This window comes from Burkholderia anthina (assembly GCF_902498995.1).
In the GTDB taxonomy this organism is placed as follows: domain Bacteria; phylum Pseudomonadota; class Gammaproteobacteria; order Burkholderiales; family Burkholderiaceae; genus Burkholderia; species Burkholderia anthina.
This window is the reverse complement of record NZ_CABVLY010000024.1, coordinates 1-57,093: the sequence shown is the minus strand read 5'-3', so window position 1 is coordinate 57,093 and position 57,093 is coordinate 1. Positions and strand designations below refer to the sequence as shown.

The following is a 57,093-nucleotide window of genomic DNA, read 5'->3' as shown; positions in this document are numbered from 1 at the left end:
ATACCGCGACGAAACACGCGTCGTCGACGCCGGCCGCCGGCGCCAGACATCCCGGCGATGACGACGACAAGTCCGCCGACGATGCGGGCACCGCCAGCAATGGCGATGCCGCCGCGCTCGCCGCGGCCGCCGCCGCCGTGCAGGCGCAGCTGCAAGCACGCGCGAACGACGGAACGCCGGCCAGTGCCGATGCAGCGACGGCCGCGGCGGCATCCGCCCAGCCGGATGCCGCGGGGCACGCAAGCCAGGATGCGGCGGCCGTGCCGGCATCGGGCCGCGACGCGCTCCAGGCTGCGCTGGCGAAGCTGACCGGCGGCGCGGGCGCGATCGGGGCGAGCACGGCATCGGCGACGTCCGGATCGGCCGCCGCCGCGCCGCTCGCGTCGAAAGCGTCGGCGTTCGACCGCACGCTTGCCGACGCAAAAGGCGCGCTCGCCGCGCAGCAGACACCCACGCAGGCCAACGCGCAGGCGCTGCAGGCCGCCGCGAGCGCCGAGCCGGCTGCGCATGCGCTCGCGCAGACCGGCGACACTGCGAGCCCGAGCGCCGACGCGATGGCCGCGGCCGCCGCAACGGCTGCCGCCGCGGCGCAGTCCGGCGTGCCGGCATCGCCGGCCGCCGGCGCGATCGCCGCGGCCAACCCGCACGTGCTGTCGCCACAGGTCGGCACCGCCGACTGGACCGACGCGTTGAGCCAGAAGGTCGTGTTCCTGTCGAACGCACACCAGCAGAGCGCCGAGCTGACGCTGAACCCGCCGGACCTCGGCCCGCTGCAGGTCGTGCTGCGCGTCGCCGACAATCACGCGCACGCGCTGTTCGTGTCGCAGCATGCACAGGTGCGCGATGCGGTGGAAGCCGCGCTGCCGAAGCTGCGCGAAGCGATGGAAGCGGGCGGGCTCGGCCTCGGCAGCGCGAGCGTCAGCGACGGCGGTTTCGCATCGCAACAGCAGAACGCGCAACAGAGCTTCTCCGGCGGCCAGTCGCCGCAGCGCGCACGCGCCGGATCGTCAGGCGTCGATGCACCGGTCGACGCCGTGCAATCCGCAGCGGCCACCGCGACCGTGAGCCGCGTGGGCCTCGTCGATACGTTTGCCTGAACATCGCGCGCCGCGTGCCGGTGCGTGCCGCTCAGCGGCCGTGCACCGCCGCGGCCGCCTCGCCGCGCGGCATGCCGCCCTTGCGCGCCGCGACGATGAAGTCCGCCGCGCGCTCGCCGATCATCACCGACGGCGCATTCGTGTTCCCGCCGATCAGCGTCGGCATCACCGACGCATCCACCACGCGCAACCCGTCGACGCCGCGCACGCGCAATTGGGGATCCACCACCGCCCGCGCGTCCGAGCCCATCCGGCAGGTGCCGACCGGGTGATAGATCGTGTCGGCATGCGCGACGATCGTCGCACGCAGCTCGGCTTCGCTCTGGTCCGCCCGCGTGTACAGCTCGCGCCCGCCCTGCGACGCGAGCGGCGCCTGCGACAGGATCCGGCGCATCGCCTGCGCGCCACGCACGAGCAGGTCCAGATCGCGTGAATCGCTGAAAAAGCGCGGATCGATCAACGGCGCATCGCGCGCATCGCCGCTCGCGAGCGCGACCGTGCCGCGGCTGTACGGACGCAGCGCGCACACGTGCAGCGAATAGCCGAAACCCCAGTGCATCTTGCGGTTGTGATCGTCGACCAGCGCCGTGCAGAAATGCAGCTGCAGGTCCGGACGATCGATCGACGGATCGCTCTTGATGAAGCCGCCCGCTTCCGCGACGTTGCTCGTCATCATCCCCGAGCGGCTCGAGAAGTAGCGCGCGAGCGCCGGCGTCATCTTCGCGATCCCGCGCAGGCAGATGCCGACGAGCTGCGACGAATTCACGCGCGTGTTGATGATGAAGTCGATATGGTCGATCAGGTTCGCGCCGACATCCGGCGCATCCTGCACCACCGCGATCCCGTGCCGGCGCAGTTGCTCGGCCGGACCGATCCCCGAGCACATCAGCAGTTGCGGCGAATTGAACGCGCCGGCCGACAGGATCACCTCCGCGCGTGCGCCGAGCGTCTCGACGCTGCCGTTGCGCGACACCACGACGCCCACCGCGCGCTTGCCGTCGAAGCCCACGCGCAGCACCGTCGCATCGGTGATCACGTTCAGGTTCGGCCGGTTGCGGCCGTAGATGTACGCCCGCGCGACGCTGCAGCGCGAACCGTCGCGATGCGTGACCTGATAGAAGCCGACGCCTTCCTGCGTCGCGCCGTTGAAGTCGTTGTTCAGCGGATAGCCGGCCGCGTGCGCGGCCTGGATGAATCGTTCGGAGAACGGATTACGAAAGCGCAGATCGGAGACGGTCAACGGGCCGTCCGCGCCGTGCCACGCATCGGCGCCGCGCTGGTTGCCTTCCGCGCGGCGGAAATACGGCAACACGTCCTGCCAGCCCCAGCCCGTCGCGCCGAGTTGCGCCCACTCGTCGTAGTCGCCCGGGTGACCGCGCGTGTAGATCATCGCGTTGATCGCGCTCGAGCCGCCCATCCCGCGCCCGCGCGGCTGGTAGCCGCGCCGGCCGCCAAGCCCCGGCTGCGGCACCGTCTCGTAGCCGTAGTTCGTGCCGAGCTTGAACGGCACGAGCGCCGCGATACCCACCGGCATGTTCACGAGCAGGTTGCGCTCCGTATGCGAGCCCGCCTCGATCAGCGCGATCGTCGCGTCGGGGCATGCATCGGCGAGACGGCTGGCGAGGCTCGACCCGCCCGACCCTCCGCCAACGATGATGTAGTCGTATTGCATGTCATGTCTCCTTCGCGTCATGAACGGCACCCGGCGCGGCCCGGCTACGCTTGTAATGTTCGGGCATTGTAGGAATGGCCGTCGCGCGCGCGGCACGCGGATTCAAGAGCGATTCCTCTAAACGCCTGCGTGAACTAAATTTAAGATGTATCGATTCATTCGACGCGATGCACCGGCCGCGAGAAGCCGCGCCGTTGCGAAACTGGGGAGACGACGATGCAGCGCCAGGTTCTGCAGGCCGTGTGCCGACCGGGTCGTCCGGACGCACTGCGCGCGGCCCGCATTTCATTTCAAACGGCGGGCCATGCGGTGACGTCCGGCAACGCGCGCGCAGCCGATCGAAATCGAACGGCGCGCGGCGCCGCCAACCGTTTGGACGGCTTGTCGCACGCGCGGCACGACGTACCGGATTCCGCATGGCCGCGCGCAGCGCGCCGCCCCGCTCCGGTGCATCGGCACGCACGCGCAGCACGACATCGCATGCACGCCGGGCAGCGCATCGCGTCCCGCGCGCGTGCCGTGCAACCCCGTTTTCGGATGTGGACACCGTCGCGCGGATGCGACGCATGCCGCACGCAGCAACCGGTTTCAGACCGCGTATCGCATCCGGCCCCGCGCCGCGCGACGCGCGCCACCCCGATCCGCCCCGCCACGCTCGACGAGCGGGCACGTGCGGCCTGACCGCTGGCCGACGCGCCACGCCCCACTGGAGGAGACGACATGAAAAACGACCTGCCCGAACTGGCCCCGCAAGCGCTACCGTCGCTCGATGCGCTGACGTCGCTGCTGCGCGATCAGCGCGCGGCCTATCTGCGCGCGCCGTACCCGGAATGGGACACCCGCGCGCAGCATCTGCGCGCGCTGCGCACGATGCTGATCGATCACGCGGATGCGCTCGCCGACGCGATCAGCGCCGACTTCGGTCATCGCGCGAAGCAGGAAGTGCTGCTGTCGGAAATCTGGATGGCGAAGGAAGAGATCGACGACGCGCTCAAGCACGGCAAGCGCTGGATGAAGCCGATCCGCAAGCCGATGAACAAGTGGCTGCGTCCGGCGCGCGCGAAGGTGCTGCCGCAGCCGCTCGGCGTGGTCGGCATCGTCGTGCCGTGGAACTACCCGGTGCTGCTGGCAGCGGGCCCGCTGATCTGCGCGCTGGCCGCCGGCAACCGCGCCATCGTCAAGATGTCCGAACTGACGCCGCGCACGTCCGCGCTGTTCGAGCAATTGATCGCGAAGACCTTCTCGCGCGATCACGTCGCGGTCGTGAACGGCGATGCCGAGCTCGGCGCCGCGTTCAGCGCGCTGCCGTTCGATCACCTGCTGTTCACCGGCTCGACGCACGTCGGCCGTCACGTGATGCGTGCCGCGGCCGACAACCTGACGCCCGTCACGCTCGAACTCGGCGGCAAGTCGCCGGCCATCGTCGGCCCGAACGCGCGCTTCGACGCGGCCGTCGACGCGATCATCGGCGGCAAGACGCTGAACGCGGGCCAGACCTGCATCGCGCCCGACTACGTGCTGCTGCCGCGCGGGATGGAAGCCGCGTTCATCGAGCGCGCGCGGGCGCGCTTCGCGAAGCTGTATCCGGACCTGTCGGCCAACGGCGATTACACGACGATCGTGTCGCCGCGCCACTACGCGCGGCTGCAGCAACTCGCGACCGACGCGCAGGCGGCCGGCGCGCAACTGCATCCGCTGACCGATGCGCCGTCCGATCCCGCGTCGCGCCGCTTCGTGCCGTGTGCGGTCACGCACGTGCCGGCCGCATCGCAGTTGATGCAGGAAGAAATCTTCGGGCCGCTGTTGCCGCTCGTGCCGTACGAGCGCCTCGACGAGGCGATCGCCTACGTGAATGCGCGCCCGCGGCCGCTCGCGCTGTATCTGTTCGACGAAGACCGCGGCACGATCGACCGCGTGATGCGCGAAACGATCTCGGGCGGCGTGACGGTCAATGAAACGCTGATGCACATCGCGTGCGGCAGCCTGCCGTTCGGCGGCGTCGGCGCAAGCGGAATGGGGGCGTATCACGGCTACGACGGCTTCGTGACGTTCTCGAAGATGAAGCCGGTGCTCACGCAGCCGCGCGTGAACATGCGCGGGCTGATCGCGCCGCCTTACGGCAAGCGCTTCGCCGCGGTGATCAAGATGATGCTGAAGTTCTAGGTGGCGCGGGCCGCGCGTCACGCGCGGCGATCCACCTGAAAATGCCGCGCGGCGACGCTGCCGCGCGCGCCGTCACACGGGCCAGAGCGGCCCTTCCTGCATCGCGCCGATCTGCTCGCGCAGTTCGAGGACGCGCGCTTCCCAGTAGCGATGCGTGTTGAACCACGGGAATGCGGCCGGAAAGGCCGGATCGTCCCAGCGGCGCGCAAGCCACGCCGCGTAGTGAATCAGTCGCAGCGTGCGCAATGCCTCGACCAGATGCAGTTCGCGCGGCTCGAATTCGCAGAAATCCTCGTACCCGGCGAGCAGGTCGGCGAGCGCACGCGATGCGCCTTCGCGATCGCCCGGCAGCAGCAGCCACAGATCCTGGACGGCAGGCGCCATCCGGCTGTCGTCGAAGTCGACGAAATGCGGGCCCGCGTCGGTCCACAGCACGTTGCTCGGATGGCAATCGCCGTGCGTGCGCAGCAGGCGGATTTCGCCCGCGCGCTCGAACGCCGCCTCGACGCCTTCCAGCGCGAGCGTGACGGCCGTTTCGTACGCGGGCCGTACGTCGTCCGGAATGAAATCGTGCGCGAGCAGGTAGTCGCGCGGCTCGTAGCCGAACGTGCGGATGTCGAGCACGGGGCGCGCGACATACGGCTGCGTCGCGCCGACCGCATGGATGCGGCCGATGAAGCGGCCGAGCCATTCGAGCGTATCGCTGCGGTCGAGATCGGGCGCCCGCCCGCCGCGCCGCTCGAAGATCGAGAAGCGGAAGCCGTCGAACGCGTGCAGCGTGCGGCCGTCGAACGTGCGCGCCTGCACGGCCGGAATCTCGCGCGCGGCGAGCTCGGCGACGAACGCGTGCTCTTCCAGGATCGCTTCGTCCGACCAGCGCCCGGGCCGGTAGAACTTCGCGACGACCGGCGGGCCGTCTTCGATGCCCACCTGGTAGACGCGGTTTTCGTAGCTGTTGAGGGCGAGCAGGCGCCCGTCGGTACGCAGCCCGGCCGGCATCAACACGCTGTCGAGCGCATCGAGCACGCACTCGGGCGTGAGGCCGGCGAACGGCGGGCCGGCGGGAGCGGCGGGGGTGGAAGTGACGTCTTTCATGCCCCGCATTGTGCCGTCAGCCGCGCCGAAAGACGAGCTTCCGGTGCGGCATGCACGCTCAGTGGATCGCGGCGCCGGCCGGCAGCACGGATTCGCCGGTGTCGATCAGGTCCTCGAGAAAGAACGGCTCGGTGTTGAGTTCTTTCGACTCGCCCGGCACGCCCGCGTACCAGGTCACCATGGCCATGTCGCCCAGAACGCGCTGAACGATGCCGCGCGCGCCCTTCGGCACCGCGATATGGGTAGTACAGACAATCGACCCGACATGCATGATGGTTCCCCACTCTTGAAACTTGAAACCCGACCCGCTGGCGAGCCGGCAAATGCACGATCCGCGCCGCCCTCGCCGGGGTGTTGCGCGTATCCCATTGTTCACGGTTTATCGAAGCGCGAAAAGAAGAAGAAGCGGGTGAAGTGCCGCGAATTCGTCGAATGTCTCCAATCAACCACTGCATCGCGCGTGCGCTTGCACGGGCGGATACCCCCATCATACCCTGTCGAATGTGACTGTCTGCCGAATCGGGCCGGCCGCCGCGCGGCGCGCACGCGAATTGCGCAACGGGCGTATCGTCTGCCCTTTGCCCGGCCGTCAGGAGATTTCGCGTGACCGCATCCAACGGAACCACGCCCGCGGCCTCGCGCCGCGACGCATCCCCGCCCTATCTCGAACGTGGTTCGCGCAACTATTGGCGCGCGAGCATCGCGCTGCTGTTCGCCGGCTACGCGACCTTCTCGCTGCTCTACTACGTACAGCCGCTGCTGCCGGAATTCTCGAACGCGTTCGGCGTGAGTCCCGCGCAAAGCAGTCTCGCGCTGTCGTTCGCGACGGGCGCGCTCGCCGTGGCCGTGTTCGTCGCGGGCTTCGTGTCCGAAGGGCTGAGCCGCCACCGGCTGATGACCGCATCGCTGATGCTGTCGTCGCTCCTCACGCTCGTCGCCGCGTTCGCGCCGCACTGGCACCAGATGCTGGTGCTGCGCGCGCTCACCGGGCTCGCGCTCGGCGGCGTGCCCGCCGTCGGCATGGCATATCTCGCCGAGGAAGTGCACCCCGACGGGCTCGGGCTCGCCATGGGACTCTACGTCGGCGGCAACGCGATCGGCGGGATGGCCGGGCGCGTGATCGCGGGCGTGCTCGCCGACCTGTTCACGTGGCGCATCGCGATCGGTGCGATCGGCGTGCTCGGCCTCGCCGCGACGCTCGCATTTCGCGCGTTGCTGCCGCCATCGCGCCATTTCACGCCGCGTCGCGGGCTCGGCTTCGCGCAGCATCGCGCGGCGCTCGCCCGACATCTCGCCGGCCGCCGCGAATTGCCCGTGCTGTTTGCAACGGCCTTCATCCTGATGGGCGGCTTCGTCACGCTGTACAACTACGTCGGCTATCGGCTCCTCGCGCCGCCGTATTCGATGAATCAGGCAACGATCGGCGCGATCTTCATCGTCTATCTGGTCGGCGTCGTCGCCTCGCCGTGGTCGGGGCGGATGGCCGATTCGATCGGCCGCGGCCGCGTGCTGATCGCGAGCGTCGTCATCATGCTGGCCGGCGTCGCGCTGACGCTGCTGCAGCCCGTCGCCGCGATCGCGTTCGGCATCGCGTGCGTGACGTTCGGCTTCTTCGCCGGGCATTCGACCGCGAGCGGCTGGGTCGGACGCCTCGCGACGCAAGGCAAGGGGCAGGCCGCCGCGCTGTATCTGCTGTCCTACTATCTCGGTTCGAGCATCGTCGGCTCGCTCGGCGGACGCTTCTGGAGCGCGTACGGCTGGCCCGGCGTCGCGGCGCTCGTCGCCATGCTGCTCATGGCCGGGCTGGCGGCCGCCGCGTGGCTGCGCTCGCGCGAACGCAGCGGCGCGGCGTGACGCCGTTCGTGCACGCGCGCCGGCGCATCGCCGGCAGTTGCGCCGGATGGCTACCTTGCGTTACCTTTGAAGCTCATTCGCGTTCAAGCGCATTTCGACACACGATGCATCCGCTCACGTCCGCTCTCGCAAAATCCCGGCCGCAGTTCGATACGCGGCCGCAGGCGTGCGCGCATCCGTCGGTCCTTCCCCCTCCTGTCGCACCGCCGCTCGTCAGCGCCGCGCCGCCCCCGCCGGCGGCACGCGCCGGCTGACCCGCCGGCTTTCGTTCTCCGTTTTCCATTCGCCCGTTTGCGGCCGTTCGTGCGCGTTGACGCACGGTGCGTTGCTGCGCGCGCGACATGGAACGTCTCGATCCGTTCGACAGGTGGATTCACATGGTTTCGTTCAAACGCGCGCTCGCCGCGCATGGCGCGACGTCGCTCTTCGTGCTGCTGTGGAGCAGCGGCGCGATCTTCGCCGAACTCGGGCTGCGTCACGCATCCGCATTCGTCTTTCTCACCGCACGCTTCGCGCTCGCGTCGCTCGTGCTGCTCGCGCTGGCCGGCATGCGCGGACGCTGGCTGCCGCCGCGCGGCGAGCGGCGCATGGCCGCGCTGACCGGCTTGCTGATGATGGGCGGCTATTCGATCTTCTACTTGCTCGCGCTCGAGCGCGGAATCGCGCCGGGCGTGCTCGCGACGATCCTCGGCGTGCAGCCGATCCTCACGCTCGCGATCGTCGAGCGGCGCTGGCAGCCGATGCGCGTCGCGGGGCTCGGGCTCTCGCTGGCGGGCCTCGCGCTCGTCGTGTGCCGCGGCGTGGGCGTCGGCGGCGCCGGGCTGCCGATCGCGGGTGTCGCCTGCGCGCTCGCCGCACTCGTCGCGCTGACCGTCGGCTCGCTGCTGCAAAAGCGCGTGCGCGCGGCACCCGCCGACGTGCTGCCGCTGCAGAACGCAATCGGCCTCGCGCTATGCGTGGCGATCCTGCCGTTCCGGCCGATCTCGCTCGATGCGAGCTGGGCGTTCGTCGTGCCGCTACTCTGGCTCGGCATCGTGATCTCGGTAATCGCGCAGTTGCTGTTCTACCGGTTGATGCAGCGCGGCGATCTCGTCAACGTGACGAGCCTGTTCTATCTCGTGCCCATCGTCACCACGCTGATGGACGCGGTCTGGCTCGGCAACCGGCCTGAACCGCTCGCGCTCGCCGGCATGGGCGCGATCGTCGCAGGGCTCGCGCTCGTGTTCCGCACGCCGGCCGTTCGCACACAACCCGATCGCGCGTAAGCGTGCACGCGCCGCCGCGCCCGCGGGTGCGGCGGCGCGCGTCGAAGATGCACGACATTCGCGCGCGAAATGAAATGAACGTGAAAGACATGCGCAAGGCATTCGTCCGATTCGCGGGAAATATGCGAAATCCCCGGGGTTTTCCGCTGACTTTTAACGGTCTGGATAGCGAAAAAAGGCGCCGGGTTGCCTATACTCGAATTGCCCGCCTTGCTCGCAATCGAGGCGGCTCGACACTAGAAATACCCGGCAGGGAGCTGGAAGCGGCGCCAGCGCGCCGACTCCGACCGACGCCCCACCGGGGTGGGGCCGAAGTAAGCGCTGAAGCGCCAGCTCCGGCCGACACTGGAGACACGCATGACGACCTATTTCACGATCGGCGACTTCATCCTGTTGATTCCGATGGCGCTGGCCGGCGCGCTGTTCCTCGGCGCGGTGCCCTGCGCAACCGAATTCCGCCACAACCTGCTGCGCGTGCTGGGCGTCATTCTCGGCGTCGGCGTCGCGGTGTTGCTCGTCGAAGGCCTGCCTGCGCTGATCTAGCAGCGCATCTCGGCGTGCAGGTCACGTCGCTGCACCGCAGCGACGTGATGGGGTGCATGCATGCGCGGCGATACGGCACGCGATGGTTCGCATCCCGTATCGACTGCATCGATCACCGGTCAGATCGCCTGATCGGTGGACGGCTTTTCCCACAGATTGATGCCACCTTCGGTCGCGTAGCGATCGATTTCCGCGAGTTCGTCGGCCGTGAACGCGAGGTTCTTCAGCGCGCCGACGTTTTCACGCACCTGCTCCGCCCGGCTCGCGCCGATCAGCGCGGACGTGACGCGACCATTGCGCAGCACCCATGCGAGCGCCATCTGCGCGAGACTCTGCCCGCGCCGCTCCGCGATGCCGTTGAGCTTGCGCACATGCTCGAGGTTGTCCGCGCTCAGGTGATCCTGCTTCAGCGAGCCGCCGCCCGGCTTGTTCACGCGTGCGTCGGCCGGCACGCCGTTCAGGTATTTCGACGTGAGCAGCCCCTGCGCGAGCGGCGTGAACGCGATGCTGCCCGTGCCGACGCCGTCGAGCGTATCGAGCAGATCCTCTTCGATCCAGCGGTTCAGCATGTTGTACGACGGCTGGTGAATCAGCAGCGGCACCTTGTACTGCGCGAGCAGCGCGGCCATCTCGCGCGTCTTCGCGGCCGAATACGACGAGATGCCGATGTACAGCGCCTTGCCCTGCTGCACGGCCGATGCGAGCGCGCCGGCCGTTTCCTCGAGCGGCGTGTGCGCGTCGAAGCGATGCGAATAGAAGATGTCGACGTAGTCGAGGCCCATGCGCTGCAGGCTCTGGTCGAGGCTCGCGAGCACGTACTTGCGCGACCCGCCGCCGCTGCCGTACGGGCCCGGCCACATGTCCCAGCCGGCCTTCGTCGAGATCAGCAGCTCGTCGCGGTACGGCCGGAAATCCTCCTTCAGCAGCCGGCCGAAGTTGGTTTCGGCGCTGCCGTACGGCGGCCCGTAGTTGTTCGCGAGATCGAAGTGGTTGATGCCGAGGTCGAATGCGGTGCGCAGGATGTCGCGCTGCGTCGCGATCGGCGTCGCGTCGCCGAAGTTGTGCCACAGGCCGAGCGACAGGGCGGGCAGTTTGAGCCCGGACTTGCCGCAGGTGCGGTACTGCATGTCGGCATAACGCTCGGAAGCTGCTTCGTAGGCCATGAGTCTGTTCCGTCAGGACATCGGGGGAAGGGACGCGCGCCGCACGCGAACATCGCGCGCCGGCGGCGAGGAAAACGTACGACGACTATGGTAGCGAACGCGGCGCGAGCGCGCACGGCGATGGACGCGGCCGCGCTCGTCGCCTACACTGCGGCGTCTCGAATCACCGTTACAGCGAGGTTGGTATGTCCCGGGTCATCTCGGTTGCGCTGCTCGTCGGCGGCGTCCTGCTGCTGTATTTCGGCGGCCAGTCGTTTCATTCGATCAACGACAACGTGTCGCGCTTCTTCACCGGCTCGCCCGCCACGAAGACGATCCTGCTGATCGTCGGCGGCGCCGTCGCCATGCTGATCGGCCTGATCGGCCTCGCGATGCCGGCCAGCAAGCGCTGAGCGCAGCGGTCTGCGTCACGCAACGGCCCGCGTCACGCGATCGGGCCGCGCACAATGCAACGGGCGGCCTGGGCCGCCCGTTTCTTCATCCGCCGAGCCGCCGCGGCGCCCCGTCGGGCGACCACGCCGGCCGAAACCGCTGCTAGAACTGCACTTCCGGCTTCGCCGCCGAACGCGTGCCCGGCAGCGGCCGGTTGCTCACGCCGTGATACGTGTACACCAGCGAGAACTTCACCTGGTCCGAACGGTTCTGCCCTGCCGAATGCAGCGTGTTGCAGTGGAAGAATACGACGTCGCCCGTCTGGAGCGGCGGGCAGGTTGCCGCGTCGATCATCTTCCGGTTTTCCGGCAGGTCGCCGCGGAAGAACTTCGCATTGTCGAACGCTTCCGGCCCGAATTCGGCCGTGTGCGAGCCCGGCACCAGCCACAGCGCGCCGTTTTCGTTCGTTTCCGGCCCGAGTGCGAGCCACACCGACACCATGTCCGCGCGTTCGAACGACCAGTAACGGAAATCGCGATGCCAGCCGGTGAGGCTGCCGTATGCCGGATGCTTCGTCATCATGCAGTTGTGATGCGCGCACGACAGAACCGGCTGCTCGCCGAAGTACTCGCGCATCCACGCGCCGATTTCGGGCGCGATCGCGCGCTCGGCGAACGCCGGATCGCGCGCGTACGCGTCGAGCAGCCGCCGCACCGTATGCCCGCCCGGCGCATGCTTCGACTCGGGCGCGCCCGGATAGCGCAGGTCCGCCTCGAATTCGATCGGCTCCGCCGCTTCCTGCAACTGGCGTTCCGCGACGCGCTTGAGCGCCGCGCACTGCGCTTCCCCGACGAGGCCGCGCGCAACGACGAAGCCGCGTTCGCGCAATTCCGCGACTTGCGCGCGGATCGATTCCGACTGCAATGGTGACGACATGGGATGCCAGACGTTTATTGTGTGAATGTGACGATTGTAAATCGGCGCCGGATGCCTCGAACAGCACCATTGTCGTGCGCAGGGGCATGCCAATCGGCGATTTGATCTGACTCAAGGGAACTGTGCGGCGCGACGCGAGCCTCAGCGACAGGCGGTATGCGGCACGCGCTTGCGGCACGAGGGTTTATGGCGACTTTTGCCGGTCATGAAACCCCTGTAGCCTGTCGCGGCCTGTCAATTCTGGCGGGCGCGGCGCGCAACGACTTTCGGTAAGATGCGTTGCGCCATCCGAGGCCGTTCATACCAGTGCGCTCTCAAGGGCGCCATCCATACAAGCGAAGCATCGTTCACATGCCATTCCGTCTGACTTCCCGTCTCAGCCGCGCTGCGAAGCGCGTCGTGCCATCCGCTCCCGCCCGTTCGCTGCGCCACCACGGCGCACGCACGCAGGCGCTCGCCGAGCGCACGCACGCGCATAGCCGGCTTGACGGTATCCGCGCGTGGTTCCACGCGTTTTTCTCGATGGTGAGCACGCAGGCGTTCGCCCGCCGTGCCGGCCTGCGCTCGCTGCTGCAGAAGCCGTCGTCGCTGCGCGCGCTCGCGCTGCGTCGCACGCTCGGCCCGCAGCGCCGCGTCAACCGCCCGCGCCGCCTTGCGGCGAGCACCGGGTGGTTCGGGTTCGGCGCACGCTGAAGCCGTGCCGCGGGCAATGCCCGCGACGATCGCCGCGTTGCGGCGCTCGACACGCATAAAAAAACCCCGGCATGCCGGGGTTTTTTTGTTTCGTGCGAACGACGCTTACGCGACGCGTGCCGTCGGCTCCACGCCGGCCGCTTCGGCCAGTGCGAGTGCCTTGTCGGTGGCTTCCCACGAGAATTCCGGCTCTTCGCGGCCGAAGTGGCCGTAAGCTGCCGTCTTCTCGTAGATCGGGCGCAGCAGGTCGAGCATCTTGATGATGCCCTTCGGACGCAGGTCGAAGTGCTCGCGCACGAGCTTCGTGATCACGGCATCCGACACGCGGCCCGTGCCGAACGTGTTGACCATCACCGAGGTCGGCTCGGCGACGCCGATCGCGTACGACACCTGGATCAGCGCGCGCGACGCGAGGCCGGCAGCGACGATGTTCTTCGCGACGTAGCGGCCTGCATACGCTGCCGAACGGTCGACCTTCGACGGATCCTTGCCCGAGAACGCGCCGCCGCCGTGCGGTGCGGCACCGCCGTAGGTATCGACGATGATCTTGCGGCCGGTCAGGCCGCAGTCGCCCTGCGGGCCGCCGATCACGAACCGGCCGGTCGGGTTCACGAGGAATTTGATGTCGCCCTTGATCAGGTCGGCCGGCAGCGTCGGCTTGATGATTTCCTCGATCACGGCTTCGCGCAGCGCCGGCAGCTCGATGTCCGGTGCGTGCTGCGTGGACAGCACGACGGTGTCGATCGCATCCGGGCGGCCGTCGACGTAGCGGACCGTCACCTGCGACTTCGCGTCCGGACGCAGCCATTGCAGGCGGCCGTCGCGGCGCAGGCTGGCCTGGCGCTCGACAAGGCGGTGCGACAGGTAGATCGGCAGCGGCATCAGTTCCGGCGTTTCGTCGCATGCGTAACCGAACATCAGGCCCTGGTCGCCAGCGCCTTGATCGAGGTTGTCGTCATGCGCGCGGTCGACGCCTTGCGCGATGTCCGGCGACTGCTTGTCGTACGCGACGAGCACGGCGCAACCCTTGTAGTCGATGCCGTAGTCGGTGTTGTCGTAGCCGATGCGCTTGATGGTGTCGCGCGCGATCTGGATGTAATCGATGTTCGCCGTCGTGGTGATTTCACCGGCCAGCACGACGAGACCCGTGTTGCACAGCGTTTCCGCCGCAACGCGGGAATATTTGTCTTGCTCGAGGATGGCGTCGAGAATCGCGTCCGAGATTTGGTCCGCGACCTTGTCCGGATGGCCTTCGGAGACGGATTCGGACGTGAAGAGATAATCGTTTGCCACTTTTTCAGGCTCCTGTGTGGATACGGTTGGTTTCACGTAGCCAGCTTCGTTGGGCCTGAAGCGGCGACGCTTTAGCGGATTACCAGGACCGGGCAGCGCGCTTCGCGCCAGCCGGCTTCGCCCCGCAAGTTGTCAGTTAACTCGGCGAAGCCCGTATTATAGCGGCTTTCGTGAATTGTCACAGAGCGCCACCCGTGCCGCATCGTCCGCTGTTCTACCCCCCTGTTCGCAACGTGCCGGCCAGCCGGCCCCACGGAGGTTCCGCATGCTAGGCCGCCTCGGCACGCACCTCGCCATCGGCTTGCTGAAGCTGCTCGCCCTGCTGCCCTACGGCTTGACCGCACGGTTCGGCGACGGCCTCGGCTGGCTGCTGTACCAGATTCCCAGCCGGCGAAAGCGCATCGTACATATCAATCTGAAACTCTGCTTCCCCGACTGGAGCGACGAACGGCGCGAGGAAGTGGCGGGCCTGCACTTCCGTCACGCGATCCGCAGCTACGTCGAGCGCAGCGTCCAGTGGTTCGGCTCCGAGCGCAAGCTCGCGAAACTGATCCAGGTCGACAGCGCGGTCGACCTCACCGATCCCGATCTGCCCCCGACGCTGTTCCTCGGCCTGCATTTCGTCGGCATCGAAGCCGGCTCGATCTGGCTGAACCGGTCGCTGCACCGCCGTTGCGGGTCGCTGTACCAGCCGTTCTCGAACGCGATACTCGAGGAAGAGGCGAAAAAGGCACGCGGGCGCTTCGACGCCGAGATGGTCGGCCGCGCGGACAGCGCGCGCGTCGTGCTGCGCTGGCTGCGCGACCGCAAGCCGGTGATGCTCGGCGCGGACATGGATTACGGGCTGCGCAATTCGACGTTCGTCCCCTTCTTCGGCGTGCCCGCCTGCACGCTGACGGCCGTCGGCCGGCTCGCGAAGACGGGCCGCGCGCAGGTCGTGCCGTTCATCGGCGAGGTGCTGCCGAACTACAAGGGCTACCGGCTGAAGGTATTCAAGCCGTGGGATCACTACCCGACCGGCGACGACGATCTCGACGCGCGGCGGATGAACGCATTCCTCGAGGAACAGATTCCGCTGATGCCCGAGCAGTATTACTGGGTTCACAAGCGCTTCAAGACCCGGCCGCCCGGCGAGCCGAGCCTCTATTGAGTCAGTCGGGGCTGCGGGCGCGCCGTCAAACGCGCGCCTGCGCCCTCGTCACCTTCGGCACGCCTTTCGCGCGCGCCTGCCACAGATCGTAGGCCGACTGCTGCGCGAGCCACAGATCCGCCCGGCCGCCGTTTTCCTCGCCCAGCCACGCCTCGAGACGCAGCGCCATTTCGGGCGAGATGCCGGCATGGCCGTGCAGGATGCGCGACAGCGCCGCCCGCGTGACGCCGAGCTGCGCGGCGGCTTCGGTAACGGTCAGGCGGAGCGCCGGCAAAATGTCGTCACGCAGCGTTTCGCCCGGATGGGGCGGATTGAAGATGCGAGTCATGGCGTTGAATGACCTCAGTGATAGTCTTGATAGTTGACCAGGACGACATCGGGGCCCTCGACCCTGAACGTCAGGCGCCAGTTGACGCTCACGCTCACCGAGTAGTAACCCTCCAGCCCGCCGGCGAGGCGGTGAAGGTGCCAGCCCGGAACGTTCATGTCGAGCGGCTGACTCGCCATGTCGAGACGGGCAAGCTGGCGCCGCAACCTCGGGGCATGATCCGGCCGGATGCCCGCCTCGCTCCCGTTCGTGAAAAACGCCTGCAGCCCCTTGTGCTGCCATGACTTGATCATGGGCCCCCCATACTCTCGGCGATATCGATGGCATGGCCCGCATGGCGTATAGCCAGACTATACGAATCGCCCGATTGAGTTGTCAATTTGACCGGTACGAAAACACGCACGCGGTTCGTCCCGTGCGCGGGCAAAGAGCCCGGGCGCGTGCCGCCGGATTCGCTCGCCCTGGCAACGCCCGCCACACCGCACCACCTCAATCTGCCCACTCGCCGCCCGTGCAACCAGTCGGCCGATCGGCCGACATCTTCCGGCTCCGCCGCCCGAACGACACCCGCCGCCCGCCCGCGCAGGACGCCCCTGTCCGCTGCATGTATCATTTGCGGTTGAGATCAGCACGACGAACGAGGCCGCCCGGGATGGCGGCACATCGTCTTCGTCGCGCCGACCGCCTTGTTCGCCATGGAACCCCGGACCCTGTGAAACTCTCGTTCACCAAGATGCACGGCGCGGGCAACGACTTCGTCGTGCTCGACGGCTATTCGCGCGCGTTGCCGCCGCTCACCGAAGCGCAAGTGCGCGCGCTCGCCAGCCGGCACTTCGGCATCGGCGCCGACCAGTTGCTGCTCGTCGAAAAACCGACCATCGACGGCGTGGACTTCAAGTACCGGATCTTCAATTGCGACGGCGGCGAGGTCGAACACTGCGGCAACGGCGCGCGCTGCTTCGTGAAGTTCGTCAGCGACCGCGGCCTGACCGACAAGCGCACCGTGCGCGTGCAGGTAATGAAGGGCCTGATCACACTGACGATGCAGGACAACGGCGAAGTCGTCGTCGACATGGGCGCGCCCGTGTTCGCGCCGGCGCAGGTGCCGTTCGACGCGTCGGGGCTCGACGGCCGCACGGAAGGCCGCGACACGCTGTGGCCGCTCGACGTCGGCGGCCACACGCGCTGGATCTCGACGGTGACGATGGGCAACCCGCACGCGGTGCAGGTCGTCGACGATGCCGAAGCGTATCCGGTGCGCGAAGAAGGCCCGCTGATCGAGCGCCATGCACGCTTTCCGGCGCGCGTGAACGCCGGCTTCATGCAGATCGTGTCGCGCAACGAGGTGAAACTGCGCGTATACGAACGCGGCGCGGGCGAAACGCTCGCGTGCGGCACCGGCGCGTGCGCGGCGGTGGCGGCCGGCATCCGGCGCGGCCTGCTCGATTCGCCGGTGACCGTGCACACGCACGGCGGCACGCTGACGATCGGCTGGGACGGCGCGCGCGACGAAGCCGCCGCGCTGACGATGGCCGGGCCCGCCACGACCGTGTTCGAAGGCGAGATCGACCTGAACGTCTGACCCTTCAACGTCCTGACTCCTGATAACTGAACGCTCCCGTCACATGAACGATCGCGAAGTCGCCGACTACCTGCTCGCCAATCCCGAATTCTTCGCGCAACACGCGGAACTGCTCGCGACGATCCGTCTTGCGAACCCGCACGGCAAGGCCGCGATCTCGCTGCAGGAGCGGCAGATGGAAATGCTGCGCGACAAGAACAAGCACCTCGAGCGCCGGCTCGCGGAGCTGGTGCGCTACGGGCACGAGAACGACAGCCTGTCCGCGAAGTTCAGCCGCTGGACCGCCCGCGTGATCGCCGAGCGCGACCCGTACGCGCTGCCGCGCACGATCGCCGACGGCATTTCCGACGTGTTCGACGTGCCGCAAACGGCGCTGCGCGTATGGGACGTCGCCGACACTTACGCGCAGGCCGATTTCGCGCGCCAGGTCGGCGAGGAAGTGCGTCTGTTCACGAATGGCCTGTCGACGCCGTACTGCGGCGCGAACACCGGCTTCGAAGCGGCCCAGTGGCTCGCGCCCGCGGTGGTGCCGGCCGCGAACGCGGCGGAAGGCGGCGAAGCCGCGCCGGCCGGCGACGGCGCGGCCACGTCGGTCGCGCTGCTCGCGCTGCGCGCGCCGCTCGCCGGCGCAGACGCGCCCGCCTTCGGCCTGCTCGTGCTCGGCTCGCCCGATCCGCGCCGCTTCCACGACGGGATGGCCACCGATTTCCTCGCGCAGATCGCGACGCTCGCGAGCGCCGCGCTCACGCGCCTGCTGCCGCACTGACGCCGCACCCGCGATGACCGACGATCCGATCGCCGCCTACCTGTCGAACCTGAAGCACGTCAGGCAGCTGTCGGAACATACGCTGCGCGCGTATACGCACGAACTCGACGAACTGAAGAAGCTCGCGTCCGGCCGTCCGCTCGAAGCGCTGACGGCCACCGACATGCGCGGCGCGGTCGCCCGCGCCCACGCGGGCGGCCTGTCCGCGCGATCGATCTCGCATCGGCTGTCCGCGTGGCGCGCGTTCTACCGCTGGCTCGCGCAGCGCATCGAGATGCCGGCGAACCCGGTCGCCGCGGTGCGTGCGCCGAAGCGCCCGAAAACCTTGCCGAAGGCGCTGTCGGTCGACGACGCATCGGCGCTGATGGACGCGCCGCTCGCCAACACCACCGAAGGCATCCGCGATCACGCGATCCTCGAACTGTTCTATTCGTCCGGGCTGCGCCTCGCCGAACTCGTCGGACTCGACGTGATGTACACGCAGGCCGACGGCTACCGGTCGATCGGCTGGCTCGATCTCGCCGAAGCCGAAGTCACCGTGCGCGGCAAGGGCAACAAGGAACGCAAGGTGCCGGTCGGCCGCAAGGCGATCGACGCGCTGAACGCGTGGCTCGCGGTGCGCGGCGAATTCGTGAAGCACGACCCGCATCCGCTGTTCGTGTCCGTGCGCGGCAACCGGATGGCGCCGGGCGTCGTGCGCGAGCGCGTGAAGCGCGCGGCGCTCGCCGCGGGCATTCCCGCCAACGTCCACCCGCACGTGCTGCGCCACTCGTTCGCGACGCACGTGCTGCAATCGAGCGGCGACCTGCGCGCGGTGCAGGAACTGCTGGGCCATGCGAGCGTCGCCGCGACGCAGGTCTATACGTCGCTCGACTTCCAGCATCTCGCGAAGATTTACGACAGCGCGCATCCGCGCGCGAAGAAGCGCGACTGACGCGTCCCGTCTTACCCGCCGCGCACGGCGACCGGCACCGGCCGGCTTCGCCCGCGGCCCATTTCGATCCGATCATGCAAACCGTCACACTCAAACCGTCCAAGGAAAAATCGCTGCTGCGCCGGCATCCGTGGATCTACGCCAATGCGATCGATCGCGTCGACGGCAAGCCCGCGCCCGGCGCGACCGTGATCGTGCGCGCGCACGACGGCCGCTTCCTCGCGCGCGGCGCGTACAGCCCGCAGTCGCAGATCCGCGTGCGCGTATGGAGCTTCGACGAGAACGAACCGATCGACCACGCGTTCTTCAAGCGCCGCGTGCAGCGTGCGGTCGCGCACCGCACGACGATGGTGTCGGGCACGGGCGCCGTGCGGCTCGTGTTCGGCGAGGCCGACGGGCTGCCGGGGCTGATCGTCGACTACTACATTGCGGACACGGCCGAACCGGGCGCCGCGCCGCGCGGCCAGCTCGTGTGCCAGTTCATGGCCGCCGGCGTGGAAGCATGGAAGGACGCGATCGTCGCGGCACTGAGCAGCGCGACCGGCTGTCCGAACGTGTACGAACGCTCGGACGTATCGATCCGCGACAAGGAAGGGCTCGAACAGACGACCGGCGTGCTCGCCGGCGACGCGCCGCCCGCGACGCTAATCTCGAACGAAAACGGGGTGCGGTATCACGTCGACGTGCCCAACGGCCACAAGACGGGCTTCTACGTCGACCAGCGCGACAACCGCGCGCTCGTCGCGCAGTACGCGGCCGGCCGCGACGTGCTGAACTGCTTCTGCTACACGGGCGGCTTCTCGCTCGCCGCGCTCAAGGGCGGCGCGACGCGCGTCGTGTCGATCGACTCGTCGGGCGACGCGCTCGCGCTCGCGCAGCAGAACGTCGTGGCGAACGGCTTCGACGCCGAACGCGCGACCTGGCTCGACGCCGATGCGTTCAAGACGCTGCGCCGCCTCGTCGACGAAGGCGAGCGTTTCGACCTGATCGTGCTCGATCCGCCGAAGTTCGCGCCGACCCGCGACAGCGTCGACCGCGCGGCGCGCGCCTACAAGGACATCAACCTGAGCGGCTTCAAGCTGCTGCGTCCGGGCGGCCTGCTGTTCACGTATTCGTGCTCGGGCGCGATCGACATGGATCTGTTCCAGAAGATCGTCGCGGGCGCGGCCGCCGACGCGAAGGTCGATGCGCGCATCCTGAAGCGGCTCGGCGCGGGCGTCGATCACCCGTTGCTCGCCGCGTTCCCGGAAGGCGAATATCTGAAGGGCCTGCTGTTGCAAATCGTCTGATCGCCCCGATCTACGCGCACACCCGCGTCCGCCGGCCGTTCCCGCTGGCGGACGCGCTTGCCCCTGTCGTCCGGACGACGGGCACGGGCTTGACAGGTATGTTTCAATGGATGGTTGTGCGCCCCGGCTCGCGAGTCGACGGCGCGACGCACACATCCTGGTTTTGACCCCGATTCACGAACCACAGGCGACCGACATGGCCACTCCCGTCACCATCCTCACCGGCTTCCTCGGCAGCGGCAAGACGACGCTGCTCAAGCGCATCCTGAACGAACAGCACGGCATGAAGATCGCCGTGATCGAGAACGAGTTCGGCGAAGAGAACATCGACAACGAGATCCTCGTGCAGGACTCGAACGAGCAGATCATCCAGATGAGCAACGGCTGCATCTGCTGCACGATCCGCGGCGACCTCGCCCGCGCGCTCGGCGATCTGGCCGCGAAGAAGCGCGAAGGCAAGCTCGATTTCGACCGCATCGTGATCGAAACGACCGGCCTCGCGAACCCGGGCCCCGTCGCGCAGACCTTCTTCATCGACAGCGAGATCGCCGACGACTTCCTGCTCGACGCCGTCATCACGCTGGTCGACGCGAAGCACGCGAACGCGCAGCTCGACGAACACGAAGTGGTGCAGCGCCAGGTCGGCTTCGCCGATCGCCTGTTCATCACGAAGTCGGACCTCGTCGACGACCAGGCCGTCGCGGCGCTCAAGCACCGTCTGATGCACATGAACCCGAAGGCGACGATCAAGGTCGTGAATTTCGGCGAAGCGGACATCAAGGAAATCTTCGACCTGCGCGGCTTCAACCTGAACGCGAAGCTCGAGATCGACCCGGACTTCCTCGCCGAGGACGATCACGCGCACCATCACCACGATCACGACCATGATCACGCGCATTGCGACCACGATCACGGTCAATGCGCGCACGATCACGACCACGGTCACCACCATCATCACGCGCACCACGACGACAAGATCAAATCGTTCGTGTACCGCAACGACCGCCCGTTCGACCCGAACAAGCTGGAAGACTTCCTCGGCGGCATCCTGCAGATCTACGGGGAACGGATGTTGCGCTACAAGGGCGTGCTGTACATGAAGGGCGTCGATCGCAAGGTCGTGTTCCAGGGCGTGCACCAGATGATGGGCAGCGATCTCGCCGCCAAGTGGCTGCCGGTCGAGAAGAAGACCAACAAGATGGTGTTCATCGGCGTCGACCTGCCGCAGGACCTGATCACCGACGGCCTCGACGCCTGCCTCGCCTGAGCACTCGGGCAAGTCCCGCGAGCCGCCCGCGCGGCCGCCTCGGCGAGCCGCCGGGGCCGTCGCGCGGCGCCTTTTCCGGGAAGGGTTTCGCCGTCATCGCTTTTTCGCGATTTGCGCGTTATATTTTCTAGATATTGGCGCAGCCGACGGGGATCGACCCGATACGGCGCCCGCTTGCGATTCAGTTACAATACGTGCCCGCTGGAGTACGGCAATAACAGGCCCGGTTCTTGCAGAACCTTTACCCGGGCATCGCAACCGCGCCGGATCGCCCATCCATCACCGGCCGCGGCCGAAGCGATCTGCCGCGCAGCACACCGGTTCGCCGCGCGCAAATCCGCGCCAGGCCTATCCTGGTATTTGAGAACCGGTTTTCCAGAGGCTTTCGGCCCCGCGGCGGCAAATCGCAAATGATTGCAAGCGCAGTTGCGGGTAATCCCAAAGTGCAGGCACTATCTCCGGATTTGCCGCACATTGAAGAAGCAAGCAGATGACGAAGAAACTCTTGACCGAAGCCGAAATCCTGAAGATGAGCGACAAGGATTACATGAATGAGGATCAGCTCGCCTTCTTCAAAAATCGGCTCGAACAGTTGCAGGCGGACATCCTCAAGAATGCAGGCCAGACGACCGAGAACCTGCGCGAGACGGTGATCGTGCCCGATCCTGCCGATCGCGCGACGATCGAGGAAGAGCACGCGCTCGAGCTGCGTACGCGCGATCGCGAACGCAAACTCCTCAAGAAGGTTCAGCAATCGCTCGCCCGCATCGATTCCGGCGACTACGGCTGGTGCGAGGAAACCGGCGAACCGATCGGCATTCCGCGACTGATCGCGCGTCCGACGGCTACGCTGTCGCTCGAAGCGCAAGAGCGCCGCGAGCTGCGCCAGAAGCTGTTCGGCGACTGATCGAGCGGCGCTCCGCTCAAACACGCTGCTTCCCGAAAGCGCGCGGCCTGCCGCGCGCTTTTTGTTTTTCCGGCGCCGATCCCGGTGCCCGGCCGCCGGCGACGACGCGCGCCGGCCGATTTGCATCCTCCTCTTGATATCCCGGCGCCCGCCCTAAAATGAAACGGACGCGCGCCGGGCCGCTTCCCGGCGCACTGCGATTCATGCGGCGGCGCCTCGCGCCGCCCGACTCTTCCCCGTTTTTCTCAAGGAACGCAGATGGAGCAATTTCACGGCACGACCATCGTTTCGGTCCGGCGCGGCGACAAGGTCGCGCTCGGCGGCGACGGCCAGGTAACCCTCGGCAACATCGTCATGAAGGGTGGCGCGCGGAAAGTGCGGCGGATCTACAACAACCAGGTACTGGTCGGATTCGCGGGCGGCACCGCCGATGCGTTCTCGCTGCTCGATCGCTTCGAGGCGAAGCTCGAGAAGCACCAGGGCAACCTGACCCGCGCGGCCGTCGAGCTCGCGAAGGACTGGCGTACCGACCGGATGCTGCGCCGCCTCGAGGCGATGCTGATCACGGCCGATGCCACCACCACGCTGGTGATCACCGGCAACGGCGACGTGCTCGATCCGGAAGGCGGCATCTGCGCGATCGGTTCGGGCGGCGCCTATGCGCAGGCCGCGGCCCGCGCGCTCGCGGAGAACACCGAGCTGTCGCCGCGCGAGATCGTCGAAAAGTCGCTCGAGATCGCCGGCGACATGTGCATCTACACGAACCACAACCGCATCATCGAAACGATCGAGTAAGGACCGCACCATGAGCACCATGACCCCTGCCGAGATCGTCTCGGAACTCGACAAGCACATCATCGGCCAGGCCAAGGCGAAGAAGGCCGTCGCGGTCGCGCTGCGCAACCGCTGGCGCCGCCAGCAGGTCGCCGACCCGCTGCGCCAGGAAATCACGCCGAAGAACATCCTGATGATCGGGCCGACGGGTGTCGGCAAGACCGAAATCGCGCGCCGCCTCGCGAAGCTCGCCGATGCGCCGTTCATCAAGATCGAAGCGACCAAGTTCACCGAAGTCGGCTACGTCGGCCGCGACGTCGACAGCATCGTGCGCGACCTGATCGAGATCTCGGTCAAGCAGACGCGCGAATCCGAGATGCGCAAGGTGCGCAGCAAGGCGACCGACCAGGCGGAAGACCGCATCCTCGACATCCTGCTGCCGCAGCCGCGCGCGGTGGGCTTCGGCGGCAACGCCGATCACGCGAACGACGACAACAACGCGACGCGCCAGACCTTCCGCAAGCGCCTGCGCGAAGGCCAGCTCGACGACAAGGAAGTCGAACTCGACCTCGAGCAGCCGTCGGCCGGCATGGACATCATGGCGCCGCCCGGGATGGAAGAGATGACCGAGCAGATCCGCTCGATGTTCTCAAACCTCGGCAGCGGCAAGAAGCAGCGCCGTAAGGTGAAGATCAAGGAAGCGCTGAAGCTGCTGACCGACGAGGAAGCGGCGAAGATGCTCAACGACGAGGAAGTGAAGACGAAGGCCGTGCAGAACGTCGAGCAGAACGGCATCGTGTTCCTCGACGAGATCGACAAGATCACGTCGCGCAACAACGAAGGCAGCGGCGGCGAAGTGTCGCGCCAGGGCGTGCAGCGCGATCTGCTGCCGCTCGTCGAAGGCACGACGGTCAACACGAAGTACGGGATGGTGAAAACCGATCACATCCTGTTCATCGCGAGCGGCGCGTTCCACCTCGCGAAGCCGAGCGACCTGATTCCGGAACTGCAGGGGCGCTTCCCGATCCGCGTCGAGCTCGACTCGCTGTCGGTGAACGACTTCGAGGCGATTCTCGTCGCGACCGATGCGAGCCTGGTCAAGCAGTATCAGGCGCTGCTCGCGACCGAAGACGTGCAGCTCGAGTTCGCCGCCGACGGCATCCGCCGCCTGGCCGAGATCGCGTACGCGGTCAACGAGAAGACCGAGAACATCGGTGCGCGCCGGCTGTACACGGTGATCGAGAAACTGCTCGAAGAAGTGTCGTTCTCGGCCGGCAACCACGCCGGCGAGCGCGTGACGATCGACGCGAAGTATGTCGACCAGGCGCTCGGCCAGGTGTCGCAGGACGAAGACCTGTCGCGCTACGTGCTGTAACGCGCGCGGCGTCGAATGCGAAACGGGCGGCCCCTTCGGGGGGGCGCCCGTTTTTTCATGGCTGCGCGATGCCGCTCGGCCGTCTTCAATACCCGGCGCCGATCGCGCGCCTGCTGAAACGCGCGATCGTCGCGCGCGTGTCTCCGGCCCCAGGCCCGCGCGAATAACGCGCCCGGCTTACTGCCGGACCGGCTTCTTCGCGAGCTTGCGCTGCAGCGTGCGGCGGTGCATGTTCAGCGCGCGCGCGGTTGCCGAGATGTTGTTGTTGTTCTCCGCCAGCACGCGCTGGATGTGCTCCCATTCGAGCCGGTCGACCGACAGCACGACCGGGTTCTCGAGCGCCTCGTCGGCCTGCACTTCGCTCGCGTTGGTCTGCAGCGCGGCCAGGATCGACTCGATGTTCGCCGGCTTCGCGAGATAGTTGTCGGCGCCTTCCTTCACGGCCTGCACGGCGGTCGCGATGCTCGCGTAGCCCGTCAGCACGAGAATCCGCGCGTCGGGCTGCAGGTCGCACAGCGGCGCGATCAGGCTCAGGCCCGAATCCTCGCCGAGATGCAGATCGACGGTGATGAACTGGAACTTGCCGCCGGCAGCGAGCCGCAGCGCCGCCTCCTTGTCGTGCGCCTGCTGGACCGCGTAGCCGCGGCGCTCGAGGCCGCGCGCGAGCGTACCCGCGAACACCTCGTTGTCGTCGATCACCAGGAAATTGTTCTCGCTCATGTGGTTTCTCCGTCTACGTGTTGGTTGAGGCGGCCGGCGCCGCGATGTGCGTCACCGGCAGGCGCAGCACCGCGCGCGTGCCGCGGCCGGGGGTGCCGGCCGGACGGCTGTCCGGCGTGGCAGCCGTGCGCTCGGCCGCGCGCTGGCCCGATGCAGCAGCATGGCCATTCGCCGCGCTGCCGGCGCGCACGGCGGCGCTTGCCCCGCGCGGCGCGACATCGGACAGCTCGATCTCGCCGCCCAGGCGCACGGCCGCGCTGAATGCCAGGTACAGGCCGACCCCGTGCCCGCCCTGCGTGCTGTCCACCGGCATCGCGCCGAGCGATTCGCGCAGCGCGGCCGGAATGCCGGGCCCGTCGTCGCATACTTCGAATTCGATCTGTTCGGCCGACCGGTCGTTGTACGAGAGCCGCGCGGCCAGCGTCACGCGGTGCGGGCTGGCCCGCGCGGCGTTGTCGAGCAGGATCGTGAGGATCTGGCCGGCCGCGACCGTGTCGTCGAGCGCGACGCCCGACGGGCGTGCGCCGAGCAGTTCGAACTGCACGTGCGGATGCCGCAGGCGCCAGTGCTCGACGAACGTGTCGAGCCAGTCGCCCACCGGCTGGCGGCTCGCGGGTGCGCTCGCACGGCTGCGCAGGCGCGCAAGCGCCGACGTGCAAAGCGTCATCTGCTCTTCGAGCACCTTCAGGTCGGCCTCATAGCGCGCGAGCCCCGGATCGGCACGCGCCGCGTCGCGCAATTCCTCGGCGAGCATCGCGATCGTCGACAGCGGCGTGCCCATCTCGTGCGCGACGGTGGCGGCCTGCACGCCGAGCGCAACCGCCCGCTCGTCGCGCAGCAGATGCGCCTGCGCTTCGCCGAGCGCCGCATCGCGCTGGCGCAGCGCGTTCGACATGCGCGCGACGAACCAGGCAGTCAACCCGACGCTGACCATGAAATTCACCCACATCCCGGTGCGGTAGTAGTCGAACAGGTTCGCCGGGTTATCCATGTTGAGCGGCACCGAATCGAAGCCGAGCGCCGCATAGCACGCGACGGCGAACGCCGCGAGCCAGATCATCAGGTGCCACGGCAGCACGGCCGCCGCGATCGCCAGCGACGGCAGGTACAGCGACACGAAAGGATTGGTCGTGCCGCCCGACAGGAACAGCAGCGCCGACAGCGCACCGAGGTCGACCCACAGCTGGCCGAGCAGCTCGAAATTGGTCTCGGGCCGCGCGCGCAGCACCCGCACCCAGGTCAGCGCGTTGAAAACGATTTCGAGCACGATGACCATCAGCATCGCCGGCAACGGCAGATGCACGCCGAAATAGGTCTGCACGACGCCGATCGTCGCGAGCTGGCCGATGATCGCAAGGTTGCGCAGCCAGAACAGGTGGCTGAGGTTGACGCGCCCGGTGGTGGTGATTCGTTGCATCCGGCCAGTTTACCCGTTTAGCGCCCGACGCCTCTAGCGGGGCCGGATCGAAGACGTTGGATGCACGGGCCGCGATGCATCGCCGCCTCGCGCCGCGGCACGGGGATCCGTCCGCCCACGGTCAGCCGGGCGCGCCGGCCATGCGCTGCGCGATCTCGTCGGCGAGGCATTCCGGGCATCGGCAGCGCGCGCCGGCCGCGGGCGGCGCATCGCCGGGCGGCACCGGCATCGACGCGCACCAGCAGTCGAACGGCTGCGTGCGGGCACCGCAGTCGAAGCCGCGCCCACAGTGCGGGCAGCGCGCGCGGTGCGGGGCCGAACGAGCGGCGGCGGCGGAATCGGTCATGGCGCAATCGCGGAAGCGGGCATGCAATCGCCCTACGCGACAAGCATAGCGCGGCGCGCGGATTTTGCACGTCGGCCATCCGGCCGATGCTGCCCGCCATCGCACCGGAACGCGCGCTGCGCGCACCCGCCCGCACTGCGACCCGGATCGGCGCCGCACGGCCCGGCGCCATAGCCGGCGGGCCGCCGCGCGCAGCGCCCGCCCTGTGCCACCCACCTTCCAGCCAGCCCAAAAACCCGATGCTGCGCTGCGCCACTCCTGTACAATTCGCCCTGTTTCAACCGTTCCCAGCCAGAGCCGCCGCCATGTCCGAGCCCATCGACCTCTCGCAGATCGCCCCCACGCTGAAAGCAGAAATCCTCGCCGAAGCGCTGCCGTACATCCGCCGCTACCACGGCAAGACCGTGGTGATCAAATACGGCGGCAACGCGATGACGGAAGAACGGCTCAAGCAGGGCTTCGCGCGCGACGTGATCCTGCTGAAACTGGTCGGCATCAATCCTGTGATCGTCCACGGCGGCGGTCCGCAGATCGACCATGCCCTGAAGAAGATCGGCAAGGCCGGCACCTTCATCCAGGGCATGCGCGTGACCGACGAAGAGACGATGGAAGTCGTCGAGTGGGTGCTGGGCGGCGAAGTGCAGCAGGACATCGTGATGCTGATCAACCACTTCGGCGGCCATGCGGTGGGCCTGACCGGCAAGGATGGCGGCCTGATCCACGCACGCAAGCTGCTGATGCCGGATCGCGACAACCCGGGCCAGTACATCGATATCGGCCAGGTCGGCGAAGTCGAGGCGATCAACCCGGCGGTCGTGAAGGCGCTGCAGGACGACGCGTTCATCCCGGTGATCTCGCCGATCGGCTTCGGCGAGGACGGCCTCTCGTACAACATCAACGCGGACCTCGTCGCCGGCAAGCTCGCAACCGTGCTGAACGCCGAGAAGCTGCTGATGATGACCAACATCCCCGGCGTGATGGACAAGGACGGCAACCTGCTGACCGATCTGTCCGCGCGCGAGATCGATGCGCTGTTCGAGGACGGCACGATCTCGGGCGGCATGCTGCCGAAGATTTCGTCGGCGCTCGACGCCGCGAAGAGCGGCGTCAAGTCGGTGCACATCGTCGACGGCCGGATCGAGCACTCGGTGCTGCTGGAAATCCTGACCGAGCAGCCGTTCGGCACGATGATCCGCTCGCATTGAGCGCGCGCCGGCCGCCCTCCGGCCCCGACCTGCCGGCGTCGCTGCGACGCCGGCGCATCTCCCGCAGTCGGCCGCGCGCCGGCGCACCCGTCTGGCTGTTCGATCTCGACAACACGCTGCACCACGCATCGCACGCGATCTTTCCGGAGATCAACCGCGCGATGACGCAGTACATCATCGACGCGCTCCACGTCGAGCGTGCCGAAGCCGACCGGCTGCGCACCGGCTACACGCAGCGCTACGGCGCGGCGCTCCTCGGCCTCACGCGCCACCATCCGATCGATCCGCACGATTTCCTGCGGGTCGTCCACACGTTTCCCGACCTGCCCGCGATGCTGCGCGCCGAGCGCGGCCTGGCACGCGTCGTTGCGTCGCTGCCCGGCCGCAAGTTCGTACTGACCAACGCGCCCGAGAACTATGCGCGCGCGGTGCTGCGCGAGCTGCGCATCGAGCGGCTGTTCGAGCGCGTGATCGCGATCGAACACATGCGCGACCGCCACGCGTGGCGTGCGAAGCCCGACCACACGATGCTGCGCCGGACGCTGCGCGCCGCGCATGCGCGGCTCGCCGACGCGATCCTCGTGGAAGATACGCGCGGCCACCTGAAGCGCTACAAGCGCCTCGGCATCGGCACCGTGTGGATCACCGGCCATCTGCCGGGCCATTTGCCCAACGTCGGCCGTCCGCATTATGTCGACCAGCGCATTCGTTCGTTAAAATCGCTGCGACTGGGCACACGATCGGGGCGACAGAAATGCAGCCGACTTACCCGCAGGACCAAGCCGTAACGGAAAACCAGGCCACACCGTCCCGCCCGCGCCCGAAGCCGGGCGAGCGGCGCGTGATGATCCTGCAGACGCTCGCCGCGATGCTCGAGGCGCCCAAGCCCGAGAAAATCACGACCGCCGCGCTCGCGGCCCGGCTCGACGTGTCGGAAGCCGCGTTGTACCGGCATTTCGCCAGCAAGGCGAAGATGTACGAAGGGCTGATCGAATTCATCGAGCAGGCGCTGTTCGGCCTCGTCAACCAGATCGTCGCGAAGGAGCCGAACGGCGTGCTTCAGGCGCGTACGATCGCGCTGACGATGCTCAATTTCGCCGCGAAAAATCCGGGCATGACGCGCGTGCTGACCGGCGAGGCGCTGGTCGGCGAGGACGAACGGCTCACCGAGCGCGTGAATCAGCTGCTCGACCGGATCGAAGCGACCGTCAAGCAATGCCTGCGGGTCGCGCGCACGGAAGCGGATGCACCCGACGGCGCGGCGCCGTTCGAACTGCCGGCCGACTACGATCCCGCCGCGCGCGCGAGCCTGCTCGTCAGCTACGTGATCGGCCGGTGGCACCGCTTCGCGAAGGGCGGATTCCAGAAACCGCCCGCCGAGCAGGCCGATGCGCATTTGCGGTTGATTTTGCAGTAACGCGTGAGACGGCGGAGGGCCCGCCGTCGAGCATCGCACTCGCGTGACGGCCTCGTCGATGCGCAGGCACCGATTCCGCGCCCGCCACGACAACACGGCATGGCCTCGTCCGTCCCGCTCCCATGCCCACGCCCACGCCCACGGTCGTGACGGCCTGATTCGATCCGGGGTTCGAGTTTCTCGCACGCCCTCATTAATTCGCAATCCTAATTAGCCACCCGCCGGAATGAACGGGGCATCGACGCGCGCTCATCCGTCAAATGGCCTCTCAATCCTCGCGGAACGCCCGCACGTCGCCGTCCCGGCACGGGTATGCGGCGTACGAGTGACGGGCCTCTGACGATTCTTAAAAGATATTTAGTACTCGACCTACGGGAAATCCAAACAACTTGGACATCGTCCCATTCTTTCGAATCACTTACTTCGGAACAATATCACCTGTTTCCCGCAGCTGCTGCCGCCCCGTAGCAGCGACGCGCGACAGCGCAATGGAAACGTCCGTGCGTCGTCTTTCGACGCGAGGCTCTTACTAACAGGTACGTAAATGTCCAAAAAAGCACTTTCCATTCTGATGGCGACAGCAGGTCTCCTCGCCGCTGCCTCGTCGGCTCAGGCAGCTGACGGCACGATCACGATCACCGGCGAAATCACCGCCCAAACCTGCAACATCTCGGGCGACGGCGGCGGCAAGGATTTCACCGTCACGCTGCCCACCGTGTCGACGTCGGCGCTCTCCGTGCCGGGTTCGACGGCCGGCCGCAAGCCGTTCCGCATCAACCTGTCGAACTGCTCGCCGAATTCGGGCAACGCATCGGTGTACTTCGAGCCGGGCACGACGGTCAACTCGCAAACGGGCCAGTTGTTCAACGCGACGGGTGACGCGAAGAACGTCGAGGTCGGCCTGCTGAACAAGGACGGCTCGAACATCAAGCTCGGCGCGGCGCAAGCGCAGCAGAACTCGCAAACCGTGCCGATCGCGGGCGGCGCGGCAGAGCTCAACTATTTCGCGCAATACGTCGCGACCGGCGGCGCCGCGACGGCCGGCAAGGTCGGCACGTCGGTCATGTACTCGGTCTCGTACCAGTAATCCGGCTTCGCGACCGGCGGCCCGCGCCCGCGATTCAGCGGCGGCGCGCGGGTCGCCCTCCCAATCACCAGCGAGTCTGTTTATCTACAAGGAGAAATCGGCGATGAGAATGCCAACGAACTTGAGTCTGAGCGTGGGCACCGCGGCGCTGGCCGTGTCGCTGTTCGGCGCGGCAACGGCAGACGCCAGCGTCGTGATCGGTGGAACGCGCGTGGTGTATCCGGAAAAGGAGCGTGAGGTCACGGTCAAGCTGACCAACGAAGGCGATCGCCCGTCGCTCGTGCAAGCCTGGATCGACGACGGCAACGCGAACGCGCTGCCCGACGAATCCAAAGTGCCGTTCATGCTGACACCGCCGTTGTTCCGTCTGGATCCGAAGAAAGGCCAGAGCCTGCGGCTGATCTACACGCAGGAACCGCTCGCACAGGACAAGGAAACGCTGTACTGGCTCAACGTGCTCGACGTCCCGCCGCAGGCCGCGGACGACGCCAATACGCCGAACCTGCTGCAACTCGCGTTCCGCTCGCGCATCAAGCTGTTCTTCCGCCCAGCCGCGCTGCAAGGCGTCGCCGACGAATCCGCGGAAAAGGTGACCTGGAATTTCGCACCGAAAGCCGGTGGCGGCTATGCGCTGCAGGCGAAGAACCCCACGCCTTACCACGTGACGTTCACCAAGCTCACCGTCAAGTCCGGCGGCACGACCTGGACTGACGACAAGGGCGGCATGGTCAAGCCTGGCGCGACCGAGCAGTTCGACGTCGGCAACGTGCAATCGATGCCGGGCGCACCGATCGAGGTCGATTACACGTTCCTCAACGACTACGGCGCGGGCATCGAAGGCAGCTACGCGCCGAAGAAAGCGCACTGACGCCACCCAGGCATTCCTGACTCAATCCGTCGCTGATCGACGGCGCGTAATCGCGCCGGCGCCGGCAGACCGTCGCTCGCAATATGACGATGCGGCATCAATTTATCGAATTCATGCGAGCGAATCATCAAATTCAACCGTTGGAAGCTACCGCACGCTTTGCGCTGAAGCCGAGCTATCTGCTCGTCATGGCGACGCTCGGCGGCTGGACGGCCGGTGCGCAGGCTGCCGACACGACGGCCGCCCCGGCGGAGCGCTTCGACGTCGCGCAGGTTCAGTTCAACGACACGTTGATGATGAAACCGCGCGGCCAGCGGCTCGACCTCGATCGCTTCGCCAAAGGCAATCCGGTGCCTGCCGGCGACTACCTGGTCGACCTTTACGTCAACGAAACGTGGACCGGCCGCTCGACGGTGCGCTTCGATGCAGCGGCAGGCGCGACCGACGCGACGCCGTGCTTCGATCGCACGCTCGTGAGCCGCCTCAACCTCGACGATCAGGCGCTGACCGACGCCGCGCGTGCCGAGCTGGTGCGCGTGCAGGCCGGCGAATGCACGAGCGTCGACAAACTGGTGGCCGGCGCGACGACCGAATTCGACATGTCGGAGCTGCGGCTGAACGTGAGCATTCCGCAGGCCGCGCTGCTGCGCAATCCGCGCGGCTACGTGAGTCCGGAACTGTGGGACAGCGGCGTGACGAGCGCGACGCTCAAGTACAACGCCAACGTGTTCCGCAATACGTCGTCGGGATACGAAAGCACGCAGGGATACGTCGGATTGAATGCCGGCGTCAACGTCGCGAACTGGCATTTCCGGCACAACGGCACCTACACCGCGCAAACGCGGGGCGACAGCCGCTACCAAAGCCTCAACACCTACGTTCAACGCGACCTGCCGGCTTGGCGCAGCCAGTTGAAGATCGGCGAGACCTACACCGACGGCACGCTGTTCGACAGCGTGGGCATGCGCGGCGTCACGCTCGAGACCGACGACCGGATGCTGCCCGATTCGATGCGCGGCTACGCACCCGTGGTCCGCGGCGTCGCGACGAGCAACGCGCACGTCTCGGTTTCGCAGAACGGCGCGGTGCTGTACGAAACCAACGTCGCGCCGGGGCCGTTCGAGATCAACGACCTGTACGCAACCGGCTACGGCGGCAACCTGCTCGTCACGGTGACCGAAGCCGACGGCAAGACGCACAGCTTCACGGTGCCGTATGCGGCCGTCGTGCAATCACTGCGTCCGGGCATCTCGCGGTTCGGCGTCGCGCTCGGGCAGTTGCGCGAGCCGCAGCTCGAACGCCATCCGAATTTCGCGCAAGCCACTTATCAGCGCGGCATCAGCAACCTGATAACGGGCTACGTCGGCGCGATCGTCGCGGAGAACTACCTGGCCGGGCTGGTCGGTGCGGCACTCAATACGTCGCTCGGCGCGTTCGCCGCCGACGTCACGCATGCGAGCGCGCGTATTCCGGGCGCCTCCGCAACGACCGGGCAAAGCGTTCGCGTCAGCTACAGCAAGTCCGTCGAGGCGACCGGCACGAACGTCGCGGTCGCCGCGTATCGCTACTCGTCGCGCGGCTACTGGACCATGCGCGACGCAATGTATGCCCGCGAACTCGCGGCCGGGGGCAACGATACAAACAGCGTCTACCGGCAACGCAACCAGGTCCAGCTGACGCTCAATCAGACGCTCGGCGAAAAGCGCGGCAGCCTGTTCGCGGTGGGCTCGACGGTCAACTACTGGAATCACCCGGGCACGACGACGCAGTTCCAGCTCGGCTACAACAACAGCCTGCGCGTCGCCGGCCTCAACCTGAGCTACAACCTGTCGGTCTCGCGGCAACGCGACGGCGCCACCGGCCAACTGAGCAACCAGGTGTACGCGAACGTAACGGTTCCGCTCGGCCGACGCTCGTATGCCCCGACGCTGAGCGCGAGCGTCGCACGCAACAGCCAGGGCGGCACGACCGCCCAGACGTCGCTGACCGGCACCGTCGGAAAGTCCAATGCGTTCTCGTACGGCGTCAACGTCAATTCCGGCGGCGGCGCGACGTCCGGCGGCGGCAATGCGCAGTATCGCAGCACGTTCGCGACGTTCTCCGGCAGCGCGACCGGCGGCAGCGGCTACTCGAGCGTGTCCGCCGGCGTATCGGGCGCACTCGTCGGTCACGCGGGCGGCATCACGCTCGCCAACGATCTCGGCGACACCGCCGCGATCGTCGAGGCGAAAGACGCTGTCGGCGCGCAAGTCACGAACGGCACGGACGTGCGGATCGACGGGCGCGGCTACGCGGTGCTCCCGTATCTGACGCCGTACAAGATGAACACCGTCGAACTGGACCCGAAGGGCATCCCGACCGACGTCGAAATGCTGACGACCAGCCAGCAGGTCGCGCCGCGTGCGAATTCGATCGTGAAGCTCAAGTTCGGGACGGTCAGCGGTCGCGCAGTACTGCTGACGATGCGTCAGCCTGATGGCTCGCCTGTGCCGTTCGGCAGCGCCGTCATCGACGCAGACGGCAAGACCATCGGGTTGGCCGGACAGGGCGGCAAGTTGTTCGCCCGCGGCCTGGGCGACACCGGCACCCTGACGGCGAAATGGGGCAATCGCAAGACCGAAGTCTGCTCCTTCAGTTACCAACTGCCTGTCAAGCACAGCAAGAGCGACGTGTACACGCGTGTCGAATCGACATGCGACAACGCTGCAGCGTCGCATAACGCCGCAGCAACCGATGCACGGGAAGGGGCTGATGATTCGATCGACGCTGTTGGCGCGAAGCTTCCTTCCGGCAACGGTTCGCACTAGGAAACCCGGCACGCCCCAAAGCCCATCCAGGCGGAATGTCACCCAATGCAAAACGAAAAGACCATGCTCAAATATCTGCTGATTACCACGCTTTGTATCGCTGGCTCGGCGTATTCAGTCGCCAGCCGAGCGCAAATTCCAACTTGCTATAACGACGAAACGGGCGCCGATTATCAGCGCAGCTTCTCTTTCGGCACCGTCCTTGTCCCGCGCGACATACCTGACGGCACGGTTTTGGCGACAAAGATCCTGACGCTGCCATATCGATGCGACGCGAATACGACTTCGCCGTATGGATATTCGTTTTACTTCATGAACAATCAGCGGCCCACCGGCATTCCCGGCGTTTCGTATGTGTTGACCAGCTTGCCCGCGCCGGAATCCCTGGGGCTGCGCTTCACCAATCTCGAGACCGGAGAGGTCATGATGGTCTACAACGGCGCAACGCAGGATTGGGCACCGCCTCATACGACGACGAAACCGATTGAAGGCCGATACCAAATCAAGGTCGAACTGATCAAGGCCAGCGATCGCATATACAACGCGGTCATCCCGAACGGTACCGTCGGCATATGGCAGATAGGCGCAAAGAACCGGGCTCGTCCCACGTACGGATACAAGTACCAGATCTATTGGAATGAAGCCGGCAAAGGAAAGCTGATCATCATGCCGAAGACCTGCACCGTCACCACGCCGGATATCAAGTTCCCATTGCCGCCGGTGGCCGCGAGCAAGCTCGGTACAGTGGGCATGACCGCGGGTGATACCGGATTCAACATCGGACTGAATTGCAAGTCCGGATCGAACGTCTACGTGACGCTGACTGATTTGACGAACCAAGGCAATACGGGAAATCAACTGACGCTCACGCCGGATTCGTCGGCGCAAGGCGTGAAACTGCGCATTTTGAGAAATGGACAGCCCGTCGGCTACGGTCCGGATTCGGCCGCCATCGGCAACACGAATCAATGGTATGTCGGCCCGTCCGCAACGCTCAGCAACATTCCGCTGACCGCGCAATATATCGCGACCGGCAAGGTGTCCAGCGGAACGGTGAAGGGCGTCGCTACGTTCACGATGAGTTACCAGTAGTCGCAGCACGCCGAATGGCACAGTAATTCGGTAGTACCGGTCGCCGGGTAGCGCGGAGCGACCGATACTCACTGACGACCATCGCCCGATCGATGGTCGAACGACCTTCCATTTTGCAATCCTTATAGATGCATCGGAAGGTTGGCTTTCGGACCCAGTCGGATGTTGTTCGTACGACCTGTCATGGCAGGTGAGCGACCTGATGACGAAGTCCATTTTTTTCTCAACCAGTACCAGAGGATTTGATATGAAGCTCGCACTCTCCAGCATCGCAGCACTCGCCGTCGTTGCCGCAGCAACCCTGCCCACCGTGGCACACGCCACCGACGGCACGATCACCATCAACGGCCAGATCGGTACGCAGACCTGCACGATCAACGGCAACGGCACGGGCGGCAAGGACTTCACCGTCGCACTGCCGAAGGTGTCGACGTCGTCGCTCGCCACCGGCGGCTCGACGGCCGGCCGCACGCCGTTCAAGATCGGCCTGACGAACTGCTCGCCGGCAACCGGCAACGTCTACACGCACTTCGAACCGGGCACCACGGTCAACTCGACCACCGGCCAGTTGTTCAACGCAACGGGCACCGCGAAGAATGTCGAAGTCGGCCTGCTCAACGGCGACACGAGCAACATCGGCGTAGGCAAGGCCGATGAAAATTCGAAGGCGGTCGCACTGTCGAACGGTGCTGCAGAGCTGCCGTATTACGCTCAGTACGTCGCGACGGGCGGCCCTGCAGGCCAAGGCACGGTGAACACCTCGGTGATGTACTCGATCATGTATCAGTAAAGTCCGAGAACCGGCGCGCGTCCCGTGCGCCGGATCGTCACAGGGGCGCGGGGGCGCGCGCCCCTTCCCCGGCATCCTCGGCGAACCAGCGCGCCATCGATCCGCATGCCGACGGCATTGTCGTTCTACCCGTCGTGGCTGCATCTCGCCTCTTTCAGGATTCCGTAACCAACCAGGCCGACAACGCTCGCGCCGGATGACTCGCCATGGGTCAACGCAGTACCTCATCCAGGCAGTCGGTTCCGAAGCACCGTCGCGCGTCACGTGTTCTCCATGCCGCCCGTTGGTCTGTTCCGAAAATTCGAACTCGTCCAATATCCAAACCTGCTAAACAAAACTACTTTTCACCTGTTCAAGACAATAAAGGTGATCTGGTGAACCGCAGTTATTTCCTCTCGTCCCGAGCACGCGTGCGCCTGTACGTCGCACATTCGGCCCTGCTCGCCGGTGCGGCGATGTCGTCGCCATCGACTGCACAAGTCACGGGCGGTGGCGCGCAGCAAGCCGACGGCATCGAACTCGAAGTTGCGCCGGGTGAATATTCGACGCACAAGCCCGGCCAAGACGTGCTTTCCGCGATCAACGGCGGCACGCTGACGACCCGCAGCCGGACCCGCATCTTTTCGACCGGCAACAGTTCGGCGGGTGCCGCCGCGTGGGGCAGCAAGTCGCGTGTTGTCCTTCGCGATACCGAAATCCGGACCCGCGGCAGTTCCAGCGTCGGCATCGACCTTCGTAACGGCGGTAGCGCATCCGCGGAGCGCGTGTCCATCGATACCGACGGCGACTATTCGCATGGCGCGTCCGTCGACGGCAACAATGCGCACCTCACGCTGTCCGACAGCGTAATCGTGACGCGCGGCAAGGAAGCGAGCGGCATCACGGCGATCCTGGCGCCGGGCGGCACCATCGACGTGTCCGACACGCTGATCCGTACCAGCGGCCTGTTCGGCACCGGCCTGTCCATCAGTTACGGCGGCGTCCGGGCGACACTGACCCGTACCGATATCCGCACGGACGGCGACTATGCGTCGGTGCTGTATCTGCCGAGCTCGTCCACCGTTGCATTCAGCGACTCGTACCTGGAAACTGCCGGCGACTACGCGCTCGGCGTGGACACGCGCGAGGGCAGCGTCGAGCTCGCGCGCACGCGCGTCATCACGCACGGCAAAAGCGCGCACGGGCTTTATGCATCGAAGGAATACACCGATACGCCGGTCGTCGATGCCACCGATACGTTCGTGACCACCACCGGCGCGCGCGCGATCGGCGCGATCGCCCGCCTCGGCGGCAAGTTCTCGATGACGCGCGGCGGCATCACGACGAGCGGCGAGCGCGCGCGCGGCGTGATGTCGGCCGGTACGGACTCCGTCGCGTCGCTCGTCGATACCAGCGTCGAAACCCACGGCAAGGAAGCCGTCGCGCTTTATTCGAGCGCCGGCGGCACGATCGATCTCGTGCGGACCAGCGCGCGCGCAACCGGCGACGGCGCTCATGCAGCGGCCGTCTACGGCGGCACGCTGACGATCGACGACGGCTTGCTGATCAGCGAACGCCACGGCGCGATCGACGCGTCCGACGCGACCATCGTGCTGAAGAACGGCACGCGCGCCATCGGCGGCAACGGCAAGTTGCTGTCCGTGCATGCCGAGTCGGGCGAGCCGGTCAGCCTGACGCTCGACGCCCGCTCCCATGCCGTCGGCGACATCGTCAACCAGCCGACCGAAGACGGCAGCCCGACGGATGCCGTGACGGACGTCACGCTCGCCAATGCCTCCACGTGGACCGGCGCGACCGACGTGGTTCGCTCGCTGTCGCTGGACACGAACAGCCAATGGACCGTCACCGGCGACTCGACGGTCGGTTCCGTCTCGCTGAACGATTCGACGATCGCATTCGACACGCCGGCTGCCGACGTGCCACTCACGCCGCGCACGCTCGTCGTCACGGGCGACTATGCGGCGCGCAATGGCAAGCTCGTCCTCCATACGACGCTGCGGGACGATGCATCGCCCACGGACCGCCTCGTGATCGACGGCGGACGCGCATCGGGCGACACCGGCATCATCGTCAAGCGCACCGGCGGCGACGGCGCGCCAACGACCGTCGGCATCCCGATCGTCCAGACCCGCAACGGCGGCACGACGGATGCAGCGGCATTCAAGCTCGACGCGGCCTCGGACGGCTTCCGGCAAGGCTTCGGCACGTTGTCCGCCGGCGGCTACGACTACATGCTGGCGCGCGGCGGGCAAGGCGGACAACCGGACGACTGGTATCTCGTGTCCGCAGCGAAACCCGAGCCGCCGATCAAACCGGAAATCACGCCGCCGCCACCGCCCCCACGCGCCGCCGCACCGGAACCCGACGCGTACATGGCAAACGCCGATGCCGCATCGATGATGGCGATCCATACGCTGCATCAGCGCGACGATCGCTCGCTGCGCACCAGCGCGGCAGGCCCGCTCGACGGCGCGGTCTGGCTGCGCGCCGAGGGCCAGATGACGTCGATGTCGGGCGGCAACCGCAGCGTGTCGGGCAACGGCCGCCTGATTCACGCAGGCGCCGACCTGTTCCGCTTCGGCGACGGTCGCGGCGGCAGCGTGCGCGTCGGTGCGATGGGCATGTACGGCAGCCAGACGAACTGGTCGACGCGCCCGCTGTGGAACCCGCTCGAGCGCCGCATCACGAACGCCACCTCGCGCGGCAGCGTGGCTGGCTACAACGTCGGGCTGTACGGCACCTGGTACGGCAACCGCGACATCCTGACCGGCCCCTACGTCGATGCGTGGTTCATGTACGGCGCCTATGCGAACAGCGTGGGCGGCAGCCTCGCGGCCGACTCGTACCGGTCGCGTACCGTCACGGGCTCGGTCGAAACGGGCTATTCGCTGCCGTTCTACGAGCGCGGCGACACGCGTTTCTTCGTCGAGCCCGAAATGCAACTCGTCGTGTCGGACTACCGCGCGGATGCCCACGCCGCGCCCGGCGGCCGGATCGACGGCCAGGGCGCCACCGACGTGCTGACCCGCGTCGGCGTGCGCGTGCACGGCGTCACAGCGATGTCGGCCGGACGCGAGCTTCGGCCGTTCATCGAGGCGAACTGGTGGCACGGCCCCGGTTCGCGCTCGCTGACGCTCGATCGCAATGCCTTCTCGTTCGCCGTGCCGCGCGACCGCGCCGCCGTGCGCATCGGGGCGACCGGGCAGGTGAGCCGGCAATTCTCGGTGTCGGCAAGCCTCGGCGTGGAAGGGAATCTGTCCGACTACTCGGTGGTGAAGGGGCAACTCTCGGCGAAATACCGCTGGTAACCCCGCCGGCGGCCCGCGGGGTGCGAAATCCGCACCCCGCGGAATTCCGCTATACTTTGCCGACTGCCGCCTCCTTGGCGGCAGGTCGGAAGCGCGCCGATTTGCTGACTCGATTGCGGGCGCGCGAACCGGCCGGGCATGGATGTGTATCTTTGTCCCGGCGGTTCACTACAAATGCGGCTAAAGAGGTCGTCAGCCGCGCACCTTCGCCTCCGCGCATCGCCGACACCATTTAGCCGCCCAGTCATAAGGCGGAACGAATGGAATCGATCGGCATCGTCGCTCCACAGACCATGCACTTCGCCGAACCGCTGCGCTTGCAAAGCGGCAGCGTGATCGGCAACTATCAGCTCGTCGTCGAGACGTACGGCGAGCTCAACGCCGCGCGCTCGAACGCGGTGCTCGTCTGCCACGCGCTCAACGCGTCGCACCACGTCGCCGGCGTCTATGCGGACGATCCGCGCAGCACCGGCTGGTGGGACAACATGGTCGGCCCCGGCAAGCCGCTCGACACCAACCGCTTTTTCGTGATCGGCGTAAACAACCTCGGCTCGTGCTTCGGCTCGACCGGCCCGATGAGCGTCGATCCGTCGTCCGGCAAGCCGTACGGCGCGCGTTTCCCGGTGGTTACCGTCGAGGACTGGGTGCATGCGCAGGCGCGCGTCGCCGATGCGTTCGGCATCGAGCGCTTCGCCGCCGTGATGGGCGGCAGTCTCGGCGGAATGCAGGCGCTCGCGTGGAGCCTGATGTATCCGGAACGCGTCGCGCACTGTATCGACATCGCATCGACGCCGAAGCTGTCCGCGCAGAACATCGCGTTCAACGAGGTCGCGCGCTCGGCGATCCTGTCCGATCCCGACTTCCATGGCGGCGACTACTACGCGCACGACGTGAAGCCGAAGCGCGGCCTGCGCGTCGCGCGGATGATCGGCCACATCACGTACCTGTCCGACGACGACATGGCCGAGAAATTCGGCCGTGCGCTGCGCCGCGCGGACGGCGCGCTCGACGCGTACAACTTCAGCTTCGACGTCGAGTTCGAGGTCGAGTCGTACCTGCGCTACCAGGGCGACAAGTTCGCCGACTACTTCGACGCGAACACGTACCTGCTGATCACGCGCGCGCTCGACTACTTCGACCCGGCCAAGGCGTTCGACGGCAACCTGACCGCCGCGCTCGCCCACACGCAGGCGAAATACCTGATCGCGAGCTTCTCGACCGACTGGCGCTTCGCGCCGGCGCGTTCGCGCGAGATCGTGAAAGCGCTGCTCGACAACAAGCGCACGGTCACCTACGCGGAAATCGACGCGCCGCACGGCCACGACGCGTTCCTGCTCGACGACGCGCGCTATCACAACCTGCTCCGCGCGTATTACGAACGAATCGCCATCGAGGTGGGTGCATGAACCAGCAAGCGCTGAACTCCCTGTCCGCCCGTGCGGACTTCCGTGCGATCGCCCGCTGGGTCGAACCGCGTGCGACCGTGCTCGACCTCGGCTGCGGCGACGGCTCGCTGCTGTCGCTGCTGTCGGAAGAACTGGACGTATCCGGCTACGGGATCGAACTGAACGATGCGGGCGTGCTCGCGAGCGCGAAGAACGGGATCAACGTGATCCAGCAGAACCTCGAGGACGGCCTGCGCCTGTTCGAGGATCACAGCTTCGATTTCGCGATCCTGTCGCAAACGCTGCAGACGATCCACCAGACGGCCGCGATCCTGCGCGAAACCGCGCGCGTCGGGCGCGAGTGCATCGTGTCGTTCCCGAACTTCGGCTACTGGGCGCACCGGCTGTCGGTGCTGCGCGGCCGGATGCCGGTGTCGAAGTCGCTGCCCTACCAGTGGCACAACACGCCGAACGTGCGGGTGCTGACGATCAAGGATTTCGAGGCGCTCGCGCCGGAAGTCGGCGTCACGATCCTCGACCGCATCGTGCTGCACGAAGGCCAGCCGATTCGATGGGGAGCGAACTGGCGTGGTAGTCTTGCTGTCTACCGCGTCAAGCGCAGCTGAGCCAGGGGGCCGTTGACGGGAGATCCGGCCCGCACATGCGTGCGACCGCCCCCTGCGCGGTCCGCGCCGCCTGCGCTGCCGCCGCAATCAGTCAACGCTACCCAGTTCCTGTCCATGTCGAAAACGCCACACGAGGCGCCCGCACTCACCGCTCACGAGGATCACCCCGGCTGGCGCGCCTATCTGAACACGCACATGCTGATCTGCGTGTTCCTGGGCTTCACGTCCGGCCTGCCGCTCTTCACGCTCGTCTACCTCGTGCAGGCATGGCTGCGCTCCGAGGGCGTGAACCTGAAGGAAATCGGCCTGTTCGCGCTGATTCAGTTCCCGTATACGTGGAAGTTCCTGTGGGCGCCGCTGATGGACCGCTACATCCCGCGCCTGCCCGGCTGGCGGCCGGGCCGCCGGCGCGGCTGGATGCTGTTCACGCAGGTGCTGGTCGCCGGTGCGATCGCCGCGCTCGGCTTCGTGTCGCCGCGCGACTCGATCTGGACGGTCGCCGCGCTCACGACGCTCGTCGCGTTCTTCGGCGCGAGCTCCGACATCGTGATCGACGCGTATCGCCGCGAACTGCTGCGCGACACCGAGCAGGGCCTCGGCAACGCGGTGCACGTGAACGCGTACAAGCTCGCCGCGCTGATCCCGGGTTCCCTGGCGCTGATCCTGTCCGATCACATGCCGTGGGACGTCGTGTTCGCGCTCACCGGTGCATTCATGCTGCCGGGCATCCTGATGACGCTGGTGGTGCGCGAACCCGAAGTGGTCGGCGCGCCGCCGCGCAACCTGCGCGACGCGATCGTGCTGCCGTTCCGCGAATTCATCCAGCGCGACGGCTGGGCCGGTGCGCTGCTCGTCATCGCGTTCATCTTCCTGTTCAAGATCGGCGACACGATGGCGACCACGCTGTCGACGTCGTTCTTCCTCGACATCGGCTTCACGCGCACCGAGATCGGCATCGTCGCGAAAACCACCGCGCTCGTCGCGAGCGTCGCCGGCGGCATCGTCGGCGGCGTGTGGCTCGTGAAGATCGGGATCGGCCGCGGGCTGTGGATCTTCGGCGCGCTGCAGATGGTGTCGACGCTCGGCTTCGCATGGCTCGCGCAACTCGGCCCCGGCTCGCCGGTGCTCGCGATGCTGTACGACTTCACGGTCTCGACGAGCCACGCGATCGCGGCCGGGCTATCGGTGTTCGGCATCGCCGTCACGCCGCAATTCAGCCCGATGACGGTCGCGCTCGCGATCGTCTATGGCTTCGAAACCTTCACGACGGGCCTGACGATGGCCGCGTTCGTCGCCTATATCGCGAGCACGACCGACCCGCGCTACACGGCCACGCAATTCGCGTTGTTCACGAGCCTCGCGTCGGTGCCACGCACGCTCGCGTCGGCCGCAAGCGGCTTCATCGTCGCGAAGATCGGCTGGTTCGACTACTTCATCGCGTGCACCGCACTCGCGATCCCCGGCATGCTGCTGCTGTTCAAGATCGCGCCGTGGAACGGCGTCGCACGCAACGGCGAGGCCCGCCGTGCGCAGTGATCGACTGCATGGCCTGGCACGCATCGCCGCGTCGCTGAGCGTCGGCATCGCGGCACTCGTGGCCGGAAGCGCACATGCGGCCGACGCAAACGCGACCTCGGCAGGCTCCGCACCGGCCACCGCGCCCGCTTCGCCGTCCACGCCGGCGGCACCCGCTACGCCGTCCGCGGCCGAAGCCGCGCAGCCGACCGGTGCGGCCGCGTCCACGAAAGCCTATACGCCGACACCGCAGCAAGTCCGCTACGGCAACGCGATCGCGTTCCGCACGCTGATCCCGTCAACGCTGCTCGAACAGCTCACCGCGACCGAATACGCGCAAATCGTGCAGGCAGCCGCCGACAGCAGCCGCCTGTTGCCCGCGAACCAGCCGCGCGTGAAGCGCCTGCGCGCGATCGTCGCGAAGCTCGCGCCGTATTCGGTGAAGTGGAACGATCGCGTGAAGAACTGGGCGTGGGAGGTCAATGCGATCCGCTCGCGCGACATCCGCATCACCTGCCTGCCGGGCGGCAAGGTCCTCGTGTACGGCGGGATGCTCGACCGCGTGCGCCTGAACGACGACGAATTCGGCGTGCTGCTCGCGCATGGCATCGCGCATGCGCTGCGCGAGCACGCGCGCAGCAATTTCAGCACGACGTCGCAAACCTCGCTGCGCGCGGCCACGCTGCCGCCGCTGTTCGGCGTCGGCGACCCGCTGCCGCAGGCCCTGAACCTCGGCGCACGCCTGCAGACGCTGCGCTACGACCCGACCGACGAAACCGAAGCCGACGTGATCGGCGGCGACATCGCCGCACGCGCGGGCTTCGATCCGCGCGCGGCGATCACGCTGTGGGACAAGCTCGCGGCCGCGACGCGCGCGGACAAGGCGACGGGCTTCATCTACCTGCACCCGTACGGTGCCACGCGGCGCCAGGATCTGCTGAACCGCCTGCCCGACCTGATGCCGCTGTACGCGAAGGCGGTCGGCAAACGGGTCGACACGCTGCCCGACTACGCGGGCATCAGCGCGCAGCGGCGCAAGGTCGTGCGGCGCTGAGCGCCGCATCCGGCGTTCTGCATTCGGCGGCGCACGGCGTCCGGCACTACGCGCGGACGACCGATTCGACCGGCCGGCTTCCGGCGCCGCTTTCGCGCATCGCACGCACTTCGTCACCCGGGCTGCGGCCGAACAGCCGCTTGAACTCGCGGCTGAACTGCGACGCGCTCGCATAGCCGACCCGCGCGGCGGCAGCCCCTGCCCCGACGCCGTCCTGCACCATCATCAACCGCGCCTGGTGCAGGCGCGCGGCCTTCACATACTGCATCGGCGACGTCGCGGTCACGTGCTTGAACTGCGCGTGGAACACCGCGAGGCTCATTCCGGCCTCGCGCGCGAGCGTCTCGACGTCGAGATCGGCCGTCAGGTCCGCATGGATGCGCCGCAGCGCCTTCGCGATGCGGCCGAAATGATGCCGCTGAACGAGCGCCGCGCGTATCGCGTCGCCCTGCGCGCCGGTCAGCACGCGATACGCGATCTCGCGCATGATCGCCGGCCCGAGCACGCACGTATCGTGCGGCGACGCGAGCGCTTCGAGGAGGCGCACCACCGCGTCGGCAAGCGGCGCATCGAGCGGTGTCGAGTAGACGCCGTGCGGCTCGCTGACCGCGGCGCCGAGCGTCTCGTCGAGCAGAATCGCGAGTTCGGCGATCACCGCGAGATCGACGCGGATCGAGATCGCGAGAAACGGCTCGTCCATGCTCGCGAAGGTTTCGCATTCGAACGGCAACGGCACCGACAGCACGAGATACTGCTGCGCGTCATAGACGAACGAGCGCTCGCCGAGATAGCCGAGCTTGCGGCCCTGGCACACGACGATGATGCTCGGCTCGTACAGCACCGGCATACGCGGCACCGGCCGGCTCACGCGGATGAAGCGCACGCCGTCGAGCGCCGCCAGCGTGTCGCCCTCGTTCGGCGCGAGGCGCGCATGCAGCTCGATCATGCGGCGCCGCACGCGGTCGCCCGAGTCGTCGAAAAGGGGCTGGAAGCTCATCGGCGTCATCCTGTCCTGCAAGAGAATCTGGCTCGCAATGTAGCACCCTGAAACCGTTTTGACGGCCGCTCGCGTGCAATTCGAGAGGAATAGGCAAATCTTCGAGACCTTCGTGTATTTCGCCGCGGCCGCGCGCTCCTTACGATGGGCACCTGTCTCGCCGCACCGCCACATGGTGCGGCGGCAGTCTGTTTCGCCGGATGTTTTCCCGGACAAGGAGCCCCCTGCATGAGCACAACTTACGCTTACGCGGCGACCGATGCGCGCTCGCCGCTCGCCCCGTTCGAATTCCAGCGCCGCGCGCTGCGCGACCTCGACGTCCAGATCGAGGTGTTGTACTGCGGCGTTTGCCACTCGGACCTGCACCAGGCCCGCAACGAATGGCGCAACACGATCTACCCGGTCGTGCCGGGCCATGAAATCGTCGGCCGCGTGACCGCGACCGGCCCGCAGGTATCGCGCTTCAAGGTCGGCGAGCTGGTCGGCGTCGGCTGCCTCGTCGACTCGTGCCGCACCTGCCCGAGCTGCGAGGAAGGCCTCGAGCAGTATTGCGAGAACGGCTTCGTCGGCACCTACAACGGCCAGGATCGCGTGACCGGCGACGTCACGTACGGCGGCTACTCGACGCAGCTCGTCGTCGACGAGGCATTCGTGCTGCGCGTGCCGGAGACGCTCGACCCGGCCGGCGCCGCGCCGCTGCTGTGCGCGGGGATCACGACCTATTCGCCGCTGCGCCAGTGGAACGTCGGCCCCGGCAAGAAGGTCGGGATCGTCGGCCTCGGCGGGCTCGGCCATATGGGCGTGAAGCTCGCGCGCGCGATGGGCGCGCACGTCGTGCTGTTCACGACGTCGCCGTCGAAGATCGAGGACGGCAAGCGGCTCGGCGCGCACGAAGTGGTGATCTCGAAGGACGAAGCGCAGATGAACGCGCACCTGAACAGCTTCGACTTCATCCTGAACACGGTCGCCGCGCAGCACGACCTGAATCCGTTCCTGCACCTGCTCAAGCGCGACGGCACGATGACGCTCGTCGGCGCGCCGGAGCACGACCACCCGTCGCCGCAGGTGTTCAACCTGATCTTCAAGCGCCGCCGCCTCGCGGGCTCGCTGATCGGCGGGATCGCGGAGACGCAGGAAATGCTCGATTTCTGCGCGGAACACGGGATCACGTCGGATATCGAAACGATTCCGATGCAGCAGATCAATGCCGCTTACGAGCGGATGCTGAAGAGCGACGTGAAGTACCGGTTCGTGGTGGACATGGCGTCGCTCAAGCAGTAAGCGACGCGCCAGACGAAACGGGCCGCATGTTCGACATGCGGCCCGTTTTGCATCCGGCGACCGGCAGGTTCGACTGCGGTGCGCGTCATGCCGCACCGCGTCGACGATTACTTCTTGTAGTCGTAATCCACCGTCAGCGGCGCGTGATCGCTGAACTTGATGTCCTTGAAGATCGACGTGCTCTTGGCGGTGCCGGCCACGCCCGGCGTCGCGATCTGGTAATCGATCCGCCACCCGACGTTCTTCGCGTATGCCTGGCCGCGGTTGCTCCACCACGTGTACTGCTCCGCGCGCGGGTCGAGCGTGCGGAACACGTCGACATAGCCGACGTCGTCGAACAGCTGCGTGAGCCACGCGCGCTCTTCCGGCAGGCAGCCCGAATTCTTCTGGTTGCTCTTCCAGTTCTTGATGTCGATTTCCTTGTGGACGATGTTCACGTCGCCGCACAGGATCACCTCGCGCTTTTTCTTCAGCTCGGCCAGATGCGGCATGAACTCGTCCATGAAGCGGTACTTCGCCTGCTGGCGCTCTTCGCCGCTCGAGCCGGACGGCACGTACACCGACACGACCGACAGCTTGCCGTAGCGCGCCTCGACGTAACGCCCCTCGGAGTCGAATTCGCTGCTGCCGAAGCCGATGATCACGTCATCGGGCTCGTGGCGGCTGTACACGCCCGCGCCGCTGTAACCCTTCTTCTCGGCGTGGTGGAAATAGCTCCTGAAGCCGTGCGGCTCGACGAATTCGGCCGGCAGGTCGTCGGCCGACACCTTGATTTCCTGCACGCACACGCAGTCGGCGTTCTGCTCGCCGAGCCATTCGAAGAAGCCTTTCTTCGCGGCGGAGCGGATGCCGTTCAGGTTGGCGGTAATCACTCGCATCATGTCGGGTTCCGTTGTTCAGTTCAGTTCGATGTTTTTTACAGGATCGCAGCCTAGCGGATCTTCACCCCGTCGAGCTCCGGCTTCGGCGGCGGGAATTCGAGCTTCATGTCGGTCATCGTGCGCAGCAGCAGTTCGGAGATCATCACGTTGCGGTGCGTCTTCGAGTTCGCCGGAATCACGTACCACGGCGCATGCTCGGCCGACGTCGCGGCGAGCGCGTCGCGGTACGCCGACTGGTACGCGTCCCAGTGCTTGCGCGCGTCGAGATCGGAGATGTCGAATTTCCAGTGCTTGGCCGGATCGTCGATGCGCGCCTGCAGCCGCTCGCGCTGCTCGTCCTTCGAGATATGCAGGAAGCACTTGATGATCGTCGTGCCGTTCTCGGCCAGCATCGTCTCGAAATCGCGGATCTGCCGGTAGCGGCGCTCGCATTCCTTGTCGTCGATGAGGTCGAGCACGCGCGGCACGAGCACGTCTTCGTAGTGGCTGCGGTTGAAGATCGCGAGTTCGCCCGCGGCCGGCACCTGCGCATGCACGCGCCACAGGAAGTCGTGCGCGGCCTCGATCGGCGTGGGCGCCTTGAACGGCACGATGCGCAAGCCGAGCGGATCGACGTCGCGGAACACCGCGCGCACGGTGCCGTCCTTGCCGCTGGTGTCCATCCCCTGCAGCACGAGCAGCACGCGCTTCTTCTGCTGCGTGTGCAGGCGCTCCTGCTGCACGTCGAGCGCCGTCGACACGGCGGTGAGCCGTTCGCGGTCGGCGTCCTTCGAACCCGACGAGAACGGCTTCGCGCCCGGATCGAACGCATCGAGCTTGAATCCGGCAGCTTCCTTCTCGCGCGTGCCGTACGGCACGCGGAAATCGTCGAGCGACGGTTGTTTCGCCATTCGTTCCTCCGTTGGACGGTGTGGTGCGCACGTGCACACGATAACGCATGCACCAAAACGACGGGCCGCCCCGAACAGGTTCGGCGGCGGCCCGTCGTCAAGCGCGGTTCAGGCGCGCGCCCATGTTCAGCCGAGCTTCTTCTTCAGCAGTTCGTTGACCTGCTGCGGATTGGCCTTGCCCTTCGTCGCCTTCATGGCCTGGCCGATCAGCGCGTTGAACGCCTTTTCCTTGCCCGCGCGGAATTCCTCGACCGACTTCGCGTTCGCTGCGAGCACCTCGTCGATGATCGCTTCCAGCGCGCCGGTGTCGGAGATCTGCTTCAGGCCCTTCGCGTCGATGATGCGGTCGGCCGCGCCTTCGTCGGTTGCCTGCTCGTCCCAGATCGTCGCGAAGATTTCCTTCGCGATCTTGTTCGAGATCGTGCCGTCAGCGATGCGCTGCAGCACCAGCGCGAGCTGGGCGGCCGAGACCGGGATCGCGTCGATCTCGATGCCGTCGCGGTTCAGCTGCGACGACACGTCGCCCATCAGCCAGTTCGCGGCGATCTTCGCGTTCGCCGCGCCCGCCTTCGCGACCACCGATTCGAAATACGCGGCCATCGCCTTGCTCGACGTCAGCACGCCCGCGTCGTACGCGGACACGCCATATTGCTCGGCGAAGCGCTGCTGCATCGCGGCCGGCAGCTCGGGCATCCCGGCCTGCACGCGCTCGACCCAGTCCTGGCCGATCACGAGCGGCATCAGGTCGGGATCGGGGAAGTAGCGGTAGTCGTGCGCGTCTTCCTTGCTGCGCATCGAGCGCGTCTCGCGCTTGTCCGGATCGTAGAGGCGCGTTTCCTGCACGACTTCGCCGCCGTCCTCGATCAGCTCGATCTGGCGACGGACCTCGTAGTTGATCGCTTCCTCGAGGAACCGGAACGAGTTCAGGTTCTTGATCTCGGCACGCGTGCCGAACTTCTCCTGGCCGACGGGGCGCACCGACACGTTCGCGTCGCAGCGGAACGAGCCTTCCTGCATGTTGCCGTCGCAGATGCCGAGCCACACGACGAGCGCATGCAGCGCCTTCGCATAGGCCACGGCTTCGGCCGCGCTGCGCATTTCCGGCTCGGTGACGATCTCGAGCAGCGGCGTGCCCGCGCGGTTCAGGTCGATCCCCGTCATCCCGGCGAAGTCTTCATGCAGCGACTTGCCCGCATCTTCCTCGAGGTGCGCGCGGGTCAGGTTGACCGTCTTCTCGTACGCTTCCTTGCCGGCCTTTTCGTTGGCGGGCACCTGGATCGTGATCTGGCCGCCCTGCACGACCGGAATCTCGTACTGGCTGATCTGATAGCCCTTCGGCAGATCGGGGTAGAAATAATTCTTGCGCGCGAAGATGCTGCGCGGCGCGATGGTCGAGCCGATCGCGAGGCCGAAGCGGATCGCGCGCTCGACCGCGCCGCGGTTCAGCACCGGCAGCACGCCCGGCAGCGCCAGGTCGACGGGGCAGGCCTGCGTATTCGGCTCCGCGCCGAACTGCGTCGACGCGCCGGAGAAAATCTTCGAGACGGTCGACAGTTGCGCGTGCGTCTCGAGACCGATGACGACTTCCCATTGAGTAGCCATATTCATGCCTCCCGCCGAGCCGCCTCAAGGGAGGCATGCGCCCCCTCGGGGGGCAGCGAACAAAGTGAGCGTGGGGGCTCATTCCCCACCCCCGCCGGAACTTGCTTGTGCCAGTCGGTCGCGCGCTGGAACGCGTCGGCGACCTGCAGCATCCGGGCTTCGTTGAAATAGTTGCCGATGATCTGCAGGCCGACCGGACGCTTCGCGTTCGCGCCCGCGCCGAAACCGCACGGCACGCTCATGCCGGGCAGGCCGGCGAGGCTCACCGACAGCGTGTAGATATCCGCGAGATACATCTGCACCGGATCGTCGCCCTTCGCGCCGAGATCCCATGCGACCGTCGGCGACGCCGGGCCCATGATGACGTCGCAGGACTTAAACGCTTCCTGGAAATCCTGCGCGATGATGCGGCGGATCTTCTGCGCCTGCAGGTAGTACGCGTCGTAGTAGCCGTGCGACAGCACGTAGGCGCCGACGAGAATCCGGCGCTTCACTTCAGGCCCGAAGCCTTCGGCGCGCGACTTCTTGTACATGTCGAGCAGGTCGCCGTACTGCGCGGCGCGATGGCCGAAGCGCACGCCGTCGAAACGCGACAGGTTCGACGACGCTTCAGCCGGTGCGATCACGTAGTACACGGGGATCGACAGCTCCGTCTTCGGCAGCGATACGGGCACGAGCGTCGCGCCGAGCGCTTCATATTGCTTGAGCGCCGCGTCGATCGATGCGCGCACGTCGTCGGCGAGACCGTCGCCGAAATATTCGTTCGGCAGGCCGATGCGCAGGCCCGCGAGCGGCTTGCCCGCGTCGTTGCCGGCCGCCCACGGCTGGCCGAGGTGGCACGTGAAATCCTCGTCGTCGTGCTCGAGGCTCGTCGAGTCGCGCTCGTCGAAGCCGGCCATCGCGTTCAGCAGCAGCGCGCAGTCGGACGCGCTCTGCGCCATCGGGCCGCCCTGGTCGAGCGACGACGCGAACGCGATCATCCCGTAGCGCGACACGCGGCCGTATGTCGGCTTGATGCCCGTCACGCCCGCGAACGACGCGGGCTGGCGGATCGAGCCGCCGGTGTCGGTGCCGGTCGCGGCCGGCGCGAGGCGCGCGGCGACGGCGGCCGAGCTGCCGCCCGAGCTGCCGCCCGGCACCGCATTGGTGTCCCACGGGTTCTTCACCGCGCCGAACGCCGAGTTCTCGTTGGACGAGCCCATCGCGAACTCGTCCATGTTGGTCTTGCCGAGCGTGACCATGCCGGCCGCCTGCAGGCGGGCGACGACGGTCGCGTCGAACGGGCTCTCGTAGTTCGCGAGCATCTTCGAGCCGGCGGTCGAGCGCCAGCCGCGCGTGACGAACACGTCCTTGTGCGCGATCGGCAAGCCGGTCAGCGCGCCGCCCGCGCCGCGCGCGAGTTCGGCGTCGGCGGCCTTCGCCTGTGCGAGGGTCAGATCGGCGTCGACATGGACGAACGCGTTCAGGTCGCGAGCCGCGTCGATCCGTTTCAGGTAGAGCTGCGCGAGCTCGACGGCCGAGCATTCCTTGGCGGCGAGCGCGGCGCGCAGTTCGGTCAGGCTTTTTGCGTGCATTGAGTGGTTTTCCTGGGAATTCTGGGTCGCGCGCGGCGCAGGGCCGGCGCGCTTGTCAGCGAATGCTTACTCGATCACCTTCGGCACGAGATAGAGGCCGTCCTGGACGGCCGGCGCCGGACGCTGGTTGTCGTCGCGATTGACGACTTCCGTCACGGCGTCGTCACGCAGGCGTTGCGCGACTTCCTGGATCTGTTCGATCGGGTGGGCGAGCGGCGCGATGCCGGCGGTGTCGACCGCCTGCATCCGCTCGACGAGGCCGAAGAATTCGTTGAGCTGGCCGAGCGTATGCTCGGCGTCGGCGTCGGCCATTTCGAGTCGCGCCAGGTGCGCGATGCGTTTCACATCGGTCAGGGTCAGGGCCATGCGATCACCGGAAAAACAAGACTGCGCAACACCTCGAAAACAGCGTTGCGGCGGGGGGTTGGAGGGTGCGATCCCACCCTCAAAAATCGGGGCCGAAGCGGCAAAAATACCGCCCGTTTCGATTCAAATACCGTGAAATTATAAGGTATCATTACGCGTTCGACCCAAACCCGGCAGCCTTTTCCCGCACCGTTTCGCCCCACTTCGGCAAGCCGTGCGTGCTTCGTGCGCCCCCGGTAGACATCACTCGCAGCTTCGTGCGCCGCGGCGGCCGCTTCCGCCACGCTTCCCGAGGCTGTTATTTTTTCCGCTGCCGCCCTCAGCGCTCGCTATGCAGGGCCGGCCCAGAGCGAAACAGGATTCTGAATGTTCGGTTTTTTGCGCAGCTACTTCTCCAACGATCTCGCGATCGACCTCGGCACCGCAAACACCCTGATCTACATGCGCGGCAAGGGCATCGTCCTCGATGAGCCGTCCGTCGTGTCGATTCGCCAGGAAGGCGGCCCCAACGGCAAGAAGACGATCCAGGCGGTCGGCAAGGAAGCCAAGCAGATGCTCGGCAAGGTACCGGGCAACATCGAGGCGATCCGCCCGATGAAGGACGGCGTGATCGCCGACTTCACCGTCACCGAGCAGATGATCAAGCAGTTCATCAAGACGGCGCACGAATCGCGCATGTTCTCCCCGTCGCCGCGCATCATCATCTGCGTGCCGTGCGGCTCGACCCAGGTCGAGCGCCGCGCGATCAAGGAAGCGGCACACGGCGCCGGCGCCTCGCAGGTCTACCTGATCGAGGAGCCGATGGCGGCCGCGATCGGCGCGGGCCTGCCGGTGTCGGAAGCCACGGGCTCGATGGTCGTCGACATCGGCGGCGGCACGACCGAAGTCGGCGTGATCTCGCTCGGCGGCATCGTGTACAAGGGCTCGGTGCGCGTCGGCGGCGACAAGTTCGACGAAGCGATCGTCAACTACATCCGCCGCAACTACGGGATGCTGATCGGCGAACAAACCGCCGAAGCGATCAAGAAGGAGATCGGCTCCGCGTTCCCGGGCTCCGAAGTCAAGGAAATGGAAGTGAAGGGCCGCAACCTGTCGGAAGGCATTCCGCGCAGCTTCACGATCTCCAGCAACGAAATTCTCGAAGCACTGACCGACCCGCTGAACCAGATCGTGTCGTCGGTGAAGATCGCCCTCGAGCAGACGCCGCCGGAACTCGGCGCCGACATCGCCGAGCGCGGGATGATGCTGACGGGCGGCGGCGCACTGCTGCGCGACCTCGATCGCCTGCTCGCGGAAGAAACCGGCCTGCCGGTGCTCGTCGCGGAAGACCCGCTCACGTGCGTCGTGCGCGGCTCGGGCATGGCGCTCGAGCGCATGGACAAGCTGGGCAGCATCTTCTCGTACGAGTGATGGTCTAAGCAGTCCCGTTTGATATGACGCACCCGCGGCGTGGCCGGATCGCTCGTTCAGAACGAACCGCCACGCCGTTTGCGCGTCTGAGCATTATTTAACCGATCACCACGCGCCCGGCGCCGACCATGGAATACAGTCCGCCGCCCCTCTTCAAGCAAGGTCCGCCCGCGCTCGCGCGGCTCATCTTCTTCGTCGCACTCGCGATCGCGCTCCTCGTGTCGGACGCGCGCTTCAGCACGCTCGAAATCGTCCGCGGCGTGCTGGGCACCGTGCTGTACCCGCTGCAGCGCGCAGCGCTCGTGCCGCGCGACCTGTTCATGGGCGCGGCCGACATCGCCGTCACGGGCGCATCGCTGCGCCACGAGAACGACGCGCTGCGCAAGCGCAACCTGCAGTTGTCCACGCAGGCCAACCAGGCCGCCGTGCTCGCGCAGGAGAACGTGCACCTGCGCGCGGTGCTCGAGCTGCGCCAGCACATCGCGACGCAATCGACGCCGGTCGAGATCCAGTACGACACCAGCGACCCGTTCACGCAGAAGATCGTGATCGGGCAGGGTTCGCAGCAGGGCATCCAGGACGGCGCACCGGTCGTCAGCGAAGACGGCGTGATCGGCCAGGTCACGCGCGTGTTCCCGCTGCAGGCCGAAGTCACGCTGATCACCGACCGCGACCTCGCGATTCCCGTGCAGGTGCTGCGCACCGGCCTGCGCAGCGTGATCTACGGCACGCCGAAGGGCGACTCGCTCGACCTGCGCTTCGTGCCGACCAGCTCCGACCTCCTCGTGGGCGACGAACTCGTCACGAGCGGCCTCGACGGCGTCTACCCGCCGGGCCTGCCGGTCGCGAAGGTCGTGCGCGTCGACAAGCTCGCCGACACCGCATTCGCCCGCGTGACCTGCGCGCCGATCGCCGCCGTGCGCGGCGCGCGCCAGATGCTCGTGCTGCACTACCAGAACGACGCCCCGCCGCGCCCGGCCGATCCCGATCCGGCCGCCGACAAGAACGCGAAGGGCGCCAAAAAGGGCGCGAAGGCTGCCGCAAAAAGCGAGAAGGCCGCCGCGAATGCGAAGCCGGCCGCCGCGCCCGCGCCCGGCGCGAAACCCGCGCCGGCTGCGCCTGCCGCTCCGGCAAAGCCCGCCGCCGCACCCGCGAAGCCCGCGGCCGGGCAATCAGGAGCCCAGCGATGAACCGCCCGCAATACATCCTGCAGCCGGTCAACCCGTACTTCATCGTCTTCAGCCTCGCCGCCGCGTTCCTGCTGAACCTGATGCCGTGGGGCCGCCTGCCCGGCGTGCCCGATTTCGTCGCGCTCGTGCTGCTGTTCTGGAACATTCACCAGCCGCGCAAGGTCGGCATGGGTGTCGCGTTCGCGCTCGGCATCCTCATGGACGTGCATGACGCGGGGCTGCTCGGCGAGCATGCGCTCGCCTATACGCTGCTGTCGTACGGCGCGATCACGATCCACCGGCGCGTGCTGTGGATGCCGATCGGCGTGCAGGTGCTGTATGTAACGCCGCTGCTCGTCGTCGCGCAGCTCGTGCCGTTCGTGATCCGCCTCGTGATGGGTGCCGCGTTCCCCGGCTGGCGCTACCTGGTGGACGGCTTCGTCGAGGCCGCGCTGTGGCCGATCGCAAGCCATCTGCTGCTGATGCCGCAACGCCGCCCGGTCGATCCGGACGATACGCGCCCCATCTGAGCCGCGCCGCCGAGACCGACCTTGAATACCCGCCGCCCCCCAGCCTGCCGCGCGCCGTGCGCCGGGGCCGCCCCTCGCCCGCGCCCGCTCGCCGCGCACGGGCCAGATCGAACGTAACCGCATGACCGAATTCAACGACACCCAGCAACAGCTCTCGAGGTTCCGCCTGCGCGTCGCGGCGGCGGGCGTGTTCGTGTTCGTCTGCTTCGGGCTGCTCGCGAGCCGTTTCTTCTACCTGCAGCTGTTCCAGCACGGCAAATACGCGCTGCAGGCCGAGGAAAACCGCATCTCGGTCGCGCCGATCGTGCCGAACCGCGGGATCATCACCGACCGCAACGGCGTCGTCCTCGCGAAGAACTATTCGGCGTATACGCTCGAAATCACGCCGTCGAAGCTCGACGACACGCTCGACAACACGATCGACAAGCTGTCCGAGATCATCCCGATCGACGCGCGCGACCGCCGCCGCTTCAAGAAGCTGCAGGAAGACTCGAAGAACTTCGAGAGCCTGCCGATCCGCACGCGCCTGACCGACGCGGAAGTCGCGCGCTTCACCGCGCAGCGCTTCCGCTTCCCCGGCGTCGACGTGCGCGCGCGGCTGTTCCGCCAGTACCCGCTCGGCATGACGGCCGCGCACGTGATCGGCTACATCGGCCGGATCTCGAAGCGCGACCAGGATCGCATCGACGCGATGAGCGACGACAACGACAGCGATCAGGAAAATTACGATCCGCGTCGCGACGCGAACAACTACAAGGGCACCGACTACATCGGCAAGATCGGCGTCGAGCAGAGCTACGAGACCGAGCTGCATGGCCTGACGGGCTTCGAGGAAGTCGAGGTGACGGCCGGCGGCCGGCCGGTGCGCACGCTGTCGCGCACGCAGGCGACGCCCGGCAACAACCTCGTGCTGTCGCTCGACATCGGGCTGCAGCAGGTCGCCGAGCAGGCGTTCGCCGGCAAGCGCGGCGCGCTTGTCGCGATCGAGCCGAAGACGGGCGACGTGCTCGCGTTCGTGTCGTCGCCGAGCTTCGATCCGAACTCGTTCGTCGACGGCATCGACCAGCAGACCTGGGACGAGCTCAACAACTCTCCCGACAAGCCGCTCCTGAACCGCCCGCTGCACGGCACCTACCCGCCCGGCTCGACCTACAAGCCGTTCATGGCGCTGGCCGGCCTGACGCTCGGCAAGCGCACGCCCGGCTGGGGCTTCCAGGATCCCGGCTACTTCACGTTCGGCGGCCACACGTTCCGCAACGACGTGCGCTCGGGCCAGGGCTGGGTCGACATGAACAAGGCGATCATGGTGTCGAACGACACCTACTTCTACATGCTCGCGCGCGACCTCGGCGTGAATGCCATCGCGAACTTCATGAAGCCGTTCGGTTTCGGCCAGATCACCGGGATCGACATCCAGGGCGAGGCGCGCGGGATCCTGCCGTCGACCGACTGGAAGAAGAAGGCGTTCAAGAAGCCTGCGCAGCAGAAGTGGTTCGACGGCGAAACGATCAGCCTCGGGATCGGCCAGGGCTACAACTCGTTCACGATCCTGCAGCTCGCCCATGCGACCGCGACGCTCGCGGACAACGGGATCGTGATGAAGCCGCACCTCGTGAAGGAAATCGAGGATCCGATCACGCGGGCGCGCCACCTGACCGTGCCGAAGGAAAGCGAAGTGATCCCGCTCAAGCAGTCCGACATCGACGTCGTGAAGCGCGGGATGGAGAACGTGGTCGAAAACCCGTCGGGCACCGCGTACAAGGTGTTCCGCGGCGCCCAGTACCTGGCGGCCGGCAAGACCGGTACCGCACAGGTGTTCTCGTTGCAGGGCTCGAACTACAAGGGCCACCTGCTCGCCGAACACCTGCGCGACCACGCGCTGTTCATCGCGTATGCACCGGTCGACCATCCGCAGATCGCCGTGGCGCTGGTCGTCGAGAACGGCGGCTGGGGGGCGCAGGCCGCGGGCCCGATCGCGCGCCGCGTGCTCGACTTCTACCTCGTCGACCGCCAGAACCCGCAGAGCGAGTCGGCCGCCGTGGCCGCCGCCGCCTCGGCGACCGAGCCGGTGAACGCACCGGTGATCGGCGACGCATCGAAGCCCGCCGTCGTCGCGGCCGGCTTCACCGCGCTGCCGCAACCGGTCCCGCCGAACGCGGCCAGCGCGGCGAACGCCGCATCGGCGCCCGACGCGGCGAGCGCCGCGCAGCCGGCCGACGCCAGCGCCGCCGCGCCGAC

51 protein-coding genes (1 of these 51 only partly in view) are annotated in these 57,093 nt (G+C 67.0%); 34 read left to right on the top strand and 17 right to left on the bottom strand.

Translation table 11 applies throughout. The features are described 5' to 3' along the window. Positions 1–1,097 carry the 3' portion of a flagellar hook-length control protein FliK gene (locus BME24068_RS26670; protein WP_174927885.1) on the top strand. 184 nt of this gene lie to the left of the window's left edge, so only the last 1,097 of its 1,281 coding nucleotides appear in the window; the start codon falls outside the window, past its left edge; the stop codon is at positions 1,095–1,097. Between the two features lie 31 nt (positions 1,098–1,128). Here BME24068_RS26670 and BME24068_RS26665 read toward each other — a convergent pair whose 3' ends face one another. Continuing rightward, positions 1,129–2,769 carry a GMC family oxidoreductase gene (locus tag BME24068_RS26665; RefSeq protein WP_174927884.1) on the bottom strand — a complete coding sequence of 547 codons (1,641 nt, stop codon included), beginning with the start codon at positions 2,767–2,769 and terminating at the stop codon, positions 1,129–1,131. Positions 2,770–3,489: 720 nt separating this feature from the next. On the opposite strand from BME24068_RS26665, the gene BME24068_RS26660 reads away from it, so the two are divergent. After that, positions 3,490–4,932, top strand: a complete 1,443-nt coding sequence (locus BME24068_RS26660) for a coniferyl aldehyde dehydrogenase (RefSeq protein WP_174927883.1) — start codon at positions 3,490–3,492, stop codon at positions 4,930–4,932. A 72-nt stretch (positions 4,933–5,004) separates the two neighbouring features. Here the strand turns inward: BME24068_RS26660 and BME24068_RS26655 are convergent, their stop codons facing one another. Next, positions 5,005–6,036: a serine/threonine protein kinase gene (locus BME24068_RS26655; protein ID WP_096508373.1), complete on the bottom strand. Its 1,032-nt coding sequence runs from the start codon at positions 6,034–6,036 to the stop codon at positions 5,005–5,007. Positions 6,037–6,085: 49 nt separating this feature from the next. Then, entirely contained in the window at positions 6,086–6,298 is a 213-nt protein-coding gene (locus tag BME24068_RS26650) for a hypothetical protein (protein ID WP_011886311.1), read from the bottom strand. 332 nt (positions 6,299–6,630) lie between these two features. Here BME24068_RS26650 and BME24068_RS26645 point away from each other — a divergent pair, with 332 nt between their 5' ends. From BME24068_RS26645 to BME24068_RS26635, 3 genes are all read left to right on the top strand, one after another. Continuing rightward, complete coding sequence (locus BME24068_RS26645) at positions 6,631–7,881, top strand: MFS transporter (protein ID WP_174927882.1); 1,251 nt, start codon at positions 6,631–6,633, stop codon at positions 7,879–7,881. A gap of 377 nt (positions 7,882–8,258) precedes the next feature. Then, positions 8,259–9,146: a DMT family transporter gene (locus BME24068_RS26640; protein ID WP_174927881.1), complete on the top strand. Its 888-nt coding sequence runs from the start codon at positions 8,259–8,261 to the stop codon at positions 9,144–9,146. A 357-nt stretch (positions 9,147–9,503) separates the two neighbouring features. Then, on the top strand, positions 9,504–9,689 hold the full coding sequence (locus tag BME24068_RS26635; protein WP_011353526.1) for a hypothetical protein: 186 nt from the start codon (positions 9,504–9,506) through the stop codon (positions 9,687–9,689). Positions 9,690–9,808: 119 nt separating this feature from the next. Here the strand turns inward: BME24068_RS26635 and mgrA are convergent, their stop codons facing one another. Beyond that, the gene (mgrA, locus tag BME24068_RS26630; protein ID WP_096508376.1) at positions 9,809–10,852 is read right to left on the bottom strand and encodes an L-glyceraldehyde 3-phosphate reductase; all 1,044 of its coding nucleotides are present in this window, start codon (positions 10,850–10,852) and stop codon (positions 9,809–9,811) included. A gap of 185 nt (positions 10,853–11,037) precedes the next feature. On the opposite strand from mgrA, the gene BME24068_RS26625 reads away from it, so the two are divergent. Next, a complete protein-coding gene (locus BME24068_RS26625) occupies positions 11,038–11,244 on the top strand; it encodes a DUF3185 family protein (protein WP_096508377.1) in 207 nt (68 codons plus the stop codon). Positions 11,245–11,386: 142 nt separating this feature from the next. Here the strand turns inward: BME24068_RS26625 and BME24068_RS26620 are convergent, their stop codons facing one another. Next, positions 11,387–12,160 carry a phytanoyl-CoA dioxygenase family protein gene (locus tag BME24068_RS26620; RefSeq protein ID WP_096508378.1) on the bottom strand — a complete coding sequence of 258 codons (774 nt, stop codon included), beginning with the start codon at positions 12,158–12,160 and terminating at the stop codon, positions 11,387–11,389. Positions 12,161–12,511: 351 nt separating this feature from the next. Between BME24068_RS26620 and BME24068_RS26615 the strand changes: the two genes are divergently transcribed. Beyond that, on the top strand, positions 12,512–12,853 hold the full coding sequence (locus tag BME24068_RS26615; RefSeq protein ID WP_096508379.1) for a hypothetical protein: 342 nt from the start codon (positions 12,512–12,514) through the stop codon (positions 12,851–12,853). Positions 12,854–12,958: 105 nt separating this feature from the next. On the opposite strand, the gene metK is transcribed toward BME24068_RS26615, so the two are convergent. Beyond that, positions 12,959–14,146 carry a methionine adenosyltransferase gene (metK, locus tag BME24068_RS26610; RefSeq protein ID WP_096508380.1) on the bottom strand — a complete coding sequence of 396 codons (1,188 nt, stop codon included), beginning with the start codon at positions 14,144–14,146 and terminating at the stop codon, positions 12,959–12,961. A gap of 265 nt (positions 14,147–14,411) precedes the next feature. Between metK and lpxL the strand changes: the two genes are divergently transcribed. Then, on the top strand, positions 14,412–15,296 hold the full coding sequence (gene lpxL, locus BME24068_RS26605) for a lauroyl acyltransferase LpxL (RefSeq protein WP_096508381.1): 885 nt from the start codon (positions 14,412–14,414) through the stop codon (positions 15,294–15,296). Between the two features lie 25 nt (positions 15,297–15,321). On the opposite strand, the gene BME24068_RS26600 is transcribed toward lpxL, so the two are convergent. Beyond that, positions 15,322–15,624: a HigA family addiction module antitoxin gene (locus BME24068_RS26600; RefSeq protein ID WP_096508382.1), complete on the bottom strand. Its 303-nt coding sequence runs from the start codon at positions 15,622–15,624 to the stop codon at positions 15,322–15,324. Between the two features lie 14 nt (positions 15,625–15,638). After that, positions 15,639–15,917, bottom strand: coding sequence for a type II toxin-antitoxin system RelE/ParE family toxin (locus tag BME24068_RS26595; protein ID WP_174927880.1), 279 nt, complete (start codon positions 15,915–15,917; stop codon positions 15,639–15,641). Between the two features lie 419 nt (positions 15,918–16,336). Between BME24068_RS26595 and dapF the strand changes: the two genes are divergently transcribed. The 8 genes from dapF to hslU all read left to right on the top strand — a co-directional run bounded on the left by dapF (position 16,337) and on the right by hslU (position 24,518). Beyond that, positions 16,337–17,206, top strand: coding sequence for a diaminopimelate epimerase (gene dapF / locus BME24068_RS26590; protein ID WP_096508384.1), 870 nt, complete (start codon positions 16,337–16,339; stop codon positions 17,204–17,206). Positions 17,207–17,249: 43 nt separating this feature from the next. Further along, positions 17,250–17,972 (top strand): DUF484 family protein, encoded by a 723-nt coding sequence (locus tag BME24068_RS26585; protein ID WP_096508385.1) that lies wholly within the window; start codon positions 17,250–17,252, stop codon positions 17,970–17,972. Between the two features lie 13 nt (positions 17,973–17,985). Beyond that, positions 17,986–18,906, top strand: a complete 921-nt coding sequence (xerC, locus tag BME24068_RS26580; protein WP_096508386.1) for a tyrosine recombinase XerC — start codon at positions 17,986–17,988, stop codon at positions 18,904–18,906. A gap of 74 nt (positions 18,907–18,980) precedes the next feature. Beyond that, positions 18,981–20,195: a class I SAM-dependent rRNA methyltransferase gene (locus BME24068_RS26575; protein WP_096508387.1), complete on the top strand. Its 1,215-nt coding sequence runs from the start codon at positions 18,981–18,983 to the stop codon at positions 20,193–20,195. A 196-nt stretch (positions 20,196–20,391) separates the two neighbouring features. After that, entirely contained in the window at positions 20,392–21,462 is a 1,071-nt protein-coding gene (locus BME24068_RS26570; RefSeq protein WP_096508388.1) for a CobW family GTP-binding protein, read from the top strand. Positions 21,463–21,952: 490 nt separating this feature from the next. Next, positions 21,953–22,369: an RNA polymerase-binding protein DksA gene (gene dksA, locus BME24068_RS26565; RefSeq protein ID WP_174927879.1), complete on the top strand. Its 417-nt coding sequence runs from the start codon at positions 21,953–21,955 to the stop codon at positions 22,367–22,369. Between the two features lie 258 nt (positions 22,370–22,627). After that, on the top strand, positions 22,628–23,164 hold the full coding sequence (gene hslV, locus BME24068_RS26560) for an ATP-dependent protease subunit HslV (protein ID WP_006760749.1): 537 nt from the start codon (positions 22,628–22,630) through the stop codon (positions 23,162–23,164). A gap of 10 nt (positions 23,165–23,174) precedes the next feature. Continuing rightward, positions 23,175–24,518: an ATP-dependent protease ATPase subunit HslU gene (gene hslU / locus BME24068_RS26555; RefSeq protein WP_096508389.1), complete on the top strand. Its 1,344-nt coding sequence runs from the start codon at positions 23,175–23,177 to the stop codon at positions 24,516–24,518. A gap of 177 nt (positions 24,519–24,695) precedes the next feature. On the opposite strand, the gene BME24068_RS26550 is transcribed toward hslU, so the two are convergent. From BME24068_RS26550 to BME24068_RS26540, 3 genes are all read right to left on the bottom strand, one after another. Further along, a complete protein-coding gene (locus tag BME24068_RS26550) occupies positions 24,696–25,238 on the bottom strand; it encodes a response regulator transcription factor (protein ID WP_011658200.1) in 543 nt (180 codons plus the stop codon). Between the two features lie 13 nt (positions 25,239–25,251). After that, positions 25,252–26,655 (bottom strand): ATP-binding protein, encoded by a 1,404-nt coding sequence (locus BME24068_RS26545; protein WP_174927878.1) that lies wholly within the window; start codon positions 26,653–26,655, stop codon positions 25,252–25,254. A gap of 121 nt (positions 26,656–26,776) precedes the next feature. Further along, on the bottom strand, positions 26,777–27,001 hold the full coding sequence (locus BME24068_RS26540; protein WP_096508391.1) for a cysteine-rich CWC family protein: 225 nt from the start codon (positions 26,999–27,001) through the stop codon (positions 26,777–26,779). Between the two features lie 305 nt (positions 27,002–27,306). Here BME24068_RS26540 and argB point away from each other — a divergent pair, with 305 nt between their 5' ends. The 13 genes from argB (at position 27,307) to BME24068_RS26475 (ending at position 44,155) form a co-directional block, all read left to right on the top strand. Further along, a complete protein-coding gene (gene argB / locus BME24068_RS26535; protein WP_006490510.1) occupies positions 27,307–28,206 on the top strand; it encodes an acetylglutamate kinase in 900 nt (299 codons plus the stop codon). Further along, complete coding sequence (locus BME24068_RS26530; RefSeq protein WP_096508392.1) at positions 28,203–28,994, top strand: pyrimidine 5'-nucleotidase; 792 nt, start codon at positions 28,203–28,205, stop codon at positions 28,992–28,994. The genes argB and BME24068_RS26530 overlap by 4 nt, the downstream gene beginning before the upstream one ends. Beyond that, positions 28,961–29,623: a nucleoid occlusion factor SlmA gene (slmA, locus tag BME24068_RS26525; protein WP_174927877.1), complete on the top strand. Its 663-nt coding sequence runs from the start codon at positions 28,961–28,963 to the stop codon at positions 29,621–29,623. The genes BME24068_RS26530 and slmA overlap by 34 nt, the downstream gene beginning before the upstream one ends. A 544-nt stretch (positions 29,624–30,167) precedes the next feature. Beyond that, complete coding sequence (locus BME24068_RS26520; RefSeq protein WP_096508394.1) at positions 30,168–30,710, top strand: fimbrial protein; 543 nt, start codon at positions 30,168–30,170, stop codon at positions 30,708–30,710. Between the two features lie 103 nt (positions 30,711–30,813). Further along, positions 30,814–31,578, top strand: a complete 765-nt coding sequence (locus BME24068_RS26515; RefSeq protein WP_124556244.1) for a fimbrial biogenesis chaperone — start codon at positions 30,814–30,816, stop codon at positions 31,576–31,578. A gap of 140 nt (positions 31,579–31,718) precedes the next feature. Then, on the top strand, positions 31,719–34,385 hold the full coding sequence (locus BME24068_RS26510) for a fimbria/pilus outer membrane usher protein (RefSeq protein WP_239007890.1): 2,667 nt from the start codon (positions 31,719–31,721) through the stop codon (positions 34,383–34,385). Positions 34,386–34,448: 63 nt separating this feature from the next. Next, entirely contained in the window at positions 34,449–35,477 is a 1,029-nt protein-coding gene (locus BME24068_RS26505) for a fimbrial protein (RefSeq protein WP_162826260.1), read from the top strand. A gap of 247 nt (positions 35,478–35,724) precedes the next feature. Continuing rightward, positions 35,725–36,267 (top strand): fimbrial protein, encoded by a 543-nt coding sequence (locus BME24068_RS26500; protein WP_096508397.1) that lies wholly within the window; start codon positions 35,725–35,727, stop codon positions 36,265–36,267. Between the two features lie 206 nt (positions 36,268–36,473). Next, a complete protein-coding gene (locus BME24068_RS26495; RefSeq protein WP_239007889.1) occupies positions 36,474–39,575 on the top strand; it encodes an autotransporter family protein in 3,102 nt (1,033 codons plus the stop codon). A gap of 260 nt (positions 39,576–39,835) precedes the next feature. Continuing rightward, positions 39,836–40,981, top strand: coding sequence for a homoserine O-succinyltransferase MetX (gene metX, locus BME24068_RS26490; protein ID WP_096508398.1), 1,146 nt, complete (start codon positions 39,836–39,838; stop codon positions 40,979–40,981). Continuing rightward, the gene (gene metW, locus BME24068_RS26485) at positions 40,978–41,586 is read left to right on the top strand and encodes a methionine biosynthesis protein MetW (protein WP_044847830.1); all 609 of its coding nucleotides are present in this window, start codon (positions 40,978–40,980) and stop codon (positions 41,584–41,586) included. Before metX ends, metW begins: the two co-directional genes overlap by 4 nt. Before the next feature lie 114 nt (positions 41,587–41,700). Beyond that, positions 41,701–43,122 (top strand): AmpG family muropeptide MFS transporter, encoded by a 1,422-nt coding sequence (locus tag BME24068_RS26480; RefSeq protein ID WP_096508399.1) that lies wholly within the window; start codon positions 41,701–41,703, stop codon positions 43,120–43,122. Beyond that, positions 43,112–44,155, top strand: coding sequence for a M48 family metallopeptidase (locus BME24068_RS26475; protein ID WP_174927875.1), 1,044 nt, complete (start codon positions 43,112–43,114; stop codon positions 44,153–44,155). Before BME24068_RS26480 ends, BME24068_RS26475 begins: the two co-directional genes overlap by 11 nt. A 46-nt stretch (positions 44,156–44,201) precedes the next feature. Here the strand turns inward: BME24068_RS26475 and BME24068_RS26470 are convergent, their stop codons facing one another. After that, complete coding sequence (locus tag BME24068_RS26470) at positions 44,202–45,152, bottom strand: AraC family transcriptional regulator (protein ID WP_174927874.1); 951 nt, start codon at positions 45,150–45,152, stop codon at positions 44,202–44,204. A 228-nt stretch (positions 45,153–45,380) separates the two neighbouring features. Here BME24068_RS26470 and BME24068_RS26465 point away from each other — a divergent pair, with 228 nt between their 5' ends. After that, on the top strand, positions 45,381–46,433 hold the full coding sequence (locus BME24068_RS26465; RefSeq protein ID WP_096508401.1) for an NAD(P)-dependent alcohol dehydrogenase: 1,053 nt from the start codon (positions 45,381–45,383) through the stop codon (positions 46,431–46,433). A gap of 107 nt (positions 46,434–46,540) precedes the next feature. Here the strand turns inward: BME24068_RS26465 and BME24068_RS26460 are convergent, their stop codons facing one another. The 5 genes from BME24068_RS26460 to gatC form a co-directional block, all read right to left on the bottom strand. After that, positions 46,541–47,314, bottom strand: coding sequence for an exodeoxyribonuclease III (locus tag BME24068_RS26460; RefSeq protein ID WP_014895708.1), 774 nt, complete (start codon positions 47,312–47,314; stop codon positions 46,541–46,543). Between the two features lie 50 nt (positions 47,315–47,364). Next, positions 47,365–48,204, bottom strand: a complete 840-nt coding sequence (locus tag BME24068_RS26455) for a polyphosphate kinase 2 family protein (protein WP_096508403.1) — start codon at positions 48,202–48,204, stop codon at positions 47,365–47,367. Positions 48,205–48,330: 126 nt separating this feature from the next. After that, entirely contained in the window at positions 48,331–49,806 is a 1,476-nt protein-coding gene (gene gatB / locus BME24068_RS26450; protein WP_174927915.1) for an Asp-tRNA(Asn)/Glu-tRNA(Gln) amidotransferase subunit GatB, read from the bottom strand. Between the two features lie 2 nt (positions 49,807–49,808). Beyond that, positions 49,809–51,380, bottom strand: coding sequence for an Asp-tRNA(Asn)/Glu-tRNA(Gln) amidotransferase subunit GatA (gene gatA / locus BME24068_RS26445; RefSeq protein ID WP_174927873.1), 1,572 nt, complete (start codon positions 51,378–51,380; stop codon positions 49,809–49,811). Between the two features lie 66 nt (positions 51,381–51,446). Then, a complete protein-coding gene (gatC, locus tag BME24068_RS26440) occupies positions 51,447–51,746 on the bottom strand; it encodes an Asp-tRNA(Asn)/Glu-tRNA(Gln) amidotransferase subunit GatC (RefSeq protein WP_096508406.1) in 300 nt (99 codons plus the stop codon). Between the two features lie 366 nt (positions 51,747–52,112). Between gatC and BME24068_RS26435 the strand changes: the two genes are divergently transcribed. From BME24068_RS26435 to mrdA, 4 genes are all read left to right on the top strand, one after another. Beyond that, entirely contained in the window at positions 52,113–53,156 is a 1,044-nt protein-coding gene (locus tag BME24068_RS26435; RefSeq protein ID WP_004189550.1) for a rod shape-determining protein, read from the top strand. A 128-nt stretch (positions 53,157–53,284) separates the two neighbouring features. Beyond that, a complete protein-coding gene (mreC, locus tag BME24068_RS26430) occupies positions 53,285–54,346 on the top strand; it encodes a rod shape-determining protein MreC (protein ID WP_174927872.1) in 1,062 nt (353 codons plus the stop codon). Further along, positions 54,343–54,855 (top strand): rod shape-determining protein MreD, encoded by a 513-nt coding sequence (gene mreD / locus BME24068_RS26425; protein WP_009687274.1) that lies wholly within the window; start codon positions 54,343–54,345, stop codon positions 54,853–54,855. Before mreC ends, mreD begins: the two co-directional genes overlap by 4 nt. 121 nt (positions 54,856–54,976) lie before the next feature. After that, positions 54,977–57,093 (top strand): penicillin-binding protein 2 (gene mrdA, locus BME24068_RS26420; protein WP_174927871.1); only part of this gene is annotated, 2,117 nt, incomplete at its 3' end.

Coding starts and splice junctions, on each gene's coding strand:
- BME24068_RS26665 (WP_174927884.1), bottom strand. CDS start 2,769: ATGCAATACGACTACATCATCGTTGGCGGAGGGTCGGGCGGGTCGAGC.
- BME24068_RS26660 (WP_174927883.1), top strand. CDS start 3,490: ATGAAAAACGACCTGCCCGAACTGGCCCCGCAAGCGCTACCGTCGCTC.
- BME24068_RS26655 (WP_096508373.1), bottom strand. CDS start 6,036: ATGCGGGGCATGAAAGACGTCACTTCCACCCCCGCCGCTCCCGCCGGC.
- BME24068_RS26650 (WP_011886311.1), bottom strand. CDS start 6,298: ATGCATGTCGGGTCGATTGTCTGTACTACCCATATCGCGGTGCCGAAG.
- BME24068_RS26640 (WP_174927881.1), top strand. CDS start 8,259: ATGGTTTCGTTCAAACGCGCGCTCGCCGCGCATGGCGCGACGTCGCTC.
- BME24068_RS26635 (WP_011353526.1), top strand. CDS start 9,504: ATGACGACCTATTTCACGATCGGCGACTTCATCCTGTTGATTCCGATG.
- mgrA (WP_096508376.1), bottom strand. CDS start 10,852: ATGGCCTACGAAGCAGCTTCCGAGCGTTATGCCGACATGCAGTACCGC.
- BME24068_RS26625 (WP_096508377.1), top strand. CDS start 11,038: ATGTCCCGGGTCATCTCGGTTGCGCTGCTCGTCGGCGGCGTCCTGCTG.
- BME24068_RS26620 (WP_096508378.1), bottom strand. CDS start 12,160: ATGTCGTCACCATTGCAGTCGGAATCGATCCGCGCGCAAGTCGCGGAA.
- BME24068_RS26615 (WP_096508379.1), top strand. CDS start 12,512: ATGCCATTCCGTCTGACTTCCCGTCTCAGCCGCGCTGCGAAGCGCGTC.
- lpxL (WP_096508381.1), top strand. CDS start 14,412: ATGCTAGGCCGCCTCGGCACGCACCTCGCCATCGGCTTGCTGAAGCTG.
- BME24068_RS26600 (WP_096508382.1), bottom strand. CDS start 15,624: ATGACTCGCATCTTCAATCCGCCCCATCCGGGCGAAACGCTGCGTGAC.
- BME24068_RS26595 (WP_174927880.1), bottom strand. CDS start 15,917: ATGATCAAGTCATGGCAGCACAAGGGGCTGCAGGCGTTTTTCACGAAC.
- BME24068_RS26585 (WP_096508385.1), top strand. CDS start 17,250: ATGAACGATCGCGAAGTCGCCGACTACCTGCTCGCCAATCCCGAATTC.
- xerC (WP_096508386.1), top strand. CDS start 17,986: ATGACCGACGATCCGATCGCCGCCTACCTGTCGAACCTGAAGCACGTC.
- BME24068_RS26575 (WP_096508387.1), top strand. CDS start 18,981: ATGCAAACCGTCACACTCAAACCGTCCAAGGAAAAATCGCTGCTGCGC.
- BME24068_RS26570 (WP_096508388.1), top strand. CDS start 20,392: ATGGCCACTCCCGTCACCATCCTCACCGGCTTCCTCGGCAGCGGCAAG.
- dksA (WP_174927879.1), top strand. CDS start 21,953: ATGACGAAGAAACTCTTGACCGAAGCCGAAATCCTGAAGATGAGCGAC.
- hslV (WP_006760749.1), top strand. CDS start 22,628: ATGGAGCAATTTCACGGCACGACCATCGTTTCGGTCCGGCGCGGCGAC.
- hslU (WP_096508389.1), top strand. CDS start 23,175: ATGAGCACCATGACCCCTGCCGAGATCGTCTCGGAACTCGACAAGCAC.
- BME24068_RS26550 (WP_011658200.1), bottom strand. CDS start 25,238: ATGAGCGAGAACAATTTCCTGGTGATCGACGACAACGAGGTGTTCGCG.
- BME24068_RS26545 (WP_174927878.1), bottom strand. CDS start 26,655: ATGCAACGAATCACCACCACCGGGCGCGTCAACCTCAGCCACCTGTTC.
- BME24068_RS26540 (WP_096508391.1), bottom strand. CDS start 27,001: ATGACCGATTCCGCCGCCGCCGCTCGTTCGGCCCCGCACCGCGCGCGC.
- argB (WP_006490510.1), top strand. CDS start 27,307: ATGTCCGAGCCCATCGACCTCTCGCAGATCGCCCCCACGCTGAAAGCA.
- slmA (WP_174927877.1), top strand. CDS start 28,961: ATGCAGCCGACTTACCCGCAGGACCAAGCCGTAACGGAAAACCAGGCC.
- BME24068_RS26520 (WP_096508394.1), top strand. CDS start 30,168: ATGTCCAAAAAAGCACTTTCCATTCTGATGGCGACAGCAGGTCTCCTC.
- BME24068_RS26515 (WP_124556244.1), top strand. CDS start 30,814: ATGAGAATGCCAACGAACTTGAGTCTGAGCGTGGGCACCGCGGCGCTG.
- BME24068_RS26505 (WP_162826260.1), top strand. CDS start 34,449: ATGCTCAAATATCTGCTGATTACCACGCTTTGTATCGCTGGCTCGGCG.
- BME24068_RS26500 (WP_096508397.1), top strand. CDS start 35,725: ATGAAGCTCGCACTCTCCAGCATCGCAGCACTCGCCGTCGTTGCCGCA.
- BME24068_RS26495 (WP_239007889.1), top strand. CDS start 36,474: ATGGGTCAACGCAGTACCTCATCCAGGCAGTCGGTTCCGAAGCACCGT.
- metX (WP_096508398.1), top strand. CDS start 39,836: ATGGAATCGATCGGCATCGTCGCTCCACAGACCATGCACTTCGCCGAA.
- metW (WP_044847830.1), top strand. CDS start 40,978: ATGAACCAGCAAGCGCTGAACTCCCTGTCCGCCCGTGCGGACTTCCGT.
- BME24068_RS26480 (WP_096508399.1), top strand. CDS start 41,701: ATGTCGAAAACGCCACACGAGGCGCCCGCACTCACCGCTCACGAGGAT.
- BME24068_RS26470 (WP_174927874.1), bottom strand. CDS start 45,152: ATGAGCTTCCAGCCCCTTTTCGACGACTCGGGCGACCGCGTGCGGCGC.
- BME24068_RS26465 (WP_096508401.1), top strand. CDS start 45,381: ATGAGCACAACTTACGCTTACGCGGCGACCGATGCGCGCTCGCCGCTC.
- BME24068_RS26460 (WP_014895708.1), bottom strand. CDS start 47,314: ATGATGCGAGTGATTACCGCCAACCTGAACGGCATCCGCTCCGCCGCG.
- BME24068_RS26455 (WP_096508403.1), bottom strand. CDS start 48,204: ATGGCGAAACAACCGTCGCTCGACGATTTCCGCGTGCCGTACGGCACG.
- gatB (WP_174927915.1), bottom strand. CDS start 49,806: ATGGCTACTCAATGGGAAGTCGTCATCGGTCTCGAGACGCACGCGCAA.
- gatA (WP_174927873.1), bottom strand. CDS start 51,380: ATGCACGCAAAAAGCCTGACCGAACTGCGCGCCGCGCTCGCCGCCAAG.
- gatC (WP_096508406.1), bottom strand. CDS start 51,746: ATGGCCCTGACCCTGACCGATGTGAAACGCATCGCGCACCTGGCGCGA.
- BME24068_RS26435 (WP_004189550.1), top strand. CDS start 52,113: ATGTTCGGTTTTTTGCGCAGCTACTTCTCCAACGATCTCGCGATCGAC.
- mreC (WP_174927872.1), top strand. CDS start 53,285: ATGGAATACAGTCCGCCGCCCCTCTTCAAGCAAGGTCCGCCCGCGCTC.
- mreD (WP_009687274.1), top strand. CDS start 54,343: ATGAACCGCCCGCAATACATCCTGCAGCCGGTCAACCCGTACTTCATC.